Here is a 57671-nt window from a genome sequence, read left to right on the forward strand (position 1 = left end):
CTTAATGGCAGTGACGCGGCGCGTGGGAACGAGGCAACAGGATACGTTTCTGGCGGGATTCAAAACAAAAGCCGTGACCAAGTTCGAGCAGAAACGCCTGCAGTTTGCCAAGCAACTGGTCTTCCAGTTGCGATTCGCTCATAACCTCGGCGGGCTTCAGACCGAGAAATTCGAATAGGTAAGGATCGCGGATATTGAATAGCGCTTGCGGTTCCACGCTCTGCTGGGCCAGTTCCGCCAGCTTAAGTTTGTCGATGGATAAACCGGAGCGTTCGTAATACAGGTTGCCGATCTGGCGTTTTAATTCCCGCACCGACCAGTTGCCGCGCAGGCATTCTATTTCGTAGAAGCTGCGCTTGGTGGCATCGTCGATATCGACCAACAGGTCAAAGTGGCTATATGACAGGCGTGTCATCAGTGGCGGGTTCCCCGCGGATTGTGGGGACGTTGTCCCCACTTTTTGCAGAATCGATTCCAATGCGGGTAGGAGCGGTAATTGTGGGGGCAGTGTCCCCACAAATGCCGGGTAAAACCGATAAAACCGAAGGTAACAATAAAGCTGGCGGCGATTACAGTTGCTTATGCCGTGTAGTGCTTGCGATAACTCGTCGAATAGCCGCTCGCCGTATTCAGCACGATCCCCGCCTTGTAATTCGTAATCGTTGATATAACCGCCAATCAACCAATTTCGTAACGTTAAGCCGATGTTGACGGCTTTACCAATTTGGTTGGTCAAGTCCTGATGCAGCGTTTGGATGCTATCGACTAATTGTTTGAATGTGGTTACATGATTCACGCCGTCACCTCTCTCAGCAAATCCACAATCTCGCCTTCCAGCGCCTTGATTTCGGCTTCTATGGTTTCCAAGTCGCGCGGTGGCTCGTAGCGGTAAAAGTGGCGATTCAGCGGGATTTCGTAGCCGACTTTGGTTTTGCTGTGATCAATCCAGGCATCGGGGACATGCGGCAATACTTCACGCTTAAAGTAAGCGTCTATGCTTTCTTTGAGCGGGACGGTTTCGGTATCGCGCAAGTCGGTATCCGGCTCCGGATTACCGTGCCTGTCGGTACAGATGATTGCCGTTTCGTCTCGTTCGCTTAATGCGGCCAATACTGCTTTTAATTCAGGCGCTGACAAACGTACATCATGGGCGCGATCAATGTCGCGTAGTGTCAGCAAGAAGTGTTTACGGTCTACAAATAAGGTCGCTCCATGCTGTTCAGCAAAAACGGCCAACAAATTGCGGATTTTTTGCTGGCGGGCGCGACCTGCTTCAATTTCTTGCTGGCGGACGGTTTCGTTCTTTTTATTGCTGTTGGCGAGGTTAATAAACGCGGTTTGCTGTTCCAGGCTGGCGATGCGCTCGGTACTAGCTTGGAAATTGAGCCTGAGTGGGCGTTCCACGGTAATTTTGTGATAACCAAAATCTGCGTTATCGAACAGCTTGCTGACGATTAATTCTTTTTCTTTGCCGTCAAGCGTAAAGCTACGGGTTTCACCATCGGCAAAGTTGGCATAGATGCGGGTGATTTCGCCGATATGATCCGGGTCTTTGGCTTTGTCGCTAGGGTCGCCAATGCGGCGGCGTTTGTTGCCCAAGGATTTTTCCATTGGCACCCAAAAGTTGCGGGCGTCGATCAATTGCACTTTGCTTTTTCGCTGGGGTTCCTTGCGGTTGCTGATGATCCAGATGTAAGTCGAAATGCCGGTGTTGTAGAACAGTTGCTCCGGCAGGGCGACGATGGCTTCCAACCAGTCGTTTTCGAAAATCCAGCGACGGATTTCACTTTCGCCGCTGCCGGCGTCACCGGTAAATAAAGGCGAACCGTTAAACACGATGCCGATGCGGCTGCCGCCGTTGGCCGGACTACGCATTTTGGCAATCATGTGTTGCAAGAACAGGAAAGCGCCGTCGTTGATGCGCGGCGTACCGGCACCAAAGCGGCCGGCATAGCCCAAGGTATCGGCTTCCTGCTGGATGATTTTTTGTTGCTGCTTCCATTCCACGCCAAACGGCGGATTGGCCAGCATGTAATCGAAAGTCCATGTGTTGCCGTCGCTGTCGCGCTCAAAGCCGTCGCGGGTGAAAGTATCGCCCAGGATCACATTGTCGGCGTCTTCACCCTTGATCAGCATGTCAGACTTACAGATCGCCCAGGCTTCGTCATTGAAATCCTGGCCGAATAGTTTTGGCTGCGCATCGGCATTGAGCTTGCGGATGTACTCTTATGCCACCGACAGCATGCCGCCGGTGCCGCAAGCCGGGTCATAAATGGTTTTGACCACATGACTTTGCGCCAAATCCTGCTCCGGCACCAATAACAGGTTGACCATCAATTTGATGACTTCACGCGGAGTGAAATGCTCGCCTGCTTCCTCGTTCGATTGTTCAGCACCGATACGGATCAGTTCTTCGAACACATAGCCCATTTGCACGTTATCCACCCGTTGCGGCGAAAGGTCGATGGCGGCAAAGGCTTTGACCACTTCGAACAGAATGTTCTTTTCTGCCATGTGGGCAATCTGCTCGCTGAATTTGAACTTCTCCATGATGGCACGGACGTTCCCAGAAAAGCCGTTTATGTAGCTATTTAGATTGGGGGCGAGATTGTTCGGATCGTTGAGCAGGGAATGATCGGCATTTTTGTCGAACTGCATTCGCGATAGATTGTAAAAGCGGTGTCCGGTTATTGATTGCAGTCTGGCCTGTATGACGCGTTCCGGCTTGGTTTTAAGGGTTTGATATTCCTCAAATGCCGCGTCTTTGCTAGGTGCGAGTAGACAATCGAAACGGCGCAACACGGTCAGCGGCAAAATGACTTTGCGGTATTCGTTGCGTTTGTAAGGACCGCGCAGCAGGTTGCAAATGCTCCAAATAAAATTGGCTAATTGGCTGTGAGTTTCGCCGTTCATTACGTTGTTTCCTTTTTATTTATATTCAACTCACCGCTCCGGGAGATTGATGCCAATATATTACCCTCTACAACACTTACAAGATACAAGAGGCGCTGAAAACGGCCAGCATAATTTGTACAGTTGACTAAACCCTTTATTGTATTTTTTGGTCTGCGATGGCCTTAACAACAGCTCGGACAATTTCATCAGCATTTTGGTTGGTAGAAGACCGGGGTAACTTTATTGCTGAAGAATCTCGCCTTGTCGATATAGCTGTATAGAGTTGTCAAAACATCTTCATGGCCTAAATTCTGGCTCCAAGACTTAAATTCTTCTGGTGTTTGGCAAAGCTGTTGGCCAAGTGTCACCAAGGTTTTAGAAAGCTATGTGAATTGAAATAGGGCAAATCGGTTGTTTCAAAAGCTTCACGAAAGATAGACCGTATCGGTGATGCGTTGCTCCAATGCTCGGGTTTGAGTCCTGATGCTTTAAATACCCTGTCTGCGACGATATGCTGAATTTCATCGCCTACCGGAAAGAAATAAGTAGTAAAGGTCTTACTGAATTTGGTATTCACCTCCCTGGCATCCTGAAACACGCAATTAGTAACCAGATCAACGTGTTTTAACTTCATCGAAGCAATGGTGCTATCTCTGGCACCGGTTAACCAGGTAAAGGCGATCAGTGCGCGGTTATCGGAAGGAATGGTTTTGTTTTTGACGATGCCTTTCATGCGCACATCGGCGCGGAAGTTTTCATTTGCTAAAGGTCTGAACACACCTTCAACAAATTAAAAAGCGGGCTAAATCTGACTGGTTTTGCGGGTTGAGCAAAATAAAGCAGCACTGCGCCTTGCTGCGTTTATGTTGCTTCAACTCGACGGGCAATTTAGTTGTAAAGCTTTATCTATCAGTCACTTAAATGGTGCCGGCAATAGGAATCGAACCTACGACCTTCGCGTTACGAGTGCCAGAATTTGCACATAACAGATTGATTTAATTGAATTTAATCAAATAGTCCTCACGTTGCAATGCCTATTTGTGCTTATTCGAGTTTATATGATTTACTCAGATTTTACCCAGCAATTTTCTGGTACACCGGCGCTAGATTCTTGCATGGGTTGAATTAATCTAACCTTGTTGGGTAAAAAGTTTACCCAAACTACCTTGAGTCTTCATGACTGGGGCATGCTTCGTGCATAAATTCTGGTATACAAGAATTATATCCATATCAATACAATTCTGATTATAAATTCTGCTTTTTCAGAGTTTTAATTGACTCCTAGCCATTCATCTTTTATAAATCTGTTATAGGAGATTTTTATGAAGCGTGTAGTTCCAACCCCATTCCCGGTCGATCCTTATCTCGAGAACCCTGTCGTCTTGGGTGCGGCCATTCGCTCTGCACGAACCCAGGCCGGGATTCGTTTGGAAGATGCAGCGATGACCATTGGCGTGTGTTTACAAACATTGGTCGACATTGAAGCCGGAAAACCGGGTGTTAGTATCGGTAAAATTCTGCAAGTCTCGCAAGGATTAGGTGTGTCATTATTTGTCATACCTCAATCGCAACGTGAAATCGCTCGCCGTCGTCTGTCCGATTTAACGGTGGACAACCAAGCATGAAATTGACTGTTCAGGCCAACGGCATTTGCATCGGTTGCTTGAGTTTGGATGCCCTGTCCGGACTGTATGCTTTTGACTATTCGGTTGAGTGGCTCGCCAAGGAACAGCGTTTTCCACTCAGCCCGGTCCTGCCGCTGGTTCGCCAAAGTTTGTCTGCAGAACAGCATAGCGCCCATGTACGGCAATTTTTTCAGAATCTGTTGCCCGAAGGGCAAGCGCTTGACGATGCGGCGCAAGCCAACAAGGTGTCAAAGTCTAACCTGATCGGTTTGCTGGTGGCATTAGGTCGAGAGACTGCAGGGGCTTTAGAGATCAGCCTTGACGATTCGCAAGCCTTATCAACGCCTTTAGCAGCCAAGCGTTTGCTCACCCGCGAAGAATTATCGCAGCGTATTCGATCACGTCCCGATCTAGCCTTCAGCGTTTGGGACGGCAAAGTGCGCTTATCCATTGCAGGCTATCAGGACAAGATTGCACTATTGGAAGAAAATGGCTTATGGTTTCTGGTGGATGGAGGCAGCCTGGCATCTACCCACTTGCTAAAACCTGATCCAATCCGCAGCGGATTGCAGCATATGACGAGTAACGAGTTCGCCTGCATGCGCTTGGCTCGGGCTGTCGGAGTAGCCGCAGCCGATATTCGGCTCGAGCACATTCCGGACCCCGTGCTGCTGATACGCCGATTTGATCGCAGAATTACCACTGAAGGCATCGACCGCTTACATTGCATTGATGGCTGCCAAGCGTTAGGCCTGGGTGTCAGTATGAAATACGAACGTCCTTACGGCGATGGTCGTGATGTACAGCATATCCGGGATGGTGCCTCCTTACCCAAGCTGTTTGCATTATTCGACCGAGTCAGCGCACAACCGACTGCCGATCGTTTGGCACTATTGCGTTGGACGATTTTTCAAACCCTGATCGGTAATACCGACGCCCATGGTAAAAACTTGTCATTTTTCATCGATGCGGGTGGAATTCGCTTGGCGCCAGCCTACGATTTGCTGTGTTGCCTAATTTACTCTGGCGACCAGATCAGCGATACACTATCCATGGCAATTGGTGATAATTTTGATGTCCTATCATTAACGCCCTACGACTGGGCTCTAATGGCGGTCGAATGCGGACTGAATGCCCGATTGGTTAGCCGGGAGCTTAAGCAGATGGCCAATAAAATTCTGAAGATTTGGCCTGAATTAAAAGTCCATCTCGCAACTGCTAACGCCGACGATGTGACTTTGAAAGCCATTGAAGCCACCTTGAACCAACAATGCCAGCATGCACTCAGCATTGCGGACAATATTCCGAAGGTTTCAAAAGAGCTATTGTGAGAAGTTGATGCTTTCAAGCTCGCAGCTAGTTCGTTCGTTATCAACTAGACCCATTCGATAATCCGCCTTGTTCACTGGTGATATCCGGAGTATTCATCTAAAAATAGACCTTGTTTTGAGTATTCCGATGAAGACTGTCATGCATTCTTGGAGCAAACCAGTCAGCAAAAATTTAAAGAAAGCAGCCACTGATAGTGAATGAAATCACTCGACTTAGTCGGCGGCCACCGACCCACAGGCGATATCCAGACTCTAAGATAAAGTTGAAAAATCGTAGTCGATAGATTTTGGGGGCACAATCGTCAACGCGTTATTTAGACGATATTTATATTTGCTCTTCTGTATATTCAATTAACGTCATAAATAGCCGTTGCGTTTCAAATAACGTCGCTTGTGACCCAGCGAATTTTCTTGTTGAAGGTTGAAAGGGGGGCTAATGGTCTGGATATATTGGTTGAGCGGCTGCCTGGCACTTGCCGTATTTGTTTATCTTGTTACAGCGTTGTTTTACCCGGAGAAATTCTGATGACAGAGCAAGGCTTGCTGCAAGTTACTTTGTATTTGGCTATATTGCTGCTGCTGGTTAGACCCCTGGGTGGCTATATGGCGAGAGTTTATCTGAACGCACCGCCGGCGGGACCGAGCCGTTGGCTGACGGGAATAGAACGTGGCATCTACCGACTCAGTAGCATCGATCCCGATCAGGAGATGTGCTGGCCACAATATGCGTTGGCGGTGTTGCTGTTCAATCTGCTGGGAATAGTAGCAGTATTTGTACTGGAACGCTGGCAGGCTATTTTGCCACTTAACCCGCAGGGAATGGCGGCAATCGGTGTCGATTCAGCGTTGAATACGGCGGTGAGTTTTGCGACCAATACCAACTGGCAAGGCTATGGCGGCGAAACCACCCTGAGCTATCTGACCCAGATGCTGGGTTTGACGGTGCAGAACTTCCTGTCCGCCGCCAGCGGTATGGCGGTTTTGGTGGCCTTGATTCGTGGGTTTTCTCGACACAACGCCGAGACCATTGGAAATTTCTGGGTGGATATGACGCGCAGCGTGCTCTATATCCTGCTGCCTTTATCGCTGGTTTTTGCCGTCATACTAGCTGGCCAAGGCGTTCTGCAGAACTACGCGCCTTACCAAACGGTTACGACAGTCGAAGCGCAAAATCAAGCCGCCCGGCAACAAACTATCGCGATGGGGCCAGTCGCCTCTCAACTGGCGATCAAACAACTCGGCACCAACGGCGGCGGTTTCTTCAACGTCAATTCGTCCCACCCTTTTGAAAATCCGACGCCTTTGTCCAATTTCCTGGAAATGCTGGCGATTCTGCTGATACCGGCTGCCTTGTGTTACAGCTTCGGCGTCATGATAGGTGATACACGGCAAGGTTGGTTGATTCTGGCGACCATGGCGGCGATATTCATTCCGTTAGTGTTGTTGACGGTTGCCGCCGAACAAGCCGGTAACCCTTTGCTGGCGAATCCGGACGTCGACCAGGCGGCATCGCTCACACAAGCCGGCGGTAACATGGAGGGTAAGGAAACCCGTTTCGGCATCGTCAATTCGGCGTTATGGGCGGTGGTGACCACGGCAGCCTCCAATGGCTCGGTCAATGCGATGCACGATTCCTTTACACCGCTGGGCGGATTGGCACCAATGGCACTGATGCAACTCGGCGAAGTTGTGTTCGGTGGCGTCGGTTCGGGTTTGTACGGCATGATCGTGTTTGCACTGGTTGCGGTATTCATCGCCGGTTTGATGATAGGACGTACGCCGGAATATTTGGGTAAGAAGATCGAAGCGTTCGAAATGAAAATGGCAGCCCTGGTGATTTTGATCCCGCCGCTGTTAGTGTTAGGTGGCACGGCCTTAGCCGTGATGCTGGACGTCGGCAAAACATCTATTTTCAATCCCGGCGCCCATGGTTTCAGTGAAGTACTGTATGCCTTTTCTTCAGCAGGCAACAATAACGGCAGTGCGTTTGCAGGTCTGAATGCCAACGTGCCGTTCTATAATCTGAGCCTCGCCATCGCCATGTTGATTGCCCGATACGGCTTGATGGTGCCGGTACTGGCGATTGCGGGTTCCCTGGCGGCAAAAAAGTCCGTGCCGGTCGGAGCCGGCACGTTGCCGACGCATACACCTTTGTTCGGCATGTTATTACTGGTCGTTGTGGTGATGGTTGGTGCCCTGACTTTCGTGCCGGCATTGGCGTTGGGGCCTATCGTCGAACACTTGCAAATGATAGGTCTTCATTGATCTGAAAGGTGAGGATATGAGTAAAAACACGCTTTCCACTTCCTTATTTAACCGGGACATCCTGCAACAAGCCATAATCGATGCCTTCGCTAAATTGGCACCTCGGCAGCAATGGAAGAATCCGGTGATGTTCGTGGTTTATCTCGGCAGTATGTTGACCAGCGTACTTTGGCTGCAAGCCTTGCGCGGACAAGGCGACGCGCCGGCTGGTTTTATTCTGGCCATTGCCTGTTGTCTATGGTTTACCGTACTGTTCGCCAATTTTGCAGAAGCGGTCGCGGAAGGCCGCAGCAAGGCACAGGCTTCGTTTCTGCACAACGCCAAGCGTGACATCATCGCCAAGAAACTTGACGAAGCGCGTTACGGCAACCCTTTCACAGAGATCGCAGCCTCCAGTCTACGCAAGGGCGACGTGGTATTGATAGAAGCCGGCGATTTCATACCCGGCGACGGCGATGTGATCGAGGGTGTTGCTTCGGTCGACGAGAGTGCGATTACCGGCGAGAGCGCGCCTGTAATTCGCGAATCAGGCGGCGACTTCAGTTCAGTGACCGGCGGTACGCGCGTCTTGTCGGACTGGTTGGTGGTGCGCATCAGCGTCAATCCCGGTGAAACCTTCCTGGATAGAATGATTGCGATGGTGGAAGGCTCGCAGCGGCAAAAAACGCCCAACGAAATTGCCTTGACGATTTTATTAGTAGCGCTGACGCTGGTGTTTCTGATGGCCACTGTGACCTTGCTACCGTTTTCCTTGTATAGCGTAGAAACGGCCGGCAGCGGTCATCCTTTATCGATTACGGTGTTGGTCGCCTTGCTGGTATGCTTGATACCTACCACCATCGGTGGCCTGTTATCGGCGATCGGCGTGGCGGGGATCGGTCGCATGATGCAGAAAAACGTCGTTGCCACCTCGGGACGGGCGGTGGAGGCGGCCGGCGACGTCGACGTGCTATTGCTCGATAAGACCGGCACCATCACGTTGGGTAACCGCCAGGCTGCGGCCTTTTTTCCGGCCAAAGGCGTAAGCGAAAAGCAGCTCGCGGACGCCGCGCAATTGTCGTCGCTGGCCGATGAAACCCCGGAAGGCCGCAGTATCGTAGTGTTGGCCAAACAAAAGTTCGGCATCCGAGGGCGAGACGTACATTCCTTAGGCGCGACTTTCGTGCATTTCAGCGCCCAGACCCGAATGAGTGGTGTCAATCTGAAAGGCCGACAGATTCGCAAAGGTTCCGAAGATGCGATTCGTGGTTATATCACCGAGCAGGGCGGCCGCTTTCCCGCAGACACCCAAAATATCGTTATCGATGTTTCCCGCCGCGGTTCGACGCCTTTGGTGGTAGCCGAGGACAAGAAGGTTTTGGGCGTCATCGAGCTGAAAGACATCGTCAAGGGAGGCATCAAAGAGCGATTCATGGAATTACGGCAAATGGGCATCAAAACTATCATGATCACCGGCGACAACCGACTGACCGCCGCGGCGATCGCCGCCGAGGCTGGCGTGGACGATTTCCTGGCCGAAGCCACGCCGGAAGCAAAATTAAACTTGATTCGCCAGCATCAGGCCGAGGGCCGCTTGGTAGCCATGACAGGCGACGGCACCAACGATGCGCCGGCCTTGGCGCAGGCAGATGTCGCCGTAGCGATGAATAGCGGCACCCAGGCCGCCAAGGAAGCAGGCAATATGGTTGATCTGGATTCCAATCCGACCAAGTTGATCGAAATCGTCGAAACCGGCAAGCAGATGCTGATGACCCGCGGCGCCCTCACCACGTTCAGCATCGCTAACGACGTGGCCAAATATTTCGCGATCATCCCGGCCGCCTTCGCTGGCACTTATCCGGCTTTGAACGTATTGAATGTCATGCATCTGGCAACCCCGGCCAGCGCGATCTTGTCAGCAGTCATTTTTAATGCTCTGATCATTATCGCGTTGATTCCACTGGCATTGCGCGGCGTGGGTTATAAGCCGGTCGGCGCCGAGAAACTTTTACAAAACAATTTGCTGATCTACGGTTTGGGCGGGTTGGTTGTCCCGTTTATCGGCATCAAGCTGATTGATGCATTACTGGTCGGTCTGCATCTGGTTTAACAGGAGACTTTATGTTGAATTATCTGAAACCCACCATTGTGTTATTTGCACTGCTGACGCTTTTGACCGGTGTCGTTTATCCGTTACTGGTGACGGCTTTGGCGCAAGGCCTTTTCCCGATTCAAGCCAACGGTAGCCTTCTCAAGGGCGCTGAAGATCAACTTATAGGCTCCGAGATAATCGGGCAACATTTCAGTGACCCTAAATATTTTTGGGGTCGGCCATCGGCGACATCCCCTTATCCCTATAACGCCGCTGCATCTTCAGGTTCCAATCTCGGTCCGACCAATCCGCTTCTGATCAATGCCGTTAAGACGCGAATCGATGAGTTGAAGAAAGCTGATCCGGTTAATCATCTGAAAATACCCATCGATCTAGTGACGAGCTCAGCGAGTGGCCTAGACCCCCAAATCAGCGTAGCGGCGGCCGAATACCAGATTCATCGGGTGGCCAACGTTCGGCACTTGTCAGAGAAGCAACTGCGCCACCTGGTGCATGAACATACCGAAGGAAGACAATGGCATTTATTCGGTGAAGCCAGAGTCAATGTCTTGAAACTGAATCTGGCACTGGATGCGTTTAAATTCCAATCCTGGTCCAAATGAACGAGCAGCGCCCGGACCCCGATCAACTCTTAGCCCGCGTCGAACGTGACGCGGCCAAGGCAAAGCGCGGACGATTGAAGATTTTTTTCGGCGCATCTGCAGGCGTCGGCAAGACCTATGCAATGTTATTGGCGGTGCGAGAAAGACGGGCAGAAAATCTGGATGTAGTGCTTGGCTTGGTAGAAACCCATGGCCGCCAGGACACTGAGGCTTTGCTGAATGGTTTGGAAAAATTGCCGACTCGGCAAATCAATTACCGGGGTAATGTTCTGCACGAGTTCGATATCGACGCCGCCCTGAAAAGACGGCCGGCACTGATAATGGTAGACGAACTCGCGCATACGAATGTGCCGGGCTCCCGACATCCGAAACGCTGGCAGGATATTCAGGAACTGTTGGAGGCCGGTATAGATGTTTATACCGCACTTAATGTCCAGCACCTGGAAAGCTTGAATGACGACATTAGTCAGATTTCCGGGATTCGAGTCTGGGAAACGCTACCGGATACCGTGTTCGAGGATGCTGACGAAGTCGAATTGGTCGATTTACCGCCGGATGAATTATTGACTCGTCTTAAGGAAGGCAAGGTCTACATTCCGCAGCAAGTGGAGCATGCCATGCGGAATTTCTTCCGCAAGGGCAACCTGATCGCGCTACGTGAACTGGCACTGCGGCAAACCGCCAACCGGGTCGACGCGGACATGCTCGATTACCGGGAAGATCATGCCATTCAAGAGGTGTGGCAAGTCGGTGAACGGATTTTGGTCTGCATAGGCCCCAACCTATTGGCCGAGCGTTTGGTACGAGCAGGCAAACGGCTGGCGACAGGGTTAAAAGCCGGCTGGGTTGTGGCCTATGTCGAAACGCCAAGGTTGGCGAGATTGCCCGCTGAAAAACGCGACGCCGTTTTGCGAATTTTACGGCTAGCCGAACAGCTCGGCGCCGAAACCGTAACTTTGAGTTCGCCGGATATGAGCGAAGCCATCATCCGTTTTGCTCGCGAACGTAACATCAACAAGATCGTCGTCGGTAAACCCAGTCGGCGCGGGTGGAAACGCTGGCTATTGGGATCGGTGGTGGATGTCTTGATTAGCCATGCCCACAACATCAATATCTACTTATTAGGTAGTCGGCAAGATAAAGACGACGACGTCATTGAATCTTCCCTTTTCAGGAAGCCGCCGCTTCCAGGGCTTAGGCAACGCATTCCGCCAAAGCTGCAAAAGCGATATCGCGGTTATGTCTGGGCCGTGGCCGTGACTGTGATCAGTACCCTGTTAGGGCATTATGTGTTCCGGCGGTTGGAGTTGGCCAATCTGGTTATGGTGTTTTTGCTGGGTGTAGTCTATATCGCGATGCGCTTTGGACGCGGGCCATCTATCTTGGCTTCGGTATTGGCCATCGGCATGTTTGATGTGTTATTTGTCAAACCCTACTTCAGCTTGACGGTGGCTGACAGCCAATATTTGATCACCTTCGCCGTGATGTTGATCGTCGGCATTTTGATCAGTAATTTAATGATCAACGTCCGTTCGCAAGCCAAGGTGGCCGCGCACCGCGAGCGCCGAGCATCCGTGCTATATGCGATCAGCAAGGAGTTGGCCACTAGCCAAACCGAGCAGGATATTGTCGCCATCGCGGTGAAGCATTTGTACGCGGAATTCAGCAGCCCCAACGTCATTCTGTTTCCGGACGCCTCAGGGCATTTGGTTTGCCCTAAACAAACCAGTTTCTCGCAATCCTTGCGTGGTCCCGACCTCAGCGTCGCGCAGTGGGTCTTCGACCATAACGAGATGGCAGGACAAGGCACTCACACACTACCAGGAGCGGACGCCATTTATTTTCCGGTTTCCGACGGTGAAAAGGTGCTGGGGGTGCTGGCCTTAATACCCATCAATCTGCGTCGGATATTTTTACCGGAACAGCAGAAATTGCTGGAAACGTTCTTGCGCCAAATTGCTCAAGCTTTGATGCGAATCCGATTTTCCGAACAAGCAAAACTGACACAAATGCAGATCGAGGCCGAGCGCTTGCGTAATTCTTTGCTCAGTGCCATTTCCCACGACTTGCGTACGCCATTGGCAAGTATCCTCGGTTCAGCCACTACGCTGGCAGCCAATGAAAACCGAATGTCGTCGCCGGACAGGCAGGAACTGAGTCTGGCCATCGTCGACGAAGCCGAGCGCATGACGAATCTGGTCAACAATATTCTCGATATGGCCCGTTTGGACGCTGGTATCGCGGAATTGAACAAGCAGTGGTATCCAGCAGAAGAAATCATTGGTGTCGCATTGAACCGTTTACAGAAACCGCTTATCGACCGGCCGGTCAAAGTGCGCATACCGCCGGGCATACCCATGCTACATGTTGACGCAGTCATGATTGAACAGGTGTTGATCAATTTATTGGAAAACGCTATACGTTATACACCGGCTGGTAGTGCATTAGAAATCGAGGTGGAAGCGTTCGAAAATACTATTGAAATATCGCTAGCCGATCATGGAACAGGCATTCTTAAAGGTCTAGAGGAGAAATTGTTCGAAAAATTTTATCAAGTCCGCCACGAGACCGCACAAAGCGGTGTCGGGCTAGGCTTGGCAATTTGTAAGGCCATCGTCGAAGTCCACGGTGGCGGCATTCGAGCGCAAAATCGGCGGGAAGGCGGTGCCGTATTTATAATTACGTTGCCGAATGAACCTATGCCGCCGCAATTCGTCGCGGAACAATAAGCACTGTTCGTTTATGTCTAAAACCGATCCCGTCATCATTATCGTTGAAGACGAACTAGCTATCCGCAAATTCCTGCGCACCGGCTTGCGTTGTGAAGGGTTTACCGTGTACGAAGCCGATACCGGCAAACGCGGTATCATCGACGCCGGCACGCGGAAACCGGACTTGCTGATTTTGGATTTAGGTTTGCCGGATATGGATGGCGTCGAGGTTATCAAGGCCATTCGAAAATGGTCGACGCTACCTATCATCGTGCTATCGGCGCGTAGCCAGGAACAACAAAAAATCGACGCACTGGACCTGGGGGCTGATGATTATTTGACCAAACCCTTCGGTATCGGTGAACTGGTCGCCCGAATTCGTGTGGCTTTGCGCCACGCGAATAGGAAGGAGCAATCACTAAGCAACGATGTGCTGGTGACTGGCGGTCTGAAAGTGGATTTGAACAAACGCTTGGTGAGTGTCGATGGCCGGGAAATTTCCTTGACGCCGATTCAATACCGATTGTTGGCGGTATTAGCAAAAAATGCCGGCAAGGTGATGACCCACAGGCAGATTTTGAAAGAAGTGTGGGGGCATCCCTATCAAGACAATGTACATTACTTGCGCATGTATATGAGTCAACTGCGCTATAAACTTGAAATCGATCCAACTCAACCGCAGTATTTGGTCACAGAATCGGGTCTAGGATATAGGCTTAAAACAAAAGACGAGTAAGTAATTTAGTCTGTGGCTAGGTCTAAGTTCCCGACGGATTGACTAAAGACGTATGATCAGACATCCTGGAAATGGCAACGTTTGCGGTTAATACGGGCGCCAGAGATAAAGTGATTGGTGATTTGCGTTGGGATTGGGAAATTCAAATCCCGGAAATCGATTCATCGATATTCCTTGTCCCTGGGGAGTTCACTAAAAACGCGACACCGTGCTTGCTTGTACTCAACAGCACTGCGCGAGATGTAATCGAAAGTCGGCGCGGTAAAATAGCTACGCATGTTTTTGGTTACAGGAGGAAGCCGGTTGACCGTATGTACAACTCGGCTTGGAAAAAAGCTTGGTTAAGAGCCGGCTTGCCGGTAGGCAAGGAGGTACTATCCGGGCCTCACAATCTCGGCACACTTTTGCCCGGCGTCTACGCCTTGCCGGTGTGCCCCTAGAAACCAGAAAGGCGTTGATGCACCACATTGATGGCGACATTACGGTGCATTATTCGCCTGCCGAAGTGGGTGAACTGATAGCGGTTGTCGAGAGATTGACTAAGGTGGAAGGGGTTACTATGTTGCGCTTAGCATCTTAATTACCCACTGGGTAAATAGGCAGAAATCATAAGACTGATATAAAAATCACAAGATATTGATTTTATTGGTATTTAATGGTGCCGGCAATAGGAATCGAACCTACGACCTTCGCGTTACGAGTGCGGTTATAATAAAAATTGTCGGTAATTGTCGGCTAATCAAGTTAAATAAAATCAATGCCTTATGTTGTTTTTTCTGCCGAGTCTTACCGAGGAATAACGGCCTTATTTATGGCTGAGTGCGACAAAATTGCGACAAAGATTTATAATCAAACCCCAGAAATAAAGCGGGCCTGAAGGTGTTACCAGCACCATCAAGCCCTGACCGATTCACTTAACGAGCAGGGTTAAGCAATGGCTACCGCAGATTATAGCGCCATTGCCCCCAAGGGGTTTATATGGCAACCATCACAGAGCGCACCGACAAAGACGGCAAACCACGCTACACAGTAGAAATCAGGCTAAAAGGCCACCCACGCGAAACCGCCACCTTTAAACGCCTGACCGACGCTAAAAAATGGGCGGCTTCAACTGAAAGCGCCATTAGGGAAGGCCGACACTTTAAAACCAGCGCGGCCAAAAAGCATACTTTCGCGGATGCTATCGAGCGTTATACCCGCGAAATTCTACCGACTGAATTTACAGCCACCGAGCAAGGCAACCGGCGGCCTATTCTGGAATGGTGGGCTTCACAGATCGGCCATTGTGTAATGGCTGACTTATCAACCGCCACTTTTGCCGATTGCCGTAACACCCTGGCAACAACCGGCGGGCGGAAAGGCCGACCGTTAGCGGCTGCCACCATCAAAAAGCATTTTGTAGTTGCCACCGATGTTTTAAAACGGTGCGTTACTGAGTGGCATTGGTTGGAGCAATCCCCGCTAAAAGATGGCGGCGTTAAATTGCCCGAGTTACCGCGCGGAATCGTTCGCTTTTTGGATGATGACGAACTTAACCGGCTGACAATCGCCTGTAAGGAATCGCCAAACCCTTTGCTTTTTCCGGCTTTCGTGCTGTCCATATCAACCGGCATGAGGCAAGGCGAAACCATGAACCTTTATTGGCGGGAACCGGAAACGCCACCGACCGAAGGCGCTTGGGGCGTGGTCAATTTGGCGGATGCCTGCATTATCCTGCATGAAACCAAAAACGGAGACCGGCGGCGGGTGCCGGTGGCAAGCCAAGCCCTGTTAGAACTGCAAAAACTAAGCAAGGTAAGGCGGCTAGATTCGGCGCTAGTCTTTCCAAGCCCCACACACCCAAACCAACCCATTGAGCTTAAAAAAGCATGGCTTAACGCTTTAAAACATGCCGAGGTTAATAATTTTCGCTGGCATGATTTGCGACATTGCACAGCGTCTTACTTAGCAATGGGCGGCGCGTCAATGGTCGAAATCGCGGCTGTATTGGGCCATAAAACCTTAGACATGGTGAAGCGTTACAGTCACCTATCAGACGGCCATATTGCAAACGTGGTTGAGCGGATGAATAGCAAGCTGTTTGGCGGTGCCTGATGGTTATCAAAGTTCCGGGCACTAAACAATCCAAAGGCACGCTACTTACTGAAGCCACCCATTACAGTAAAGCAAACCGGCAAGAACTCGACGAAATAGCGGCAAAACGAGAGCTTTTAATGTTAAATCTGTTTTCGCCCGATTGGGATAGATTAGCCGCTAGACCCACCGGCACTATTGAAAGCCTTGTTGCTCAATCCGTGGGCTTGGTTCCTGATCTTGCCGCCGCTGATTTTATTGATGAAGCAAAGCGTTTTTTCTATGCCCGGAATGATTCCGCAAGCATCAGCAAACTAAATACCTTTCTAAGACGGCTGGCCGATGCTAGGGAGAATATCGCGCCACTTGGCGAATTGCACCCCATTGAAGGCAAAGAAACACGCTTTAAAAAATCTGATTTTCTGGCGTTCGCTGGCCGGTTGGGATGGGAATTGCCGGAAGAATTTAAGCGGTTTGTGGCTGTGCCAGAAATAGACGATCCAGAACCTAAAACGGAAACAACGCGAAAAACAATCGGCAAAGGTACTAGAAGAAGTCAATTGCATTTGTTGATTTGGCGGGTTTATCAGTCTCTTGTTTCTACGACGGATAAAGTTACAGCTCAAGATGTATGGCAGGAAATACGCTTTCGGTTTGCTGAGTACGACACCGATAAGATTATTCAAGAGGTGACAGCGGATGTTATTGAATGGCGTTCTTGCTATGGAAACGAGCCAAGTTTAAGCCGAGGAACGTTTGATAAAACGCTTTCAAACCTGAAGAAAAAGCCACCTTTTTAAAAAATAGTTACCGCTAAATTTACCGCTAAGTGATTTTCTTACCGGGTAAATTTAGCGGTAAATAGCTGTCGCAATAATCCACCCCAAGCCGGGGAAACAATCCCCGGCGATTCTCGAAAATCTTAGAATCAAGGGGAAACCATGCAACAAACCGAACAAAGCCAGCCTGCCACACCAGTTGCGCCGCACTATTTCACCGTCCAGCAATTTACAGCCAAACACCCCGCCTTTCCGCTGGGGACTCTGCGACACCAAATCTTTTATGAGAATACCAACGGCCTGAAAGCATCCGGGGCGATTATTCGCAATGGCCGCCGCGTTTTGATTCGGGAGGATCGTTATTTTGCTTGGTTAGAGGCACAAAACCAAGGCGGCGAGTGATGGCGTTTTTGCATATAGAAGATGCCGCCCGCGCGGCGGTGCTTGAGATGGGTTTCAATCTGCCAAAATCTTTTGAATATGATCGATTCATTGAGCTTGAAGATAAGGACGGCAAGAAGAATAAGGGCCGTCTTAAGATTTTTGCCGATGGGAAAGGCGGCTTTGTGCAAGATTGGCGCGATACATCTAAAAAATTCTTTTTCTTGGAAGGTGAAGGTCAAGCCAAGCCATTAGACAAACGAGAGCGCGCACGAATAGACCGCGAACGGCACAAACGCCAAGCTGAAGCCGCCAAAAAACAGGATCAAGCCGCTAAGCGTGCTTTATCTATCTGGCAAGATGCCACACCAGCGCAGGAAAATCACCCTTACTTAGTGCGTAAACAAATCAAGCTACACGGCGCAAGGCTGGGACGCTGGCGGCGGGTGATACAAGACAAGGGCGGCAACCGCTCCACCATTACCATTGAAAACGTTCTGTTGTTGCCACTGTTCGACGCTGCCGGAACTATCCGCAGCCTACAAGCCATTTTTCCCGAAAAGCATCCGGTATTAGGTCGAGATAAAGACTTTTTACCGGCTGGCGGCCTGGCCGGGCTGTTTTGGTGGATCGGCAAACGCAGCAACCAAGCCGATGAAACAGTATTGATTGCTGAGGGTTTCGCCACGGCTGCCACCTTGCACGAGCAAAGCAGCTACCGCGTTTACATGGCATTTACAGCGGGTAATCTGCTGGCGGTTGGGCGTATCGTGCGAGAACGTTTGCCGTCAGCGAATATTGTGTTTGCTGCTGACAATGACACGAAAACCGCCGGTAATCCGGGTTTAACCAAGGCTACGGAAGCCGCCGCCGCTGTGGGTGGTAGTGTTGCCGTGCCGCCTATTCATGGCGACTTCAACGACTATCAGTTATTCCTGAACGGTGGCAACCATGACGAATGAGAGCAAAGTCAAGCAGCCAATCTTGGAAGTCGTTAAGGGCGCTAAACCTCCTAAGTCTGCCGGCACTAAACCAACTGGAAACGGTGGCGGTACGGGTAACGGGTCGAAAAAAGCGGTTAGATTTGGTGAATATGGCATCGAATCCGGCGCGTTTGTGCAGTTCAAGATGATGCGGATTGAAGGATCAAGCGACCGGGCCGAAAACTCATTCCCGCTTTGTGACTTCACTTGTCGAGTCGTTGAAGAGGTTATTGCTGATGACGGGCTAACTGATACCAGTTTTTTAAGAGTCGAGGGCCGCCGGGCTGATGGTGTGGTGCTGCCGCTGGTTGATATACCGGCTAAAGCTTTTTATGCCACACAAGGCAACTGGGCTAATGAATTTTGGGGAACGCTGCCGTTTATTTATCCTGGTAACGCAAAGAAAGATAACCTCAGAGCTTGCATTCAGCTTTATTCAAGACTTGATGGAGATATACCAAGGCGCACCATTTACCGCTTTACCGGCTGGAAAAAAATCAATGACGAATGGCAGTATTTAACCGGATCGGGGGCGATTGCTGCCGCCGGGCTGATTGATAGCGTTCAAGTTGACTTAGGGCCCGGCAATATGAGCCGCTACGCACTGCTCGCGCCACTGTCCGACGATACGCTTAAGCAAGCCGTGGCTGACGCACTGCTTTTGCTGGAAGTTTGCCCGCATAGGCAGCACATCGGCGCGGTTTTATTGGCGGCGGTTGCACGTGCGCCTTTGGGTGAAGCGCATTGCATCGATTTTGCAATCTGGCTGCATGGTTTGACCGGCTCCCGCAAGTCGGCTATCGCCGCGATTGCTCAGGTTTTCTTCGGTAACTTTAGCGCCCGCAGCTTTCCGGCGAACTGGTCGGATTCTGCCAACGACGCGGAAGCTAAAGCTCATCAAGCTAAAGACGCTGTTTATGTTGTTGATGATTTTAAGCCGTCGGTGAATAGAACCGAGGCCGACAAACAGCACAGCATGGCCGAGCGGCTGATTAGAAATACTGGCAACCAGGCCGGAAGAGGCCGCAGAAATGCCAACATGCAGGCACAGGCAACACCGTTTAATAGATCCATGATGTTGATTACTGCCGAAGATTTGCCACGCGGTCAATCATTATTAGGGCGGCTGCTGGTGTTGGAATTAAGCCGTGAGGATGTGGATAACTCGACGCTTTCCAGGCTACAGCATTCGGCGAATTCCGGTGCTTTATCTGGCCTTATGGCTGCTTATCTGCAATGGTTAGCGCCGCGTATGGATCAACACAAAAAGGATTTCCCCGTCATTGTTGAACAGCTTAGAAACGGCGCTGTGCGTGACGGGAAAGCCTCATCTCATCCCCGCGCCCCGGAAATTTTCGCCAATTTGGTAGCTGGGCTTGAGCCGTTTTTGATGTTTTTGGAAGAAATCGGCGCTATCGATGGCGAAAAATCGATCAGCTTATTGATTGAGGTTGAACAGCATTTACAGCAAGCCTTCAGTGAGCAGGCATCCTATCAGTCCGAACAGGACGAGGTTGAGCGGTTTTTACAATTGCTGCGGGCTTGTTTCAGTTCTGGTAATACGCATATTTCTAGCCGGATCGATCAAGGCCCGCCACAATCCCGGCCATTTGCCTGGGGCTGGCGTGAAGCGGGCGCTGATTTGGTGGGCGATAAGCAATACAAGCCAATGGGTGATTGTATCGGCTGGTATGCCCCACCCAATGACGGCGCACCGCCTCAAGTTTGGCTAGAGCCGAACAGCGCCTTTAAAACCGTCAATGAATTTGCAAAGCGCCAAGGTGATGCGTTCTTAATGTCGTCGGGTACGTTATGGCGGCGAATAGTCGAGCGTGGTTTATTGCTTAAAACTGAGCCGGACAGCAAAAATGGACGACCTAAGCCAACTGTCAAGCGGTTGGTGGCTGGGCGTTCGGTTCGGGTACTGATATTTGATGCTGAACTGATTGAATCGGCGAGTTGATGCCGTGGAAATTTCCGGGTTTGTTTTTGCTGTATCGATCCAACTGCAAAAAACTATAAGGGGGGTATCTTTTTTTTTATGGGAATTAGGGGAGATAAGCCTATAAGCCTTGTCATTAGTGGGTTTGTTGCTCCCCTAGTTGAAAAAAAATTATGGGAGATTCCCATAAAATTAGGGGAGCGGTAAACAGCGAATTTTTTAGTATTGGGGCTGAAAATTAAGCTGTTTTAGGTGAAAAACAGCCTATCTCCCCGGATTTTTAGATTTTTTTAGGGGAGATTCCCATAGTTTTTAAGCTGGTATGGGAGCTTGTAAGCCACGCGTGACAAGGCTTTGAAAGCAATCTCCCCTAATTCCCCTAATTTTTCACATAGGGGTATAGATGAAATGTATTTTTAGGAGAAATTTTTATGTCGACGAAACAACCCAAAAACATGCAAAAAAAAGATGAAACTGAAGCCAAACGGAAAGCACGAACCGCCGCAATCAATCGGCGCATTAATCAAGAATGGGCGGCCTTGAATAAGTTTTATGCTAATCAAATGCAGATATTGCCACCCAACACGCCTACGCTAAACAAGTTAACGGCATTAGCCATAACTGACTTTAAAAACAGGCACCAACACGACAAAACCCGGTTTAAGGTTGTCTGGATAATACGTGGCGGGAATAAAATCACTGTTCCTTACATGAAAACCACGTTCGATAGATTCCTACTGATCCCGCCCGCCCGTTATCGACATGTAAGGCGGGCGCGGTCATTGCCAAGACTGAAAATTTGACGCGTCGAGTCTTCCTGTTAAGTTTTTGAAAAAAAATTTCACGGCATGTGTACTTTTATTGACATTTTTGTTTACATTTCCGAAAAAAATTAACTTTTTGTAAACAAAATTTGTTGACCTTTTGTTTTTGATTTGCGAAGGGGCCGACTATGGCGTAAGCAATGAGGGGAACGGGGAAATTGTTAAAAATAATGGCTAATAGTCGTTAAATTGTTCCTGAGTAATTGCCCTCTGGTTTTGGATGTTGACATGGTGTTGCAGTTAGATTCAAAACGCCCTTGTTTGAGTAAGGGCGTTTATATTTCACCTTCACAGGTTTGAAGCATCAAGCCGCTAATAGTTTGTAAAGCGTTGGGCGGCTAATGCCGTATTCTTTGGCAAGTTTGCTTTTGTCGCCGCCTTGCTCGATCCTGGCTTTGATTTCGGCGGTTTGTTCTGCATTGAGTTTAGAGGGTGCGCCTAGCTTCTTGCCGCTGGCCTTGGCGGCCTCGATCCCTTCCCGCTGGCGTTCTTTTATCAATGTCCGCTCGAATTCTGCAAAAGCACCCAGCATTTGCAGCATGAGCGTTTGCATGGGTGATGTATTGGCGGCTTCAAAGGTAAGGTGCTCTTTGTAAAACTTAACCGTGATGCCTTTCTGGGTTAATGTCTCGATAATGGTTTGCAGGTCTTTCAGGTTACGCGCTAAACGGTCGATGCTATGGACGTGTAAAACGTCTCCTTCTCTGAGGTGGTTTAGGCAGTTGGTTAATTCTGGCCGGTTGGCATCTTTGCCGCTGGCCTTGTCGGTAAAGGTTCGATCAAGCTGCACGTCTGCTAATTGGCGTTCTGTGTTTTGAGATGTTGAGCTAACTCTAATGTATCCGATTTGTTGGCCTTTCATGATTGCACCTTTTGTGTAAATTAAACTCTTAGAGTTAGATTAACACTTGTAAAGTAAATGTCAAATCAACTTTTATTTACACGGTGTAAAGCGGGTTTGCGGGCATAGTTGCATGTGTAAAAGAATGTATACTTTGCTTACACATTTTAAAAGGAGTCGATATGGCAGAGTTTTTGGATACTGAAAGCGTGAACATGTGGCTTGCTCGAATAATTAAAAACGCCCGAGAAAGGGTTTTGCTTGTTAGCCCTTACTTAAAATTCAGCGATAGAATCAAAGAGTTTATAACCGATAAAAATAATTTAAAAATTGATGTACAGATTGTGTACGGCAAAGAAGAACCAAAGCCGGATGTAATAAATTGGTTAAATAATCTACCTTATGTTAGGGCTAGCTATTGCAAAAATTTACATGCTAAATGTTACCTAAACGAGGAGCTTTGTATTGTTACAAGTATGAATCTTTATGAATTCAGCCAACAAAATAATAATGAAATGGGGGTTTTATTTAGTCGTCAAAACGATTTAATTCTTTACAACAAAGCTTTTGAAGAAGTTCAGCGACTTATCCGCATAAGCGAAGGAAGAAACGCTAATTCTTTTAAAATTTCAACGCCAATAAAGTCAACTGAACTGCAAACTAAAATCCCAACTCATGAGTTAGCTAAAAGGCGACATATCGAACAAAAAATACTAAATGAAAATTTACTAACTTCAGGTTTGATTAAGCTTGTTACCGGGAAAGGAATCAAAGGACATTATGCTTTAACAGCAAGGGGCATTGAAGCAGGAGGAGAGCCAGAGCAAGGAACTCATATTATTTTATGGCCTGAAAATCTTAAATTATGAGCTGACGTTAAGCATTGCTGGAAAATCACTAAAAAAGCCGGTGGACTTGGTTGGCTTACCGGCTTTTTTGTTGTCTGATTGTCGAGGTAATTTATTTTGAAGTGCGACAAAATTGCGACATTTTTAAAAATAGCTGACCTTAAAATTGTCGTAAGTCATTGTTTTAAATGGTGCCGGCAATAGGAATCGAACCTACGACCTTCGCGTTACGAGTGCGCTGCTCTACCTGCTGAGCTATGCCGGCTTTGTGGGCTATTTGTAGATGGACTTTGGGTCTTTCAGGACGGGTTCTGTAGTTTGCCATTCGCCGTCTTTCAGGCTGCGATAAAAGCAGCTTTCGCGACCGGTATGGCAGGCTATGCCACCTTCTTGGGCGATTTTAATCAATATTACATCAGCATCGCAATCTAATTGCATGTCTATAACTTTTTGCCTATGGCCGGACTCTTCGCCTTTGCGCCATAGGCGCTGGCGAGAGCGTGACCAATAAGTCGCGTAGCCTTCCTGTACAGTGAGCGCCAATGATTCGCGATTCATCCAGGCAAACATCACCACGCGGCCGCTGTCATGCTGTTGAGCGATAACGGGTACTAAACCGTCTTCGCTCCACTGGATTTCATTCAGCCAAGCGTCGTTCATAGGCGTACCTCTATGCCGCGTGACTGCATGTGTAATTTAGCTTGTTCGATAGTGTACTCGGCAAAATGAAAAATACTGGCAGCCAGCACTGCGTCGGCTTTACCCTCGATGATGCCGTCGGCTAAATGATCCAGATTGCCGACACCGCCGGAGGCGATCACCGGGATGCTGACTGCTTCGCTGATGGCACGCGTCAGGGCTAAATCAAAACCGGATTTAGTGCCGTCCCTATCCATGCTGGTCAGTAATATTTCGCCAGCACCAAAGTCTTTCATTTTAATCGCCCACTCCACGGCATTGATGCCGGTGGGTTTGCGGCCGCCGTGGGTAAATATTTCCCAGCGATTTTCTTCACCCGGTTGGCTGACTTTTTTAGCGTCTATGGCGACCACGATACATTGCGAGCCGAATTTATCAGCCGCTTGTTTGACAAATTCCGGATTGAATACAGCCGCACTGTTGATGCCGACTTTGTCGGCACCCGCATTCAGCATGGTGCGAATGTCTTCCAGTGTGCGGATGCCGCCACCTACGGTAAGCGGTATAAACACTTCGCTGGCGACTTCTTCGACCACATGCACGATGGTGTCGCGGTTGTGGTGGGTGGCAGTGATGTCTAAAAAGGTGATCTCATCTGCGCCTTCCTGGTCGTAGCGGCGGGCAATTTCCACTGGATCGCCGGCATCGCGAATGTCAACGAATTGCACGCCTTTAACGACGCGACCATTATCGACATCCAGGCAAGGAATAATACGTTTAGCAAGGCTCATGAATATTGGCTGGCTGTGTTGTGAGTGTGCGGAGAATTAGACGCTTACATCGGCAAACGATTCAGCGAGTTTTTCCGCTTCGGCAAAGTCCAGCGTGCCTTCGTAAATCGCGCGACCGGTAATAGCGCCCATGATGCCTTCGTGAGCGACTTCGCCCAAGGCCTTGATGTCATCTATATTGGTAATGCCGCCGGAAGCGATAACCGGGATGGTGATTTCACGCGCCAGTTTGGCCGTGGCTTCAACGTTGACACCCTGCATCATGCCGTCACGGGAGATGTCGGTGTATATGATGGCTGATACGCCCTGAGCTTCGAATTTTTTCGCCAGATCGATGACGTCGTGGCGGGATAGTTTGGACCAGCCATCGATGGCGACTTTGCCGTCTTTGGCATCCAGGCCAACAATGATGTGGCCGGGAAATTCAATGGCCACGTCGCGGACGAAGTGCGGTTCGCTGACAGCTTTGGTGCCGATGATGACGTATTCCACGCCGGCTTCTAAATAGGCTTGTATGGTGTCTTCGTCGCGGATGCCGCCGCCGATTTGTACCGGTACGTTGGGATAAGCGCGAACAATGGCGTTGATGACTTCGGCATTTCTAGGCTTACCCGCGAAGGCGCCGTCCAGGTCTACCAAATGCAGGCGTCTGGCGCCTGCATTTACCCAGCGACCCGCTACCGCGACCGGGTCGTCGGAGAATATTGTGTTTTCTTCCATGCGACCCTGGCGCAAGCGAACACATTTGCCTTCTTTTAAATCAATTGCAGGTATCAACAACATAGTTCAATCTCAGTAGTTAAATCATTTATCAAAAGGTTAAAAAAGCCGAAATGCGGGTCGTTTCGGCGTCGTCTTACATATAATCGCGTGCGTCAGCTATTAAGCCGCGCCATCCCAGCGTAAAAAATTTTGTAACAATTGTAGGCCAACGGTCTGACTTTTTTCCGGATGAAATTGCACGGCAAATACATTGTTTTTCGCCAGTGCGCAGGTAAATGGCTGCGGATAAGCACTGCTGGCGATGCTGTCCTGCTCACTATCCGGGATGGCGTAATAACTGTGCACAAAGTAAAAGCGGCTGTCCTGAGCAATATCTTGCCATAAGGGGTGTGGTTTTTGTCTGACGCGGTTCCAGCCCATGTGCGGTACTTTTAGTGAGTGGTCTAACTCATCGAAAAGCGGTTCGGCAAAATGACGCACGTGACCGGGAAATAAATTTAGGCAGGCTATGCCGCCATTTTCTTCGCTATCAGTTAATAGCGCCTGCATGCCTAAGCAAATACCTAAAAAAGGCTTGTCTTGGGCAACGTTTTTGATCACGTCGACCAGTTTAAGCGCTTGTAAAGCCTGCATGCAATCACGCATGGCGCCGACACCGGGAAATACCACCCGATCGGCAGCTTGAATGACATGAGCATCGGCGCTGATTTGCACATTGACGCTGGTATCGGCGTGTTGCAGGGCTTTGGCGATGGAATGAAGGTTACCCATTCCGTAGTCGATAACGGCAACTGTTGACATAAAAATGTGAAATTAAGTAGAAAAACAGCTAAGAGAAATTATAGGCTACCTTTGGTAGATGGCATGATGCCAGTCATGCGCGGGTCTGGGCTAATCGCCATCCGCACCGCGCGGCCAAAGGCTTTAAATACTGTTTCGGCTATATGATGGGCGTTGCCGGCTTTCAGGTTATCGATATGCAAAGTAACACCCGCGTGATTGACAAAGCCCTGAAAAAATTCTTTAAACAAATCCACGTCGAAGCTACCGATGAAAGCGCGTTTAAACTCAACTTCATAAAACAAGCCGGGGCGGCCGGAAAAATCCACCACCACCCGCGACAAGGATTCATCCAGTGGGCAATAGGCATGGCCATAACGGACAATACCTTTTTTATCGCCTAGCGCTTTAGCAACGGCTTGCCCTAGCGTAATGCCGATATCTTCCACACTGTGATGGGCGTCGATATGTAAATCGCCTTTTGAAACTACATCCATGTCAATCAAGCCGTGGCGGGCTATTTGATCCAGCATGTGATCAAGAAAAGGCAGGCCAGTGCTAAAAGAGGCAGTGCCATTGCCATCCAGATTGATGGCAATCTTAATCTGGGTTTCCAAGGTGTTGCGTTCAACCTCTGCTGTGCGTGGGTTCATGCTGGCTATGAATGTTTTAATTGAGCATTAGTTTACGTGATTGTGACCACTACGCCAAACTCTTGCTAGCAATTTCATAGACATCTTTAGAAAGCTGTTCCGTCATGACGATACGTTGCAATTGTTGCTTCATCAATTTTTGGCGTCCTTTGTCGTAGCGACGCCATTGAGCTAAGCTTGTCACCATGCGGGAAGCGATTTGTGGATTAAGCGTATTCAAGGCTAGTACTTGGTCAGCCAGAAAGCGATAGCCCTCACCATCTTTGGCATGAAAATGTACCGGATTGGCTTGGCTGAAGGCGCCGATTAAGGCTCGTACGCGATTCGGCGTTTTCATATCAAAAGCCGGATGTTGCATCAATGCCTGGACGGTAGCAAAGGTGTTGGGCATATAACTGCTGGCTTGCAAGGCAAACCATTTGTCGATCACCAAGGCTTCTTGTTGCCATTGTTGGTAAAACTTATCCAGGCAAGACGCTTTGGCCGGATGTTGGCTGTTGACGATGACTGATAGCGCAGCCATTTGATCAGTCATGTTATGCGCTTGTTCGAATTGGGCCAAGATCAGAGTGTAACTGTCGCTGGATTCCAATTGACTCAGATAACTCAGGCAGGCATTTTTTAGCCGCCGTCTGCCTATCGCATCGGCATCGAATTTACCGGATTCATCGCGATGATGAATCAGATACACGCGATTAAAATCGTCTTCTAAGGCATGTGCCAGCGTGGTTTTGACAAATTCTCGGGCATGATGGATGGCATCGACATCGATGACAGTCATCTGTCCGGCCAGATAACTTTCATCCGGCAGTGTGAGTAATAAGGCTTGATAGGATAAATCATCGGCTTCAGCATTCAGCAGACTATGAAAAGCCTCAACCACCAAGGCATTAAGATGCAATGGCAGGTGATTATGCAAATCTTCGATCAAGCCGAAAATTACCTGCACGACCAATTGTTGTCCTGCCTCCCAACGATTAAAGGTATCGCTGTCATGTTTGAATAAAAATGCCAACTCTTCCAGACTGCGCGGCATGTTTAAATTCACCGGTGCGGAAAAGCCGCGCAATAAAGACAGCACAGGTTTTTCGGCTAATTCGTCAAATACAAAGCTTTGCTCGGCTTCGGTCAGATTGAGGGTGATGTCAGTTTGTTGCTGGCCGTTGATGACAAATGTTGCAGGTGAACCGTCTGCCGCCAATAAGCCTAGTTTTACCGGAATGTGTAAGGGGGCTTTGTCCGGTTGATGCGGTGTGGGTGGGCAGCTTTGCTGGATGGTCAGATGCAGTTGCTGGGCGTCGGCATCGTAATGTTGACTGACCGTCAGCACGGGCGTGCCGGCTTGCGAATACCAGCGGCGAAATTGACTCAATTCGACGCCATTAGCGGCTTCCATGGCGTTGACGAAATCTTCGCAGGTCACGGCTTGGCCGTCATGACGCTGAAAATACAAATCACAGCCCTTCCGAAAACCTTCAGCACCCAGTAAAGTCTGTAACATGCGCACGACTTCCGCGCCTTTTTCATATACGGTCAGCGTGTAAAAGTTATTAATTTCGATATAAGCTTCCGGCCGGATCGGATGCGCCAACGGGCTGGCATCTTCGGCAAACTGACGGGTTCTGAGGGCGTTGACGTCCTGAATGCGCTTGACGGCCTGCGAGGTACGGTCGCCGGTGAATTGTTGATCGCGAAATACGGTAAAACCTTCTTTTAAGCTGAGCTGGAACCAATCCCGGCAGGTGACGCGATTACCTGACCAGTTATGGAAATATTCGTGACCAATCACGCCTTCAATATGTTCGTAATCGCTATCGGTGGCGGTGTCAGGCCTGGCCAGCACAAATTTGGTGTTAAATACGTTCAGGCCCTTGTTTTCCATGGCGCCCATGTTGAAATGATCAACGGCGACGATCATGTATAAATCCAGATCGTATTCCAGGCCGTAGCTGTCTTCATCCCAGCGCATGGCATTTTTTAAGGATTGCATGGCGTGAGCGCATTTGTCGACATTGTGCTGCTCGACGAATATCTCCAGCGCAATTTCGCGCCCGCTCATTGTGGTAAAACTGTCTGAAACACATTCCAGTTGTCCGGCTACCAAAGCAAACAAGTAGCAGGGTTTGGCGAAGGGATCTTCCCAGCTGACCCAGTGGCGATTGTTAGCCAGATCACCGTGGCCGATTTTATTGCCATTGGAAAGTAAAACCGGATATTGGGTTTTGTCGGCGCTTAACGTGGTTTTGAAACGGGTCATTACATCCGGTCTATCCAAAAACCAGGTGATTTTTCTAAACCCTTGCGCTTCGCATTGTGTGCAGAGCATGCTGCTGGATAGATATAAACCTTCTAACGCGGTATTGGCTTTAGGGTTGATGCGGTTTTCTATGCTGATCACAAATGCCCGCTGTTGCGGCACCTGCTGTATCGTCATGGTTTCCAGGTTAATTGTGAAATCGCTCTCTGTCAGCGGGTTACCGTCCAACTGAATGCTGATTAACTCCAGTTCTTCACCCGTTAAAACCAGCGAAACGCCAGCGGCTGCGCTTTCTGGATTACGCCGCATGGTTAAGCGAGAATTTACCTGAGTGTGCTGTGCATCCAGATCAAAGTCCAGTTCGACACTGTCGATCAAATATTCAGGTGGGGTGTAATCTTTTAGGTAAACGGTTTGGGGGGTCGCATCGCGCATGGGTTTGGACTCGTCTTGAGGGTCAGGAGTTAACTAAAAAGTCTGCTTAGGATTGGGCTGCTTTGTGCTGTTGATATGCTTGCCAGGCTAACAAGCCCCAAGCCATCAGAAATGCTAAGCCGCCAAACGGGGTGATCATGCCTAGCCAACCTATGTTAAAGATAGCCAGTAAATACAGGCTGCCGGAGAACAACAGCATCCCAGCGACCAAGCACCAACTGGCCCAATTTAGCCATTTATGCGGCGGCAACATCGATATGAATGCCAGCAACAATGCATGCCACATTTGGTAGTTTACCGCGGTTTTGTAAACGTCCAAGTGATGCTCAGACAGTACGGACTTTAAACCATGCGCGCCAAAAGCGCCCATCGCAACGCCCAAAAAACCGGCGATTGCGGCAAAAAATAGAAAACGTGATTGCATTATTTCTCCAGCAAGCGCGGCATCAGCTGCACTAAGTTACAGGGGCGGGTGCGGTAATCCAGCTGATCCTTGATAAGACTATTCCATGCGGTGCGGCAGGCGCCGGATGAGCCAGGCACACAGAAAATGTAAGTGCCGTTGGCGACGCCGGCAATGGCGCGTGATTGCATGGTGGAGCTTTTAATCTCCTGGTAGGACAGCATGCGAAATACTTCGCCAAAACCATCCAGCACCTTATCCAGTAAAGGGGTGATGGCTTCCGGGGTGCCGTCGCGGCCGGTTACACCAGTGCCGCCAGTGCTGATGATGGCGTGAATGCTGGAGTCGGCTATCCATTGACTGACGATTGCGCGTATTTGATAAATATCGTCTGCAACAATTCTTTTATCATTTAAATGATGTCCGGCTTCGGTTAGGCCGCTAACCAAGACCGAGCCTGAAACATCGTCGGCCTCGGTGCGGGAATCAGACACGGTCAACACCGCTATGTTTAAAGGTTTAAATTCGCGAGTCTCGCTCACCAGTTTCTCCTGAAAAGTGTTGATGGCATTCTAAGGAACCACGTACTGACTAGCAAGTGTTGTAATTTTGGATGTTAGAAAACTTTTAGGGTTTGATCTGATTAAAATTGGGTTAAATCGCTTGTGGATTGGTCATTGATTTGTATGATGAGCTGCCTGTTTCCATAAAAGTACGTTGTGTTATAAAAAGCGAAGTATTGATTTTTCTTGTCATCAATACGTCATATGACACGCGTATAAGTCGTATTCGGGTGATAGAGGCTTTATATGGCTTCATTATTTCAAAGATTTTTTATTTTTTTGAAATAAAGGGCGTTAGAATAAATGTTAGCAAGCTGTTAATATAGTTGAAAGGCACGACGTTTAGGCTTAGTGAGGCTGTGGGCCGAAAAGCAAAATGATTTACTTTTTACAACTCTCTCAAATTTAAAATTTAGGATAATTAACCATGAAGAAATTAAAAATAGCCCTCGCTGCTGCAGGTTTGGCACTTGCCAGTACGGGCGTTAATGCTGCAATAGTGTCTATTTCAGGAGCAACGGTAGACTTCAGCTATGACGATACTGGTTTGAGCGCATTAATCGGCAATATTTGGGCGACTGGTAACACCTTGAACTTTGATCCAATCAATTTTTCCGCTGTAAGTAACGATGGAGGATTGAGCTTTAAAAGTGCAACAACACCTGTCATTAATATCACCGCAAAAATGGGTTACACTCTGACAGGATTAAGCTCATTTGAACAAGGCGATTATTTCGTCATTGGAGATGGTTCGGTTAAGGTAGCCGGTAATAGTTATTTTAACGGCACTCCCCAGGCAATCACACCGTCTGCAGCATTAGACGTAAAATTTGATGATCTGAATTCGTTGGAGATTACTAACTGGAGCGCATCAAACAGTACAACGCTAAATTCAGCAGAATCAGCCACAGTAAAAATTCAAAACCTTTTGTTTGCTCAGGCTAATGTTGGTTCTTATGCATTTGTAGAAAAAACACAAATGAGTCTGTCCGCTGCAACAACTGCTGTAGTGCCTGTCCCAGGTGCATTTTGGTTATTCGGCTCTGTTTTGACTGGTGTTTTAGTATCACGTCGTCGCAATATTACAGCTTAAATAAAACGCCATTCTTGATGGTAGTTTGATTTTTATGGGCTACCCAGCATATGGATATGTTGGGTCCACTCCCTGTGAAAAACACAATCTGTTTAATTATTAACCCCTTCACTGAAAAGCCCTTTATGGCTAGCAAACCTTGCAGCCGTAGCTAACCGCACCCTGTATAAAACCCAACAGCAATTTATAGATGTTGGCGAGAGCTTAGTCTTCTGATACTGCCGCGAAGAAAGCTCTGGAGGCCAAAAGTTGTAGAGCGCATGCACGCGCTAGGTTTTCAGTGTGTTTTAGTATTTTTTAGAAGCTTACTAAAAACCTTCGCCCCAGCGATATAGCCAAGCGACGCCTATGGTATCGAAATTACCGCCGGTTAGACTGTAAATGCCGGTATTGCCATATAGCTTGATCGAATGATGGCGTTGAACAGCAACCGACAGCGTGCCTCCCACTCGCCAATTCTCCAGGCTATTATCAGCTGATTTGCCATCCTTTGTGATCAAGCCACCACTATAATAATTAGCGTCGAATGCAGCCCAAATTCCGGGATGTAAATTGTAAATAAGATGTCCTTGTGCGGTAAAAAGCGGCGCCTGTTGCAGGTTATCGCCTTGAAAGGGTTGATTGTTGTCAGTAAAAAAATAAGCGCCGGCGGCGAGTTCCGCAGTTACAGGCCCCCAGGCCTTGGAAAGACCTAGCTCAGGTTTAAAAGCCCAGCGGTTGGTGCCAAGGTTGATTAGTTTTGTCTCATCATACTGACCGCCGGGTGCCGTCACGGCAAGGCTTGCACCCACAATAAGATCTTGTTTGTAGGCAGCAAAATCTTTAACCGATAGCGCAGGTGCGCCGTAAAAATTCACATAAAAGCGCGCGACAGGATCAGCCAAACCGCCAACGTCTCGCTCACGGGATTGCCCAAGAACATCGGCCGTTCCAAATAGTGAAGCCCCAGGCAGGATAAAATCGACCTTGCCGGACTTACCGAAAATATCCAGAGAACGGGAATAAGCCAAAATGGCACTATCAATGTTGATCTTGGCGTTTTCGATCGGCACCGAGGGGGCAAATGATACATTGCCAGTGGTATGAGTATAACCGGCAACCAAGAAATTAAGACCTACCGGAATATTGGAATAAGAACGGGGATCCATGTCCGTGGCTTGGGCCTGATAATTGACTAGGCTCAAAGCTAACAGCGCTAGCCGTTTAACAATGCGTTGATCGCTGAATGCCGAATGAGTCTTGTCCATGCAGGGCTTAGTTTGATTGCTGTGATACGGGTTGGCTAGCCGTTTCTTCCGGCAAGCTTTTGATATGTAAAGTTTGGGTAGGAAACGCAAATTGCACATCGCTATCTTCAGCCAAACGCAAAATATTCAGCAGAATCTGCTGCCGAAAGATGAGTTCGGCATTCCTGTCAGCGGCCTTGATAAAAAAGTTTAGCAAGATATCCAGACTGGCAGGGCCAAACTCGTAAAAAAACACCTGGATATTATCTTTACGGATGAATGGATAAGATTCAAGTTGTTGTTTGATGGCCATCACAAAGCCCTCGATTTTCTCAACCGGGGTGTCATAGGTGATACTGAGGGTGGTTTTAAGCTGACGATATTGGCGCAATTCCATATTATCGATGCTGCTGTTGATCAGTTGGCTGCTGGGGATGGTGACGACAGAATTGTAGAGCGTCCGAATTCGGGTGCTGCGAAAACCTACTTTCTCGACGGTACCTTCTGCATCTTTTATCTTGATGTAATCGCCTATTGCCAGGGGTTTCTCAATCATAATGATGAGCGAGCCGAGCAGATTGGCTAGGGTTTGTTGAGCAGCCAAGGCCACGGCCAGGCCGCCAACGCCAAATCCGGCCAGCAACGAGTAGGCGGGTAGGCCTAAATGATCCGCGCCAGACACAAGAATAGCCACCGCTGCGATGAAGGTGAGTAAGCGTACCACCATCAGAATCAGTTGGCCGTCGACGCTGCCGATGCGTATACGTTCTCTGGCCATCATGCTGCTAGCGATGGCGCTACCGGCTGCCCAGACCAACCAAGTCCAGGCGAAATAAAATAAGACCCACAACCCCGGTATGGCAACAGCATAAACGATGCCCGATATCCGCAATATTTTGGACAAAATGAGTGCGGTCAGCGCAGTCACTAACATCAGGCTAGCCGGGCGCAGTAAGTTGACCCATTGTTTAGAGAATCTTGAACGCTCTTTCCAGTAGCGTCTAAGACGGAAACACAGCTTGATAAAAATCAGCCCGCAGCCCATGACCAGCAAGATGCCAAGCCAGCGCCATGTTGGTTGGTCAAGCAATAGAAATCGATTCTGATAGCGAGGCGAATCAATCAGCCAACGGGTCGGCACGATTTTATGCAAGGCTAGAGCGACTCCTGCGGGACTATAGTTGGCAAAGTCGAAGAAGCCAACACTCGCTCCGGGCTTATAGGGTAAGTCTTTAATGTTGGCATAGAATTCCGGCAGGCGATTCAAGGTTTCCGGTGTAAAAAGATATTCACCTGCCCTGGGTCCTTGTTCGACCCGCTGAATCCGGATTTCGGTATTTGGTATCACCCAGCGTTTGAATTCAGATTTGGCCATTGCCTGCTCATCCGGTATCGATTCTATAGCAGGAAGATCTAGCCTATCCAATACCTCTTTTAGTTGAACTGCAAGCCGCCGGGCGGATTCTTCGCTCAAGTCTGATGGCATTTCGCTCAAATCCAGCACTCGTTGGGCTGATTTCTGATACCGGAGGCCATCTTTTAACACGGCTATCTCTTCCGGTGTCAAGTAGGGCTGCGACTCGGCCAGATACGCGTTTAACATCCCAATACCGCTTGAGTAGCTCTGATTCATTTGCTCCAGAAAGCCCTGCAGCGTGGCTCTAGGGCTGGAGGTATCTACTGGTTTCAGCGGTAGTTCATCGACCGCATCAGCAGGACTCAGGCAAAACGCCCAAAGTATCAGGCATGCTGCCAAAAACAGAGGTTGGGGAAGAAATAAAAGTCGATTAGGTTTATGGGTCATTTTTATACACACGGCAAGTGAATCGACAGTAACGATGTTAGTGCACCGGAATGGTTAAGGTGGGACCAACCGCTTTCGTGGCACCGGCCTGTAGTCGAAACAATTGCATCAGCAGCATGAAAGTCGATTTCGAATCAAGGTCGTTGTCAGCCAGATAAAACCAGTTCCCCCGATAAGGTATTGCAACAAAAGCCATTTCGGGTTGCTCATTGCTTTGGCGAATGTGAAACATACTGCCGGCTGCGGTTGTACCCCAGTCGAATACCGACCCATCCGGGTTGTGCGTAATGGTCACTAATCCGGCGTCTTGATGGGCTTGCGGCGTATCCACATGATGTGACAAATAGAAAAAAATACTCATTAGCGAACGGGTGCGTATCGAAATAGTGTCCGGGCTGGGTGCTATAAAGTCGCTGTTGACATGGTAAAACTGGCGTTGTTGATCAAGCCCCAGTAAGTCCTTGATTTCCCAAATTTGCTTGGCAAATTTAGTAGAAGACTTGATTTCCAGCTGTGTTTCCTTGGTTTTTGGGTCTGTGCGAGGGGCGATAAGGTGGTCGATAGATACCTCCTCGACCAGTTGCATGAGTCGCTTCAAATCGCGCCCGCTCTCGGGTGCTTTTTGTGGGGTTGGGCCTGAGGCATTCGGTGCATTTTCTATGCCGTTCATGCGTTCTACACAAAGACCGAACACACGTTGCGCATTCCAACCTGAAGTACTCAGCGCGAACACGACATCGATGGGAATCGGACTCAGCACACTTTTGACGAAGCTTTCACCCTGAAGTGGTGAGTAGGAAATGGTCGGCGTCGTGCTATAGGCGCCACCCAGGCTGTATTGCATGATATCAGCACCGCCGTTTAGTCCGACGGACGACTGATCCAGCCCGCCGCCCATATCCAGCTTCATGGAGGCCGTTACGCTGGCGACATCGAGAAAGAAGGTCGGATCCCGGTAGTGCAATCGCACGATATTTTGGATGAACTGGTCGTTCATGCTGCTAACGATGGCGTCGTTATATAAGGGATGAGTGCCTCTTAGTGCATCGGGGCCAAAAGAATTACAACCGGTTATCGTCGATATAATAGTCATAATCACTGTCCAGCCGAAAAGTCTGATCCGGGCGGCATTGAGAATATTGACGGATGGGCGATAAAGGCATTCAGCCATCCCCGAGTATAATGCTTTCATTGTTTATTCCACCGTGGTTAGATGTTCAAACAAAATGCGCCGAACTTCTTCTATGGTTTCGGGCTGATCCTGACAGGAGTGGCCCCAACGAACCACCAGCTCAGAAACCGCTTCGTCAATGTGTGCGCTTTTATACGCCACTACACCATCATCACCGTCTTCTATGGGGCCCTCGCCTTCGACTGCGATAATCGAGTGCGCCGGAATATTGGCTGGAACGGGAATGGATGCCAAAATTTGCAGAGCGGGGTTGTTCGGGTTCATCGTGTCAACAGATGTCATAGGTCTGCTCAACATGGCAACAAATTTTTCATCGCCCGATGCAGCGGCCATTTTTGCCAATTGGGCGGTAGTATTTACTAGCGTTAAAGGCAGAGTGACCAGTTTTGCAACTAGCCCTGTCACTATTTGGGATGCGGCTAGCATGGCGCCGTGTTGCGGTGTCGAAATAAACACTACGCGCTTGACGAAAGGCAACGGCGTGTAGAACGCAGCTTGCTCAATGAGTTTACGGGCTTCCGGGCTAAGCTGCATTTGCTCGAAGGGTTTGTCACTGATGTGATCCCAAAATTTCGTCCCACTGTCAATGGCAGTGAGCTTGGTTAACAAGCCACCTTGACTGTGGCCTATGACAACCATTTGCTGTAGTGCCGGGTCTTTGCCTTCGGGGTCGAGTTCATGCATGGTATTCGTCAGAGCCTCGCGCAGCCGGCCTGCAGAATAGCCAACGGGTCTGCCGCTGTCGTAAATAAATAACCAGACTTGAAAGCGTTCGCTGATTTTTGGATCGCCATTCAGTTCGTTGACTAATTCGGCCCAGCGTGCAGGGCTTGATGCAGTACCATGCACTAATACCAGTGGAATTTTCCCAACTTGGTAGGGGTGCATAAAAAAAATACCATCCTGCGCCCGATCTTTTGGAATTAGACCACTGGTGAGAACCGATCCACGAAAGAAACCGGCAATTTCCATTGCATAAAGCGGGCTATCATTCAGTTGATAGGCAAGCGCGGCAGTCGTGTCGGATTCGATAGGCTGCTTTTTACCATTAATCGACACTGTTGAGGCCTGATCTTCTGCGTAAACTTCTATACGTCCGTTCATATTGCCATTTTGCAGACTGGCACGTGCATTATCAAAATTCAACAGTGCGGTGACGGGGACTTTTGTGTACGGTCCGAGGCGATCAGCCCCCAGCTTTTTTTCGGAGGAATGTGTTTTTGCCAGGCTGGCCGCCAATGGCGCACCGATGCCGGGTTTAAGGTAACGATTTCTCAGGCCTTCAACTTCCAGAGAATTTGTTGAAATAAAACGGTCCAGCGGGTATCCACCCCACGACATGCCGGATTCATCCAGGCTCACCTCTAATGTGCCAAATGGCAGTTCATAATGACCAGCCTGCAGACGGACTTCGTTTTCTTCTGCGTCATCATCGTCTACCGCCAACCCCAGCGCTATGGCTTGATTGTATAGTGCATAGCTAAGCCGATACCTTGGGTCCGAGGGCAAAATTTGCATACTCTTGCCCTCTTCTGGATAGAGTAGTGCCCAGGCATAAACGGCTGATGCCAAATAATAGGCGCGCTCCTCAGTACGCTCTGCATGCAGAAACGACAATTCGGCCAGTGCAAACAGGCTGTCCTCATCATCAGGTTTTAAGTTTGCATGTAATTCAGCCAGTACCACATCAGGTTCAGCCTCAAATCGATCCAGCATGCCTTGGCGTCTAAGTAGCATTTTTGAGGCTTCTGATGGCTTGCTTACCGAAAGCGCACTTTCTGATCGCAGGCTATAAGCAGTCTGGATGTCGACATGCTTTACGCTGATGGGGTTCGAACAACCTGTGGCAATCAACGCGAAGCCACCAATCAGCAGTACCTGAGTAAGGCTAGGCATCAGGAGGTGCTTTTTTAGCGGAAGGTGTTTAAAAGTCATAAAAAAATACATATTTTGGTTTGTGTCTATTTAATACTTGAGGTTTATTTTGCGTAAAGGGCGAACGTGATGCAAGTTGATGGCCGACAATTTATTCGGTGGTATTCGCAATGATTTTATGAATACGTTTGCTGCTGATGCCGATGATGATCAAAATAAAAGGTATCGACACGCCTTCAATCAGCTCTGCATTGACATGCCAACCCAGTGTATGCAAGGCTTCGGCAATTTTTCCGATAAGGCTGGCGGCATAATAGGTAATGGCGACCATGGAAATGCCTTCAACCATTTGCTGCATGCGTAACTGCATTTTTGCCCGCAAAGCCATAGACGCTAACAAGCCTTGATTTTGTCGTTCGATAATAATATCGACTTTGGTGCGTAATAACTGGCTGGCATTGCTGACACGTTCGGAAATCAACGTGAAGCGATGAGAGATAGAGTTGCAGGTATGCATAGCCGGTTCTAACCGCCGCTTCATAAACTCACCCAAGGTTTGTATGCCCTGAATCCGCACTTCACGTAAGTCCTCCAGGCGCTGTCCAACCAGTTGATAATAAGCGCTGGCGGCGACAAAGCGAAAATGATGGGTGGAAATATGGTTTTCGACTTCCGCTGCCAATGCGGTTAATTCATCCAGTAATAAGGCGTCATCATTGTCCGGCTGAGTCATGGAGTTGGTGATGGTATACAACTGCCTATCGGCCTTCTTCAGTTCCGGATACAGTTTGCGGGCAATAGGGAAGGCCAGCAGAGCCATGACTCGATAGACTTCAATATCAAACAATCGTTGTAACAAGCGTCCGGCTTGGGCGGTTCTTAAATCATGATTGACCACCAGAAAACGGCTGAAGCCATCCACATGAATCCGAAAATCGGTAAACACGCAGGCTGCGCCACCGGTCACTTTAGAGCCGACTATCGGATTACCCGCGAAATATGCGGATAAAGGCGATAAGTCCATTTCATCCTGAAACTTAACATCGACTGCCGGGACTATGCTGGCGTGGGCGGCCACGATTACTTTGCCACCTATCTGCGACAACCAGTCAACCGGTACTTTTTTTAAAGCAGTATCTTTAAAGGGCTCAATGATGGTGTCGTAAGCATAAAAGGTATAGCTGCTAAATTCGCCGTGTTGCTCCCAGCTCATTTGAAATGCATCAAAGTTGGCACTAAAGTGATCGGCATCAATATCGGGCGGGGCAGCGCCGAAACGTTCGCAGAGTGCTATCAGATGTTTACGCTCCTGCATTTTTTCATCACTGGATAGCGACAAGGCCAGATAACTAGCTCTAACCGGCAAACTCAGAATAGACGAAGCCCTGGCATGCACTTCGTTATGCAGCACAAACCGTTGCGGATGATTTTGAGGGATTTGATATAAGGTAGTCACGGAGATTCTGGTCAATATTGGGGGTTATTATTTTCCTGGGCGATCCATTTCACCCCTACACAAAGCTCGCATGTTTTTCGCAAGCTATCGACTGTGATCTGGCTTTTCATAAATCAGTCAGCATAGTCGATAATCAAAGGTGCATGATCGCTGAAACGTTGGTCTTTATAAATGCAACTGGAAATCGCGGTTGAAGCCAGTGCGGCCGTGGCAATTTGATAATCGATACGCCAACCCACATTGTTTGCCCAAGCTTGACCGCGATTACTCCACCAAGTGTAACAGGCATCGGTCGCATCCGGCTGCAGACGGCGATACACATCCACCCAGCCTTGTTCGCTTAACATTTGCCCAAACCAGGCGCGTTCTTCAGGTAGAAAGCCGGAATTTTTCTGATTACCGCGCCAGTTTTTTAAGTCAGTTTGTTGATGGGCAATGTTCCAGTCACCGCAAATAAGCACCTCGCGGCCGCTGGCTTGTAAATTCGCCAAATGCACATAAAACCGATCCATCACACTAAATTTGATGGCTTGCCGCTCCGGACCGCTGGAGCCGGACGGCAGATATAAAGAAATCACCGATAAATTGCCAAACTGCGCTTCCAGATAGCGGCCTTCGGCGTCAATATCGGCATAGCCCAAACCTTCGATGACCTTATCTGCTGGACGTTTACTGTAAATCCCGACACCGCTGTAGCCTTTTTTCTCAGCATAATGGAAATAACCAAAATAGCCAGCGGGTTGCAGCATTTGTGGGGTCATATTGGCGGCTTGTGCTTTCAGTTCCTGCATGCAAACGAGGTCTGCATTTTGTTTGTCCAGCCAGTCATAAAACCCTTTGCTGGCGGCGGAACGGATGCCGTTGAGATTGATGGAAATAATGCGCATAGAGAAGAGGAATTAGAGACTTAAAAATCAAAAGGTATCATAAAGCTTTAGCTTTCAATGCCTGCGCCGTTTTTGCCAAACGTTCACCCAACACCCAGCACAAGCGTTTTTCATGCGCGGTCAGTTCGGAATCCGTTTCCGAAAGGTGGCTAGGCCCATAAGGTGTGCCGCCACTGATAGTTTCTCGCAAAGCGATTTCGTTACAGGGCAAACTCATCATCAGCATACCGTGATGCATTAATGGCAGCATCATCGATAGTAAAGTCGATTCCTGACCGCCATGCATGCTACTGGTAGCAGTAAACACACCGGCCGGTTTGCCGGATAAGGCGCCGGAAAACCACATAGCCGTAGTGCCATCTATGAAATGCTTAAGTGAGGCGGCCATGTTACCAAAGTGAGTAGGACTGCCGAGCGCCAAGCCATCGCAGGCTTCCAATTCTTGCAAGGTGGCATACGGCGAACCTGATGCGGGAATGCTATCGGCGACTTTTTCGCAGACTGTGGATACTTCCGGTACGGTACGCAATATGGCTTCCGCACCGGTTACCGATTCCACGCCGCGGGCAATTTGTCGAGCCATTTTTGCGGTACTACCGTTGCGGCTGTAATAAATGATTAAAATTTTAGCCATTACAGTATCGCCAATACAGATTCTGGCGGACGACCGACGGCTGCTTTATCATTGGCCAGGACAATAGGGCGTTCGATTAATTTGGGGATGCGGATCATGGCCTCAATCAGTTCGGCATTATTGAGGGATTTGTCATCCAGGCCGTTTTCTTTGTATTCGGTTTCCTTAGTCCGCATTAATTCGCGCGGCTGCATGCCCAGTTTGTTTAAGATATCTTGTAATTCAGCCGTTGTCGGCGGCTGTTTCAGATACTCGATAATCTCCGGCTGAATGCCTTGTGCTTCAATTAGCTTCAAAGTTTCTCTGGATTTACTGCAACGTGGATTGTGATAGATTTTAACGCTCATGGTTTACACCCCTTTGAATCACGACAAGTCGTTATAATAGCATTCCGATTTTAATAGACCGCGTGTAAAGCTATGCAATTACCCAATTATTCTGCAGCCCGCGTTTTGGTGGTCGGCGATCTAATGCTGGATCGCTACTGGCACGGCCCTACCTCACGCATCTCACCGGAAGCTCCTGTGCCGGTGGTACATGTCAAGCAAGACGAGCAACGCGCCGGCGGTGCTGGCAACGTAGCCTTGAATATCGCCGCGTTGGGGGCAAAAGCCTCTCTGCTAGGCTATACCGGCGAAGATGAAGCCGCCGTAGCATTGGAGACTTTGCTGAAAAAAGCCGGGGTTTTGTGTCTGTTTCAAGGCATACCGCATCATCCGACTATCACCAAGCTACGTGTGATGAGCAGGCATCAGCAATTGATTCGGTTGGATTTCGAAGACGGTTTTCATGATATGGACTGCGATATGCTGTTACATCAATATCATGCCGAGATGATGCAATCACAAGTAGTGGTATTGTCTGATTATGGTAAAGGTACCTTAAGCGATGTACAGCCATTCATCCGTCTAGCTAAGCAATTGAAAAAGCCGGTACTGGTTGATCCCAAAGGCAGTGATTTTTCGATTTACAAACAAGCGACCTTGATCACGCCTAACTTAAGCGAGTTTGAGTCTGTAGTAGGTGTTTGCCGTGATGAACAACAAATTGTCGAACGGGGTTACAACTTGCTGACTGAGTTGGAATTAAGTGCCTTGTTGGTGACGCGTGGTGAACAGGGCATGTCTTTACTGAGCAAAGACGCTGAACCCTTACACTTACCCACCCATGCACGCGAAGTATTTGATGTAACAGGGGCTGGCGATACGGTCATTTCGGTACTGGCGGCCAGTTTAGCGGCAAAAAAATCCTTAGCCGAAGCCACCCAACTGGCTAACATCGGTGCCGGCATCGTGGTCGGTAAAATGGGCACCGCCACGGTAAATACCGAAGAGCTCGCCACAGCCTTGCACGGCCCACGCGCCCATCATAAAGGCGTCGGAACCTTAGATGTAGTTTTAAATGAACGCGCTGCTGCTAAACAAAACGGTGAAAAAGTCGTTGCCACCAACGGCTGTTTCGACATTCTGCATCCCGGCCACGTTCGATATCTAAAGCAAGCCAAAACTCTGGGAGATCGCTTGGTGGTGTTGGTTAACAGCGATGCTTCCGTGCAACGTTTAAAAGGCCCGGAAAGGCCGGTTAATCCATTGGATCATCGGATGGAAATGTTGGCGGCCCTGGAATGCGTGGATTGGGTGGTGCCGTTTGAAGAGGACACCCCCCAACAGGTAATCGATCAACTGCTGCCGGATATTTTAGTTAAAGGCGGTGACTATACCGACATCACCAGTATCGCCGGCCATGAAAGTGTGTTGGCGAATGGTGGCGAGGTGAAGATTTTGTCGTTTATCGAAGGACATTCTACGACATCGATTATTCAGACCATTAAAGATAAAACCGGAAATTGACCTTATAGTGAGGTTATTTATTCCAGTTACTATAAGGGTTTTTGCTTAAATTGTTGTTGTAGTAACGTAAATCTTGCGTGACTTCAGCCCCAACCCAATCCGGCATCGCAAAAAGTTCGCCGATTTCTGACAACTCGACTTCGGCGACAATCAATCCTGCGTTGTCGCCCATGAATTCATCGATCTCCCAAAGGTGATTTTCATGATGTACGAAATGACGCATTTTATCGATCAACGGCTTATGGCACAGATCATCGAGAATGTTGTTGGCATCGGCCAGTGGAATCTCGTATTCAAATTCTTGTCGGTAAGTACCGATAGTGGCGCTTTTAATGTTGAGCCAGGCTTGGCTGTCTGAAATTCGCACCCGAATTGAGCTGAGCGGACTGCTGCTGAGATAGCCCTGTTTGTAATGTACTGAATGATCGATTTCATTGCGCCAGCTTTCGTTGGCCAGTAAGAATTTATGTTCAATTTCCAAAGCCATGCAATTTTCTCCATTTCGGTAGTGATTTGTGATAATTCTTTATTATAATACTGGGTAATTGGTGTTAAGGTCTTAACCCAAAGCACTAACTATTGCTGTTCATTCACTCTGGAGAATAAAGATGACTTTCGAATTACCTGCATTACCGTACGCAAATGACGCACTTGCACCGCATATCTCTGCCGAAACCATCGAGTATCACTATGGTAAACATCACCAAACCTATGTCACCAACCTGAATAATCTGGTTCCTGGTACTGAGTTTGAAGGCTTGTCTTTAGAAGAAATCGTGAAAAAATCCTCCGGTGGTATTTTCAATAATGCTGCACAAGTTTGGAATCATACCTTCTATTGGAATAGCTTGTCTCCAAACGGCGGCGGCGCGCCAATCGGTGATTTAGCCAACGCAATTGATAGAACTTTTGGTTCTTTTGAAGAGTTTAAAGAAGCTTTCGCCAAATGCGCAGTAACTACATTTGGCTCAGGCTGGGCATGGTTGGTTAAAAATGCCAACGGCAGTCTGGAACTGGTCAGCACCAGCAACGCCGGTTGCCCATTGACTGCCGGCCAAACGCCCGTTTTGACTTGCGACGTATGGGAACATGCTTATTACATCGATTACCGTAATGCACGTCCTAAATATCTAGAAGCTTTTTGGGCTTTAGTTAATTGGGAATTTGCCAACGCCAATTACCAAGCTTAATTAGCTAAACGCTAAACTAAAAAGGCCAGCCTGATTTAATTGGACTGGCCTTTTTTATGTGTGTTATGCAGGCCAAGGCCTGAAATCGTTGGTGATGATTAGGTGTTGTGTCAGGCCGGAAGAAGTCATTGAACCCGTCTTGTTAGGGGCTTAGTCAATTGAAAGCTGTATTACTTGTCGCCTCAACAGGCTCGAGCCATCAAGGCTGTTAACCGCAGTAAATCGTAAAAAATTAGATGTTTGGGCATGGTTCTCGCCGGAACGGCTAAAGCTCTACCCTTATGCCTAGCTCGATAACACGATCAACTGGAATCTTGAAAAAAGCGATTGGGCTGGCGCAATTGTGGGTTAAAAATTTGAACAACGAGCGCTGCCAGGTTGGCATTGGGTTTTTACGCCGGAAGGATAATCGTTCGCTACCGATAAAAAAAGTGACGGATTTTTGATCGACCTCTAAGCCTTCGTGACAGCATAATTGCAATGCTCTGCGTACATCCTGTTCTTCCTGGAAACCAAAATACAATTTGACCCGGAAAAAATTGCCGCTTTCGCCAAAAGCGCGCACTTTCACCCGATGGGCTTCATCTACATAAGGCTCTTCCTTGGTAACGATAGTCAGCACGACAATTTTTGAATGTAAGACATGATTGTGTTCAAGGTTGTGTAATAAAACCTGTGGCACACCGTGCAGGCTGCGAGCCATGTAGATGGCTGTGCCTGGCACGGTTACCAGGGGTCGATCTTTGAGCTGTTCCTGTAATTCCTCAAATAACACTCGGCGATCTTCCAGATACTTTGCCAGCATTTCCTTACCCTTGACCCAGGTGCTCATGATGGCAAACAACACACCTGCAGCCACTAGAGGCAACCAGCCACCGGTCGGAATTTTAAGGCTGTTAGAGAACAGGAATATCAGATCAATAAACAAAAAAACCGACAAAAAACTGGTACTGGTGATCGTATTCCAGCGCCATAATGCTTTGATCACGATAAATGCCAAGATGGTGTCAACTATCATGGTGCCGGTTACAGCAATGCCATAGGCGGAAGCCAGCGCAGAGGATGTTTTGAAGCTCAAAACCACAATCAATACCGATGCCATTAATAACCAGTTGATAGTGGGGATATATATCTGCCCCATTTCATCATTCGAAGTGTGGCGCAGATTCATGCGCGGGCAATAGTTGAGTTGTATGGCTTGGCGGGTTACCGTGAATGCGCCGGAGATAACCGCCTGCGAGGTAATGGCGGTGGCTAAGGTTGCCAGAATCAATAAAGGGTACATGGCCCATGAAGGCGCCATTAGGTAAAAAGGATTGGCTAGTGCAGCAGGGTTATCGATCAACAGTGCGCCCTGGCCGAAGTAATTCAGTAACAAAGCCGGAAATACAAAACTAAACCATGCCAGTCGAATTGGCTTAAGCCCGAATTGGCCCATATCGGCATACAGTGTCTCTGCGCCGGCGATCACCAACACCACTGCGCCCATAATCACAAAGCCTTTCCAGCCCAGTTCGATCAGTATGTTTGCCGCATAATAAGGGTTGACTGCCAGCAGCACATCCGGATTGTGGGCAATATTAATCAAACCCAATAGGCCCAAAGTAGCAAACCAAGTCACCATGATAGGTGGGAAAAATCGGCTAATTTGTTTGCTGCCTTTGGTTTGTAAAATAAATATGGCGCTGAGGATGGCTATGGTCAGTGGAATGACAAAATTATCAAGGCGAGGCGAGATGACTTTGATGCCTTCAATAGCGCTTAGTACTGAAATAGCCGGGGTAATGATGCTGTCACCATAAAATAATGCAGCACCTAATATTCCCAATGTGACGATCAATCGCTTGCGTTCAATATGATCACTCGAACCTTGCAGAGCCAGAGCCATCAAGGCAATGATGCCGCCTTCGCCTTTGTTGTCCGCTCGCATAATGAAGATGGTGTATTTGGTGGTGACAACCAGAATCAATGACCAGAAAATTAGTGACAGCACGCCCAGTACATGAGCGGTATCTGTCGGCAAAAAGTCATGAAACACCTGTTTAATAGCATACAAAGGGCTGGTGCCTATGTCGGCGAAAACCACGCCAATTGCGCTCAAGGCTAGGGTGGTTAGGTGTTCTTTGGCTGGGACGGACTGTTGTGCGGACATAGATTATCTGCAGGTGACGAGATGAGTGTCGTAATTATCCCACGAATTGTGATTTTTAACCCTCGGTAAAACAGCCTGCCGTTTAAGTTCGATTAAAAATTTGCAAACTGAAGCTTATTGGGTAGAGCGATTCATTCTGACGCTAACCCCCTTTATCCCTTACAATGGCAAGAATTTTTTGATCAGTTTTTCATGTAACTGTTTTATGTTTTCATTCAAAAGCAACGAGGGTGCTTTGCAGAATAACACTTCAGCTTTTTTCAGCGAATCGTCGACTAGTCCGGCAAATGTAGGACAGCGTCTGTTAGCGGCTTTTCTGGGCGAAGAGCGACCGCGTGATATGTTGATTTTGCTAGCCATGCTGGTTTTGCTGTTGCATGTCTGGTTGTTCACAGAGCTCATGCATCCGGAAGAGAACCTTGCCGAGGCCAAGCCTTTGGTGATGGAAGTCTCTATGGTTGTGATACCGGCTGCCAAACCGGCTTCGGCTCCTGCTGCACCCGTTAAACGTGTGGAGCCTCCAAAACCATTACCGCCTCCGCCGGCGGAAAAAAAGCCGCTGATAAAAAAGAGCACCAAGCCTAAGGCGGTTGATAAAAAGCCCGCGCCTGTGGTGCAGAAATCGCCGGATTTTGCACAGTTTGAACCTTTTGAGCCATTTAAGCCCTCTACACCGACTAAGCAAGATTCATCATCTAGCAGCTCAAATACAAATTCACCGTCTACAGCTTCGAGCGCAGCTTCCACAGCGAGTAGCAATAGTTCAAGTTTTACCGAAGCGAATTATCGAGCCAACTATGCTCATAATCCTAAGCCGGATTACCCGACCATTGCAAAAAGTCGCGGCTGGCAAGGTAAAGTCATGTTAAAGGTTAAGGTGTCTGCCCAGGGGCTCAGCGATGCTGTTACCGTCGAAACATCCAGTGGACACGAATTACTTGACGAATCCGCCATTGAGGCTGTTAAAAAATGGCGATTCATACCCGCTAAACGGGGGGATACACCCGTAGCTAGTTCGGTCATCGTGCCGATTGTATTTACCTTGCGCAATTAAATTCAGGAGACTTTAATGCCTTTTCATATTGAAACTGCCTTAATCATCGATGGCACGCTGTATACGCTGTTAGCATTTTCGTTGGTAACGTGGACTTTGATTTTTTTCAAGGTTTGGCAATTTGCCAAAAATAATTATTACAACAAACGGTATAGCGCAGTTTTTTGGAATGCAGCCGATCTGAAAACAGCTGAACAAATAGCCGCCAATACCAATCGCGGACCGAAATCACGTATTGCTGCCTGTGGATTTTCCTGGCTTGCTGAATTGAATGATCCAGCAATTGCGTCTAGTCTTAAGTTTCGTGGTGAACCTAAAGATTTGTTGGAGCAGGCTTTGCGTAAAAAAACCCAAGAAGAGCAAAGCAGCATTGAAAGTGGCTTAACCATGCTGGCTAGTATCGGTAGTACCGCGCCGTTTGTCGGCTTGTTTGGTACTGTTATGGGTATTATGAATGCCATGCATGATATCAGCGCCAGCGGCTCAGCCAGTCTGGATGTTGTCGCAGGGCCGATTGGTGATGCATTAATTGCCACTGCCATTGGTATTGCGGTAGCCGTGCCTGCGGTGCTGGCCTACAATTTTTTTCTACGCCGCGCCAAACATTATCGGGCTTCGCTTGAGCATTTTGTCGACGGTTTTTTACACATCGCCTTTGGCGAAAACACTACGAAGGAGTAGGAGTAACTCGATGGGTTTTAAAATACAATCAGACGACGAAGCGGTTAGTGAGATTAACGTCACGCCACTGGTAGATGTGATGTTGGTGTTGGTGATTATTTTGTTGGTCACCGCCCCCTTGCTCACCCAATCAGTGAACGTGGCGTTGCCTCAAACGACTTCCACCACTCCAGATATTGAGAAGCAGCCTATGCAGCTTGGTATCGACGCCCATGGTAGCGTCACACTCAACAAGACTCCCTTCACCGATCTGGCGACGCTGGAAAAGACTCTACAAAATGAATTAGTTGCAAACCCAGAGCTAACTGTACATATTTATGCAGATGAAGCCGTAAACTATGGCAAAGTCGCAGAAGTCATGGCAAGTGTGCAGCATGCCGGCATTTCCAAGCTGGCGTTTGTAACAGTGGAAAAATAAACCGCTAGTGTAGGGTAATCTGAGCCTTAGAGCCTCAGGTTACCGGCTTATTATTGCCCGGACAAATAACTTGTCGACAGATTCAATCACCAAGCTAACGGCCTTCATGCCTAACAGAAGAGAGCTTTTCAGCCAGAATTTTCTGGTCATGCCGCAGGGCAACTAAAGCGTAATGGCATTAAAATCATTAACCTGCCTATGCTCGGCGTCTGTAACAATCTTTTGCTCCCTGACTAACCAATAAGTATTAAGTCCGGCATCTCGAGCGGCATCTAGCTCTGCTTTTATGTCCGATAGAAACAAAATTTCGTCAGCGGGTAATTGAATTTGTCTAGCAATGGCTTGATAGGCAGCAGTCTCTTGTTTGGCGCCAATATGGGTATCAAAGTATCCTGAAAACAAGGGGGTCAAATCACCATATTCGGTATGTGAGAACAACAGTTTTTGCGCATGCACCGAACCGGACGAATACACATACAGTGCATAGCCTTGTTGCTTCCAGGCCTTGAGTTGTTTAGCTGCATCTTCATAGATATGGCCTTTGAAAGCGCCTTGCTGATAGCCATCCTGCCAAATCAAGCCTTGCAAGGATTTCAATGGGGTGATTTTCTGATCCTGGTCTATCCATTGCAAAAATTGGCTGATTAATTGCTCCAGGTCCAGTTCAAGCCCAGCAATAGTGCGGGCGGTATCCAATAGCGGTTTAACAGTGGCAGATTCAGCATGTTGCCGGACAAAATCCGGCAAATGCTGGCGTGCATACGGAAATAACACATCCTTAACAAAAGACAATGATGACGTGGTGCCTTCGATATCGGTGACGATGGCCTTGATCATAGCGTCGTCAGATATTGATCCATAGTGGGGAAGCTATCGGCAATCGGGTCGCCGGTAAACTCGGCCACCCAGCCCTCTGTGGTGGTAAACAAGCGAATGCATTTAAAATCCGGTTTTTCACCCATGTCGAACCAATGCTTGGTGTAAGCGGGTACGCTAATCAGATCGCCTTGTTCGCACAATATCGCATAGACTTGTTGGTCGACATGCAGAAAAAACAAGCCGCGGCCTTCGACAAAAAACCGCACTTCGAAATCCTGGTGGGTGTGCTCGGACAGAAATTTCTGCCGGTATGCATCTTTTTCAGGATGATCGGCCGTTAGGCTGACTACATCCACAGATTGAAAGCCGTATTGCTGTTTAAGCTTGTCAATGGATTTTTGATAGGCTTCCAGAACAGTTTGCACGCCGGCATAAGCAGCGGATTCACATTCGGCGTGCCAGCGTTCGAATTGCACGCCAATACCATTCAGTTGGCTGGCGATGGTTTCGAAGTCACGGTAGGTGATGCATTGTTGCGGCTGGTCGGCTTGATAAACGGTTAATGCACTCATGGCTGTTTCACTCCGTACAGACGTATTTCACAATCAAATAAAAAATCTAGCGCTTCCAGATGTCTTAAAGTGTCAGTCACCGAGTTGCCCCAAGTATAGAGGCCATGACCGGCAATAATATAGGCATGGATAGCGCCGTAGTTATCCAGATAGTCATCTACCGCTGTGGCCAGACGCGGAATATTCTGGTCATTTGCAAAAATTGGGATCACGATGCGGCATTCATGGGTGTCGATGCCGGATAGTGCTTTCAGTAATTCATAATTCTCCAGCACAACTTCTGTCTTAAACAGACGGGAGGCTAGAGTGGCGTTTAGCGAATGCGGATGCAAAATTGACTGCACATCAGGATAACGCCGATAAAGCGCTGTATGCAATAGCGTTTCTGCGGAAGGTTTTTTGCCATCTAAGGACAATCCATCAGCATCGATCAACATAATGTCATCGCACTGTAATTGGCCTTTGTGTCTACCCGATACGGTAATCGCAATATTACCGTCACTCAGGCGGGCAGAAAAATTGCCGCTAGTCGCCGGTACCCAGCCTTTGCTGTCGATAAAGCGCCCAGCGGCGATCAATTCATCGGCCTTGCTATAGAATTCGTCGGTTTTTAAATTCATCTGGAAAGGTTTTGCGAATTGCAAAAAGAATAGAAAGAGTTGGCCTGTAAGCCGGGTTCTGTCGAGAACAGCCATTCATCTAGGCGTTCGGTCACCCGAACGCTCAAGCAATCTACCCAGACACCGCGCGGGCCACGCGTATGTGCCTCTATTTGATCTTGCTCCGGGTGGGGTTTTCCCTGCCACGCCTGTTACCAGTCGCGCGGTGCGCTCTTACCGCACCTTTTCACCCTTACCGGGTTTAATAAAAAACCAGGCGGTATATTCTCTGCGGCACTTTCCGTAGGTTCACACCTCCCAGGCATTACCTGGCACCCTGCCCTATGGAGCCCGGACTTTCCTCCCTTTCATTTACATGAAACGGCGGCTGCTCGGCCAACTCTGGTGGCGATTATACAGAAGTTCTGTGTTTAAAGTGTACCGCAAAGCAAAAACCGGCTTTAGCTATGGCTTTGGCCTTCCGCAATTCGTTTTTCGCGTTCTTCGCGGGCATGTTCCAGTTTAGAGAAGACTCTGAGAATATCAGAGGAAGATATAATGCCAATCAATTTAGCGCCATCTACCACAGGCAATGCGCCAATTCGGTGATCAGCCATCATGGCAGCAGCTTCGGAAACCAGGGTGTCAGAGGTCACTGTATACACGCCACGATGCATGATATGCACAACTTTTTGTGAAACGACATGCAGCTGGGAGTTGTCTTTATTGGTTTCAACGGCATTCGAGTTGCTTTTAGGCCCCAGGGCTTTATACAAATCACGATCGGAAACAATGCCGACCAATTTGCCTTTCTCAACAACCGGCAAATGGCGAATTTTTTCGTAATGAATTAAAAAGAAAACCCGATCGATCAGATCATGAGGTTCAACGGTAAATACTTTGCTGGTCATCAGCTCGGCGACGCGCATGTTGTGCTCCTTATAATAATTAGCTGCACAGAATAAGGAAATAGCGTGCGATTGACAAGAATAGATATGAACTCACTGATCCAAACTCATGATCAAACGGCTTTTTCCTGCATATCCAGCGCTGCTTGATAAAGTAATTTCTTGCGTTGACCGGTGATTTCGGTGGCCAACATCACAGCAGTTTTGATTGAGCATTCCGCTAATAACAAGCGCAGTATTTTAAGTTGCTCCTCGGTGAGTGCATTTTCATCAGATTCGATTTTGCGCCCGGCTACAATCACCACAAACTCGCCTTTGCGCATATATTCATCATTTTGCACTTTTTGCAGCGCTTGTGCCAAGGGTGCCTTTAGGATAGTTTCATGTAATTTAGTGATTTCACGCGCAATGACTATGTCATGCTCGGGCGGAAAAATACTGGCCATGTCTTCCAGTGAGGCTTGAATACGATGACTGGATTCGTAAAAGGCCCAGGTTGAGGCATCACTGAGTTTTTCTTGAAAAAAACTTTTGCGTGCCGAAGATGTGCGCGGTAAAAAACCTTCAAAACTAAAACGGGTGATCGGTAGGCCGGATACCGATAGTGCGGCGATCAATGCACAGGCACCCGGGATCGGCGAAACCTCGATGCCTACCTCTCTTGCCAGTTTGACTAGAGGCATGCCGGGGTCACTTAGCAGGGGTGTGCCGGCGTCGGATACCAGTGCGATGCTGAGTCCGCTACGGATTTTATCCACCAGACCCTGCGAAGCCTTATCTTCGTTATGTTGATGCAACGATACCAGTGGTTTATTGATACCGTAATGTTGCAACAGCATTTTGACATGCCGAGTGTCTTCAGCGGCGATCAAGTCCACCTGTTTCAGCACTTCAAGTGCACGAAAACTAAAATCCGCCAGATTACCTATTGGCGTGGCAACCACGTATAATTTTCCGCACATCTGATTTAAAGCCCTCTGCAGCAATGTCTGATTTTAAAAACATTTTCATTATGCCCCGACACTTAATAACCTGCTGGATTTTTACGCTGGTTTTTCTGACGGCTTGTACCAGTGAGCCTGTTAAAAATAGAGATCAAGCAGAAGTCAAGGCTAGATCGCAACCGCGTAAGCCAACAGCTGCAGCGGTAAAAAGCTATGGTTTGGGAGGCGATCAAGCCACTCAACATTTACTTAGTGCCGATACTTTTTATCAAGCAGGCGATACTCAAGCCGCCGAAAAAGAACTAGATCTGATTAATGAAGCAGAATTGTCGCCCGACCAGCGCACTAAATTCAACTTGTTGGATGCGCAAATCTTGCTCAGCATGGGCGATGCGGAGCAGGCATTACAAAAACTGAAAATTGTACGACCTGTCTTGTTGTCTACTTCAGATAAGATCAATTATTACCAGTCACTCGCATTTGCCAATCTGTTGATGGGCGATGTATTACAAGCGGTTAGTGCCCGCATCAGGATGGGTAACTTGTTGCAAAACCCTGAGCAACAGCAAGCTAATATTGTGGCGATTATCGATATGCTTAGCGTATTGCCTGAAGAGTCATTGAATCAGCACCCGGAAGTAGCCGGCGAATTAAAGGGCTGGATGGTGCTGGCAAAAATACTCAAGCAGCGCGGTCAACCAGACGTGGATATCAACAGTCAAATCCAGCAATGGCAATATGCTTTTCCAGGACATGCCGCCAATGCAGGTTTTTTACAGGCTTATCTGGCTACGCCATTGGGTGAAAACCAAGCGGCAACTGCAGATCAGGCTACCGATTCAGAACAAACGACTGGCATGATAGCTGTGCTATTGCCCACCTCCGGCGCCTATGCTCCGGCTGGCAAGGCGATTAAAGAAGGCCTGCAAGCCGCTTATCGGCTGGCGGCCAGCGCCGCCCAGCAACCTTTGTCACTAAAGTTTTATGACAGTGCGCAGGACGATATTGTGAGTTTATACCAGCAAGCTGTTAATGAGGGTGCCAGGCAGATCATTGGGCCGTTGGTCAAAGAACAGATTCAGACCTTGGCAGCGAATGCCGATCTCAGCGTGCCAGTGCTGGCGCTGAATCATGTGGAAAATTTGTCGCAGAACAACTTATATCAATTTGGCTTAAGCCCTTTGGATGAATCGGATGCGCTGGCAGTGAAAGCCCATCAAGATGGTCGACAAAGTGCGCTGATTTTAGTGCCGAGTACCGCGCAAGGTCAGCGTATTGGTAATTATCTGACCGAGTCATGGCAGGGTAAAGGTGGCATTGTCGCCGGCATGCAATCTTATGACCCCAGGCAACATGACATCAAGCTCAAGTTTGATCAGTTGATCAGCAGCTCTAACTATCCCAGCGGCCAACAGCCACCGCGCGCCTTGTTTTTGAGTGCCAATGAAGAGACGGCACGCGAATTAGCCCCACAATTGAAATATCATCAAAATATAGCTTTGGCTGTGTATGCCATGCCGACAATTTATAGCGGGCGCCCCAACCCAACCAAGGATGCAGAGTTGGGTTTGTTCAGTTTTTGTGACGTGCCTTGGTTGTTTGATGGTTACTACAGTGGGCCATTGAGTCAGGCGGCATTACAAAATAGCTGGCAAACTTTGCCCGATAGCGTTACTCGCTTAGTTGCGTTGGGGGTCGATGCTTATAATTTAATCGGTAAGCTGGATCAACTGTCCAGCACACCCTATTCAGGCGCAACCGGGAAATTGTCGCTGAATGGTGAAAATCGCATCACCCGCAAACTGGTGTGCGCTCAATTTAAAGGTGGCGTGCCGGTCGCGACCGGTTATGCAGAGTAATCATGTTCGGTAAAGCTAAACCCAAGCATTTGGTTAAAGGCGATAGCGCTGAACAACAGGCACTGATTTTTTTACAGCAACAAGGGCTAACGCTAATTTGCAATAATTTTCGCTGCAAAGTCGGGGAACTGGATTTAGTCATGAAAGATGGCTCAGCCATAGTCATCGTGGAAGTACGTTTCCGGCAATCGGAACAATTCGGCGGTGCTTTAGCCAGTATTACCCGACAAAAACAGGCCCGAATCATTGCTGCCACACAGCACTATGTCATAATCAACCGTCTGAGCCACTCGGCTATCCGTTTCGACGTGGTAGCCATATCCGGCGACAACCGTATTAACTGGATCAAAAACGCCTTTCAAACCTGATATTTATGAGCTTACAAGATCGCATCATCAACCATTTTTCTGATAGCATCCAGACCAAGCAGGATGCCATGGCCAGTTTGTGTGAACTGATAGAATTTGCTTCGCAGAAAATTGTCGAGGCCCTGGTTAACGACAAAAAAGTACTGACCTGCGGTAACGGCGGCTCTGCGGGCGATGCGCAGCATTTTTCTTCTGAAATGCTCAATCGATTCGAACGTGAACGCCCCGCTTTGCCAGCTATTGCTCTCAGCACCGATACATCCACCATTACCTCCATTGCCAACGACTATCATTTCGACGAAATCTTCGCCAAACAATTACGTGCTTTGGGGCAGCCTGGTGATATTTTGTTGGTATACACCAGCAGTGGAAATTCGGCCAATCTTATCAAGGCGGTGAACGTTGCGCATGATAAAGAAATGATCGTCATTGCCCTAAGTGGCAAAGATGGTGGTGCATTGGCGGGCGCTCTGAATGAAGCAGATATCGAGATTCGCGTGCCATCCAATTCCACTGCGCGGATTCAGGAGGTGCACTTGTTAATCTCGCATTGTCTGTGCGATTTGATCGATCATCAACTGTTTGGTGGCTAAGGTTTAACCCGAAAGCGGCATTCAATCAGCTGTACAGCATTACCTAGAACGCCCCTGTGCGAGCAAAGATGAGTCAATCACTGACCTTTAAAACTTTTCTATTGGCTGTCATGTTTTAGTGCCTTTAGCTATGTGACAATCTGTCGGATTGGAATGCTAACTCAGCCTGCCTATAATGCTATATTGCTTAGGTATATTGACAGCATTGTGAAACAAATATCTGCGTCAGCAATTTTGGCTATTTCGCTTTGGCGAAATGTTTATGGACTTAACCTTAATTTTTATCCATGGATTCTCAAAAACACATCCGTTTGACCCCATCTAACTCATCGATTTTAGTATTGGCACTCTGGAGCTTGGTCCTTTTACTGCTGGGCCTGGTATTTAATGAAAGCCTGGCCGAAATGAGCGGCATCTGGATGGGTAGCGAGGAATATAGCCATGGCTTTTTTATTCCGGTGATCAGTATTTATTTGATTTGGGTGCAGCGGCATCAGCTCAGCTTTGTCAAAGATTTTAAAGCATCTATTTTAGGCTTGACGATTCTACTGCTGGGATTATTGCTGTTTTTATTGGGTGGCTTAGCCACTATCCGCACTATTCAGCATTACGCCTTTATTGTAGCGGTAACAGGTGTTTTTGCTGCTGCCTTTGGTCGGCAGGGTTTAAAAGTGGCATGGGTACCCTTAGTGTTTCTGTTGTTTATGGTGCCTTTCCCTAATTTTATTTTAAATAACTTGTCTTCCAAATTACAGTTGATTTCATCCTGGTTAGGAGTGGAATTTATTAGAGCCTGCGACATCATGGTTTATTTAGAAGGCAATGTGATAGACCTGGGTGGCTATAAATTACAAGTAGTGGAAGCCTGTAGCGGCTTGCGTTATCTATTCCCGTTGGCCAGCTTGTCATTTTTGTGTGCTTATTTGTTTAAAGGCCCGTTTTGGCAAAAGCTGTTGATCTTCTTGTCTTCCATGCCACTGACTATTTTCATGAATAGTTTTCGCATCGGCGTAATCGGTCTGCTGGTAAACAGCTGGGGCACCGAAATGGCGGAGGGGTTTTTGCACGATTTTGAAGGTTGGGCCGTGTTTTTATTATGCATGGTGTTGCTGTTTATCGAAATGTGGATTTTTTCGCGCTTAAACGGCAAAAAAATCGCATTTTCCGAATTGGTGCAATTGCCGGATGAATGGTTTAGTGGCTCTAAAACCAGCCAAATGGAGTTCAATTTAAACAAGTCGGTATTTGCCGCTCTCGGTTTAATCGTTTTCATCGGTGCTTCCGGACAATTTGTCCGCGGAGGGGAAGATATTATTCCGCAGCGTAAGGCGTTTCTTAATTTTCCACTACACTTAGACGGTTGGCAGGGGCAGCGTGACGTTATCGAGCAAAAATATCTGGACACCTTGAAATTGACGGATTACGCCATCGTGAATTATCTAACCCCGGATGCGAAAAGCTCGGTCAATTTTTATTCGGCGTATTATGACTCGCAACGCAAAGGTGCATCGGTGCATTCGCCGCGTAGCTGCATCCCCGGCGATGGTTGGCAGATTACCAGTTTTGGTCAACTGACATTACCGGATATACAAATGCAGGGTACGCCGCTAGAGGTTAATCGGGCTGTGATTGAAAAGGGTGAATACAAGCAATTGGTGTATTACTGGTTTCAGCAGCGCGGTCGCTCAATTACCAACGAGTATTTAGTGAAATGGTATCTGTTTTACGATGCTATCACTATGCAAAGAACCGATGGCGCGTTGGTGCGTTTGGTAACTTCGTTAGACAAAGGTCAGGATATCGAGGTAGCGGATCAACGTTTGCAGGCCTATATGAAAGATATGGTAAAAGTTTTGCCGGAGTATTTGCCGGGCAAAGATATTGTGCCTGTATCTAGCTCATTATCGGATTAAGTCATCAGCATACAGTAATTAGGAAGGAGGCCAAGCCGATACATCGGCTTGGCCTCCGCTCAACAAGCGATTTAATAAATATACCCATCAATTGCACTTTATCTGCGAATCACCGATGTTAACAATTTTTTTGCTTTATTTTTACAGTTAATTATAAAAAATCACCTGGTATCGTCTTTAACTGGAATTAAAGAATGGAATTATTTTTAAGCTTTACCCTATCCACTTTAATCAGTGTTTTGTTAATGCCGTTTTTGATTAAAAACGCTAAGCATCTTGGTATGCTAGATGAGCCTGATGAACGCAAGGTACATACTAAAACAATTCCACGTTGCGGAGGCCTAGGCTTATCAATTGCTACATTAGTTACTGTTTTAATTTTAGCGCCGTTTGAAGAACCTTTTAGTTGTTTGTTAATTGGCGGATCTATTATTGTATTATTCGGTGTATTGGATGATATTTTTAATCTGCATTATAAATGGAAGTTTTTTGGTCAATTTATTGCGGTCTTTTTCGTTTTATATCATGGCATATATTTAAAATACTTACCTTTTGCCGGCTTGGATAGTGCCTCATTATGGATTAGCTACCCGTTAACTTTTGTTTTTGTAGTGGGCGTAACCAATGCGGTCAATTTGTCAGATGGATTAGATGGATTAGCTGCAGGCATTATGTTAATGACCTTGGCGGCTGTCGCATTTTTTGCTGACTTTGTGGGTGGCAGTAATTTGGCACTGATTGCGCTAGCCTTAATTGGTGGTATTTTGGGGTTTTTGCGTTTTAACAGCCATCCTGCCATTGTATTCATGGGTGACACCGGTAGTCAGTTTATCGGTTTTATGGCGGCCTTTTTATGCATTTATTTGACTGAAAATGTCTACATGACATTAAACCCAGCCTTGCCACTGTTGTTATTAGGCTTGCCAGTGCTGGATACCTTGATGGTTATGAGTCAACGTATCTATATCGGCAAGTCACCTTTTTCGCCGGATAAGCGTCATATTCATCATCGATTATTAGCGCTTGGATTTAGTCATGCCGAATCGGTTTCTTTTATATATGCCCTACAATCAGTTTTTTTATTGGCGGCTTTTGTTTTGCGCTACCAAAGTGATCTGACTGTATTAGGTTGTTACATATTGATTTGCGGCTTGATTTTGACGTTTTTCTTTTGGGCGCAACAAACCGGATGGCATTTTCGCACAGATAATGATGTTGCTGATAGAAGGCGTGGTATTTTAAGACAGTTTGATTGGTTATATTGGGGAGCTCGGTTATATATTGAATTTGCCTTATTGTTGTATTTATGGGCAATGATGTTCGCTATGTTTAAATCATTTTCTATATTTTCAGAGCCGGATCCATTTTTTTTACTAAGCGTGTTTTTATCCGCATTGCTGGTTATTTTATTT

Annotated in this window: 54 protein-coding genes, 2 tRNA genes, 1 other RNA gene and 1 pseudogene (1 of these 58 running past the window's edge); 28 read left to right on the forward strand and 30 right to left on the reverse strand. The window is 48.2% G+C overall.

Annotation, left to right across the window (positions count from 1 at the left end; genetic code table 11):
- Nucleotide 1 precedes the first annotated feature (1 nt).
- From A1359_RS16805 to A1359_RS23290, 3 genes and pseudogenes are all read right to left on the reverse strand, one after another.
- Nucleotides 2–796 carry a PDDEXK nuclease domain-containing protein gene (locus tag A1359_RS16805; RefSeq protein WP_083960702.1) on the reverse strand — a complete coding sequence of 265 codons (795 nt, stop codon included), beginning with the start codon at nt 794–796 and terminating at the stop codon, nt 2–4.
- Nucleotides 793–2913, reverse strand: a pseudogene (locus tag A1359_RS16810) (type I restriction-modification system subunit M). Before A1359_RS16810 ends, A1359_RS16805 begins: the two are co-directional and overlap by 4 nt.
- A gap of 346 nt (nt 2914–3259) precedes the next feature.
- A complete protein-coding gene (locus tag A1359_RS23290) occupies nt 3260–3673 on the reverse strand; it encodes a site-specific integrase (protein ID WP_232322339.1) in 414 nt (137 codons plus the stop codon).
- 544 nt (nt 3674–4217) lie between these two features.
- Between A1359_RS23290 and A1359_RS16820 the strand changes: the two genes are divergently transcribed.
- From A1359_RS16820 to A1359_RS23500, 10 genes are all read left to right on the forward strand, one after another.
- A complete protein-coding gene (locus tag A1359_RS16820) occupies nt 4218–4520 on the forward strand; it encodes a helix-turn-helix domain-containing protein (RefSeq protein ID WP_066985826.1) in 303 nt (100 codons plus the stop codon).
- The gene (locus A1359_RS16825; protein WP_066985829.1) at nt 4517–5851 is read left to right on the forward strand and encodes a HipA domain-containing protein; all 1335 of its coding nucleotides are present in this window, start codon (nt 4517–4519) and stop codon (nt 5849–5851) included. The genes A1359_RS16820 and A1359_RS16825 overlap by 4 nt, the downstream gene beginning before the upstream one ends.
- A gap of 436 nt (nt 5852–6287) precedes the next feature.
- Nucleotides 6288–6377 carry a K(+)-transporting ATPase subunit F gene (kdpF, locus tag A1359_RS23715; RefSeq protein WP_083960703.1) on the forward strand — a complete coding sequence of 30 codons (90 nt, stop codon included), beginning with the start codon at nt 6288–6290 and terminating at the stop codon, nt 6375–6377.
- Entirely contained in the window at nt 6377–8116 is a 1740-nt protein-coding gene (kdpA, locus tag A1359_RS16830; RefSeq protein ID WP_066985832.1) for a potassium-transporting ATPase subunit KdpA, read from the forward strand. The genes kdpF and kdpA overlap by 1 nt, the downstream gene beginning before the upstream one ends.
- Nucleotides 8117–8132: 16 nt before the next feature.
- Nucleotides 8133–10205, forward strand: coding sequence for a potassium-transporting ATPase subunit KdpB (gene kdpB, locus A1359_RS16835; protein WP_066985835.1), 2073 nt, complete (start codon nt 8133–8135; stop codon nt 10203–10205).
- Nucleotides 10206–10216: 11 nt separating this feature from the next.
- The gene (kdpC, locus tag A1359_RS16840) at nt 10217–10810 is read left to right on the forward strand and encodes a potassium-transporting ATPase subunit KdpC (RefSeq protein WP_066985838.1); all 594 of its coding nucleotides are present in this window, start codon (nt 10217–10219) and stop codon (nt 10808–10810) included.
- Nucleotides 10807–13539 (forward strand): sensor histidine kinase, encoded by a 2733-nt coding sequence (locus A1359_RS16845; protein ID WP_066985841.1) that lies wholly within the window; start codon nt 10807–10809, stop codon nt 13537–13539. Before kdpC ends, A1359_RS16845 begins: the two co-directional genes overlap by 4 nt.
- A 13-nt stretch (nt 13540–13552) precedes the next feature.
- Nucleotides 13553–14257 carry a response regulator gene (locus A1359_RS16850; protein WP_066985844.1) on the forward strand — a complete coding sequence of 235 codons (705 nt, stop codon included), beginning with the start codon at nt 13553–13555 and terminating at the stop codon, nt 14255–14257.
- 71 nt (nt 14258–14328) lie between these two features.
- Nucleotides 14329–14697 (forward strand): hypothetical protein, encoded by a 369-nt coding sequence (locus tag A1359_RS23295; RefSeq protein ID WP_066985847.1) that lies wholly within the window; start codon nt 14329–14331, stop codon nt 14695–14697.
- 17 nt (nt 14698–14714) lie between these two features.
- A complete protein-coding gene (locus tag A1359_RS23500; RefSeq protein ID WP_269747941.1) occupies nt 14715–14837 on the forward strand; it encodes a hypothetical protein in 123 nt (40 codons plus the stop codon).
- A gap of 76 nt (nt 14838–14913) precedes the next feature.
- On the opposite strand, the gene A1359_RS16860 is transcribed toward A1359_RS23500, so the two are convergent.
- A tRNA-Ser gene (locus tag A1359_RS16860) sits at nt 14914–14993 on the reverse strand.
- Between the two features lie 242 nt (nt 14994–15235).
- Between A1359_RS16860 and A1359_RS16865 the strand changes: the two genes are divergently transcribed.
- The 6 genes from A1359_RS16865 (at nt 15236) to A1359_RS16890 (ending at nt 21218) form a co-directional block, all read left to right on the forward strand.
- Nucleotides 15236–16351 (forward strand): tyrosine-type recombinase/integrase, encoded by a 1116-nt coding sequence (locus A1359_RS16865; protein WP_066985849.1) that lies wholly within the window; start codon nt 15236–15238, stop codon nt 16349–16351.
- Entirely contained in the window at nt 16351–17130 is a 780-nt protein-coding gene (locus tag A1359_RS16870; protein ID WP_066985852.1) for a hypothetical protein, read from the forward strand. The genes A1359_RS16865 and A1359_RS16870 overlap by 1 nt, the downstream gene beginning before the upstream one ends.
- Nucleotides 17131–17271: 141 nt before the next feature.
- Complete coding sequence (locus tag A1359_RS16875; protein WP_066985856.1) at nt 17272–17511, forward strand: hypothetical protein; 240 nt, start codon at nt 17272–17274, stop codon at nt 17509–17511.
- A complete protein-coding gene (locus A1359_RS16880) occupies nt 17511–18452 on the forward strand; it encodes a toprim domain-containing protein (protein ID WP_066985859.1) in 942 nt (313 codons plus the stop codon). Before A1359_RS16875 ends, A1359_RS16880 begins: the two co-directional genes overlap by 1 nt.
- Complete coding sequence (locus tag A1359_RS16885) at nt 18442–20436, forward strand: cell wall-binding protein (protein ID WP_066985862.1); 1995 nt, start codon at nt 18442–18444, stop codon at nt 20434–20436. Before A1359_RS16880 ends, A1359_RS16885 begins: the two co-directional genes overlap by 11 nt.
- A gap of 410 nt (nt 20437–20846) precedes the next feature.
- Nucleotides 20847–21218: a hypothetical protein gene (locus A1359_RS16890; protein WP_066985864.1), complete on the forward strand. Its 372-nt coding sequence runs from the start codon at nt 20847–20849 to the stop codon at nt 21216–21218.
- Between the two features lie 325 nt (nt 21219–21543).
- On the opposite strand, the gene A1359_RS16895 is transcribed toward A1359_RS16890, so the two are convergent.
- Nucleotides 21544–22101: a recombinase family protein gene (locus A1359_RS16895; protein WP_066985867.1), complete on the reverse strand. Its 558-nt coding sequence runs from the start codon at nt 22099–22101 to the stop codon at nt 21544–21546.
- 161 nt (nt 22102–22262) lie between these two features.
- Here A1359_RS16895 and A1359_RS16900 point away from each other — a divergent pair, with 161 nt between their 5' ends.
- Nucleotides 22263–22949 (forward strand): phospholipase D family protein, encoded by a 687-nt coding sequence (locus A1359_RS16900; protein WP_066985870.1) that lies wholly within the window; start codon nt 22263–22265, stop codon nt 22947–22949.
- A gap of 168 nt (nt 22950–23117) precedes the next feature.
- On the opposite strand, the gene A1359_RS16905 is transcribed toward A1359_RS16900, so the two are convergent.
- The 9 genes from A1359_RS16905 to moaB form a co-directional block, all read right to left on the reverse strand.
- Nucleotides 23118–23193, reverse strand: a tRNA-Thr gene (locus A1359_RS16905).
- 8 nt (nt 23194–23201) lie between these two features.
- The gene (gene hisI / locus A1359_RS16910) at nt 23202–23588 is read right to left on the reverse strand and encodes a phosphoribosyl-AMP cyclohydrolase (RefSeq protein ID WP_066985872.1); all 387 of its coding nucleotides are present in this window, start codon (nt 23586–23588) and stop codon (nt 23202–23204) included.
- Nucleotides 23585–24358: an imidazole glycerol phosphate synthase subunit HisF gene (gene hisF / locus A1359_RS16915; RefSeq protein WP_066985875.1), complete on the reverse strand. Its 774-nt coding sequence runs from the start codon at nt 24356–24358 to the stop codon at nt 23585–23587. Before hisF ends, hisI begins: the two co-directional genes overlap by 4 nt.
- 36 nt (nt 24359–24394) lie before the next feature.
- A complete protein-coding gene (gene hisA, locus A1359_RS16920) occupies nt 24395–25141 on the reverse strand; it encodes a 1-(5-phosphoribosyl)-5-[(5-phosphoribosylamino)methylideneamino]imidazole-4-carboxamide isomerase (protein WP_066985878.1) in 747 nt (248 codons plus the stop codon).
- A gap of 99 nt (nt 25142–25240) precedes the next feature.
- A complete protein-coding gene (gene hisH / locus A1359_RS16925; protein ID WP_066985881.1) occupies nt 25241–25882 on the reverse strand; it encodes an imidazole glycerol phosphate synthase subunit HisH in 642 nt (213 codons plus the stop codon).
- Between the two features lie 38 nt (nt 25883–25920).
- A complete protein-coding gene (hisB, locus tag A1359_RS16930; RefSeq protein ID WP_066985884.1) occupies nt 25921–26514 on the reverse strand; it encodes an imidazoleglycerol-phosphate dehydratase HisB in 594 nt (197 codons plus the stop codon).
- A gap of 49 nt (nt 26515–26563) precedes the next feature.
- Nucleotides 26564–29206: an aminopeptidase N gene (pepN, locus tag A1359_RS16935; RefSeq protein ID WP_066985886.1), complete on the reverse strand. Its 2643-nt coding sequence runs from the start codon at nt 29204–29206 to the stop codon at nt 26564–26566.
- Between the two features lie 46 nt (nt 29207–29252).
- Nucleotides 29253–29630, reverse strand: a complete 378-nt coding sequence (locus A1359_RS16940) for a DUF423 domain-containing protein (RefSeq protein ID WP_066985889.1) — start codon at nt 29628–29630, stop codon at nt 29253–29255.
- A complete protein-coding gene (gene moaB / locus A1359_RS16945; RefSeq protein ID WP_066985892.1) occupies nt 29630–30151 on the reverse strand; it encodes a molybdenum cofactor biosynthesis protein B in 522 nt (173 codons plus the stop codon). Before moaB ends, A1359_RS16940 begins: the two co-directional genes overlap by 1 nt.
- A 448-nt stretch (nt 30152–30599) precedes the next feature.
- Here moaB and A1359_RS16950 point away from each other — a divergent pair, with 448 nt between their 5' ends.
- The gene (locus tag A1359_RS16950; protein ID WP_066985895.1) at nt 30600–31265 is read left to right on the forward strand and encodes a hypothetical protein; all 666 of its coding nucleotides are present in this window, start codon (nt 30600–30602) and stop codon (nt 31263–31265) included.
- Nucleotides 31266–31573: 308 nt separating this feature from the next.
- Here the strand turns inward: A1359_RS16950 and A1359_RS16955 are convergent, their stop codons facing one another.
- From A1359_RS16955 to arsC, 8 genes are all read right to left on the reverse strand, one after another.
- Nucleotides 31574–32512: a transporter gene (locus A1359_RS16955; RefSeq protein ID WP_066985898.1), complete on the reverse strand. Its 939-nt coding sequence runs from the start codon at nt 32510–32512 to the stop codon at nt 31574–31576.
- Nucleotides 32513–32519: 7 nt separating this feature from the next.
- Complete coding sequence (locus A1359_RS16960; protein WP_066985901.1) at nt 32520–34295, reverse strand: mechanosensitive ion channel family protein; 1776 nt, start codon at nt 34293–34295, stop codon at nt 32520–32522.
- A 37-nt stretch (nt 34296–34332) separates the two neighbouring features.
- Entirely contained in the window at nt 34333–35487 is a 1155-nt protein-coding gene (locus tag A1359_RS16965) for a hypothetical protein (RefSeq protein WP_066985904.1), read from the reverse strand.
- Nucleotides 35488–35490: 3 nt separating this feature from the next.
- Complete coding sequence (locus tag A1359_RS16970; protein ID WP_157200588.1) at nt 35491–37383, reverse strand: esterase/lipase family protein; 1893 nt, start codon at nt 37381–37383, stop codon at nt 35491–35493.
- Nucleotides 37384–37513: 130 nt separating this feature from the next.
- A complete protein-coding gene (locus A1359_RS16975; RefSeq protein ID WP_066985909.1) occupies nt 37514–38818 on the reverse strand; it encodes a DUF3422 family protein in 1305 nt (434 codons plus the stop codon).
- A gap of 113 nt (nt 38819–38931) precedes the next feature.
- The gene (locus A1359_RS16980; protein WP_066985912.1) at nt 38932–39705 is read right to left on the reverse strand and encodes an exodeoxyribonuclease III; all 774 of its coding nucleotides are present in this window, start codon (nt 39703–39705) and stop codon (nt 38932–38934) included.
- Between the two features lie 37 nt (nt 39706–39742).
- Nucleotides 39743–40339, reverse strand: coding sequence for an NAD(P)H:quinone oxidoreductase (gene wrbA, locus A1359_RS16985; protein WP_066985915.1), 597 nt, complete (start codon nt 40337–40339; stop codon nt 39743–39745).
- The gene (gene arsC, locus A1359_RS16990; RefSeq protein ID WP_066985918.1) at nt 40339–40686 is read right to left on the reverse strand and encodes an arsenate reductase (glutaredoxin); all 348 of its coding nucleotides are present in this window, start codon (nt 40684–40686) and stop codon (nt 40339–40341) included. The genes wrbA and arsC overlap by 1 nt, the downstream gene beginning before the upstream one ends.
- A gap of 72 nt (nt 40687–40758) precedes the next feature.
- Between arsC and hldE the strand changes: the two genes are divergently transcribed.
- Entirely contained in the window at nt 40759–42189 is a 1431-nt protein-coding gene (hldE, locus tag A1359_RS16995; RefSeq protein ID WP_066985922.1) for a bifunctional D-glycero-beta-D-manno-heptose-7-phosphate kinase/D-glycero-beta-D-manno-heptose 1-phosphate adenylyltransferase HldE, read from the forward strand.
- Between the two features lie 13 nt (nt 42190–42202).
- Here the strand turns inward: hldE and A1359_RS17000 are convergent, their stop codons facing one another.
- Nucleotides 42203–42676 (reverse strand): CYTH domain-containing protein, encoded by a 474-nt coding sequence (locus A1359_RS17000; RefSeq protein ID WP_066985925.1) that lies wholly within the window; start codon nt 42674–42676, stop codon nt 42203–42205.
- Between the two features lie 121 nt (nt 42677–42797).
- Here A1359_RS17000 and sodB point away from each other — a divergent pair, with 121 nt between their 5' ends.
- Nucleotides 42798–43379, forward strand: coding sequence for a superoxide dismutase [Fe] (sodB, locus tag A1359_RS17005; RefSeq protein ID WP_066985928.1), 582 nt, complete (start codon nt 42798–42800; stop codon nt 43377–43379).
- A gap of 265 nt (nt 43380–43644) precedes the next feature.
- On the opposite strand, the gene A1359_RS17010 is transcribed toward sodB, so the two are convergent.
- The gene (locus A1359_RS17010) at nt 43645–45531 is read right to left on the reverse strand and encodes a potassium transporter Kup (RefSeq protein ID WP_066985931.1); all 1887 of its coding nucleotides are present in this window, start codon (nt 45529–45531) and stop codon (nt 43645–43647) included.
- A gap of 205 nt (nt 45532–45736) precedes the next feature.
- Here A1359_RS17010 and A1359_RS17015 point away from each other — a divergent pair, with 205 nt between their 5' ends.
- Genes A1359_RS17015 through A1359_RS17025 form a run of 3 tightly spaced genes read left to right on the forward strand, consistent with a single transcriptional unit; the run spans nt 45737 to nt 47684 of the window.
- On the forward strand, nt 45737–46585 hold the full coding sequence (locus A1359_RS17015) for an energy transducer TonB (RefSeq protein ID WP_083960705.1): 849 nt from the start codon (nt 45737–45739) through the stop codon (nt 46583–46585).
- Nucleotides 46586–46600: 15 nt separating this feature from the next.
- Nucleotides 46601–47266: a MotA/TolQ/ExbB proton channel family protein gene (locus tag A1359_RS17020; protein WP_066985935.1), complete on the forward strand. Its 666-nt coding sequence runs from the start codon at nt 46601–46603 to the stop codon at nt 47264–47266.
- 10 nt (nt 47267–47276) lie between these two features.
- Nucleotides 47277–47684 (forward strand): ExbD/TolR family protein, encoded by a 408-nt coding sequence (locus A1359_RS17025; protein WP_066985938.1) that lies wholly within the window; start codon nt 47277–47279, stop codon nt 47682–47684.
- A gap of 162 nt (nt 47685–47846) precedes the next feature.
- Here A1359_RS17025 and mtnC read toward each other — a convergent pair whose 3' ends face one another.
- The 6 genes from mtnC to rsmI form a co-directional block, all read right to left on the reverse strand.
- Nucleotides 47847–48521 carry an acireductone synthase gene (mtnC, locus tag A1359_RS17030; RefSeq protein ID WP_066985941.1) on the reverse strand — a complete coding sequence of 225 codons (675 nt, stop codon included), beginning with the start codon at nt 48519–48521 and terminating at the stop codon, nt 47847–47849.
- On the reverse strand, nt 48518–49075 hold the full coding sequence (locus A1359_RS17035) for a 1,2-dihydroxy-3-keto-5-methylthiopentene dioxygenase (protein ID WP_066985943.1): 558 nt from the start codon (nt 49073–49075) through the stop codon (nt 48518–48520). The genes mtnC and A1359_RS17035 overlap by 4 nt, the downstream gene beginning before the upstream one ends.
- Entirely contained in the window at nt 49072–49695 is a 624-nt protein-coding gene (locus tag A1359_RS17040; RefSeq protein ID WP_066985947.1) for a methylthioribulose 1-phosphate dehydratase, read from the reverse strand. Before A1359_RS17040 ends, A1359_RS17035 begins: the two co-directional genes overlap by 4 nt.
- 31 nt (nt 49696–49726) lie before the next feature.
- An RNA gene (gene rnpB / locus A1359_RS17045) (RNase P RNA component class A) lies at nt 49727–50078 on the reverse strand.
- A 57-nt stretch (nt 50079–50135) separates the two neighbouring features.
- Entirely contained in the window at nt 50136–50603 is a 468-nt protein-coding gene (locus A1359_RS17050) for a CBS domain-containing protein (RefSeq protein ID WP_066985950.1), read from the reverse strand.
- A gap of 92 nt (nt 50604–50695) precedes the next feature.
- Entirely contained in the window at nt 50696–51544 is an 849-nt protein-coding gene (rsmI, locus tag A1359_RS17055; RefSeq protein ID WP_066985953.1) for a 16S rRNA (cytidine(1402)-2'-O)-methyltransferase, read from the reverse strand.
- Nucleotides 51545–51594: 50 nt separating this feature from the next.
- Here rsmI and A1359_RS17060 point away from each other — a divergent pair, with 50 nt between their 5' ends.
- The 5 genes from A1359_RS17060 to A1359_RS17080 form a co-directional block, all read left to right on the forward strand.
- Nucleotides 51595–53385 carry a penicillin-binding protein activator gene (locus tag A1359_RS17060; RefSeq protein WP_232322341.1) on the forward strand — a complete coding sequence of 597 codons (1791 nt, stop codon included), beginning with the start codon at nt 51595–51597 and terminating at the stop codon, nt 53383–53385.
- A gap of 2 nt (nt 53386–53387) precedes the next feature.
- A complete protein-coding gene (locus tag A1359_RS17065; protein WP_066985959.1) occupies nt 53388–53753 on the forward strand; it encodes a YraN family protein in 366 nt (121 codons plus the stop codon).
- A 5-nt stretch (nt 53754–53758) separates the two neighbouring features.
- Nucleotides 53759–54346, forward strand: a complete 588-nt coding sequence (locus A1359_RS17070) for a phosphoheptose isomerase (protein WP_066985963.1) — start codon at nt 53759–53761, stop codon at nt 54344–54346.
- A 287-nt stretch (nt 54347–54633) separates the two neighbouring features.
- Nucleotides 54634–56259, forward strand: a complete 1626-nt coding sequence (xrtD, locus tag A1359_RS17075) for a VPLPA-CTERM-specific exosortase XrtD (protein WP_066985966.1) — start codon at nt 54634–54636, stop codon at nt 56257–56259.
- Between the two features lie 194 nt (nt 56260–56453).
- A protein-coding gene (locus A1359_RS17080) for a glycosyltransferase family 4 protein (RefSeq protein WP_066985969.1) crosses the window boundary here: on the forward strand, nt 56454–57671 show its 5' portion. The gene runs 471 nt beyond the window's last position; 1218 of the gene's 1689 nt are visible here — the first part of the coding sequence; the start codon lies at nt 56454–56456; its stop codon lies off the right edge, out of view.

It is taken from the genome of Methylomonas lenta (genome assembly GCF_001644015.1).
In the GTDB taxonomy this organism is placed as follows: Bacteria; Pseudomonadota; Gammaproteobacteria; order Methylococcales; family Methylomonadaceae; genus Methylomonas; species Methylomonas lenta.

Coding starts and splice junctions, on each gene's coding strand:
- A1359_RS16885 (WP_066985862.1), top strand. CDS start 18,442: ATGACGAATGAGAGCAAAGTCAAGCAGCCAATCTTGGAAGTCGTTAAG.
- A1359_RS16960 (WP_066985901.1), bottom strand. CDS start 34,295: ATGACCCATAAACCTAATCGACTTTTATTTCTTCCCCAACCTCTGTTT.
- hisA (WP_066985878.1), bottom strand. CDS start 25,141: ATGTTGTTGATACCTGCAATTGATTTAAAAGAAGGCAAATGTGTTCGC.
- A1359_RS16845 (WP_066985841.1), top strand. CDS start 10,807: ATGAACGAGCAGCGCCCGGACCCCGATCAACTCTTAGCCCGCGTCGAA.
- hldE (WP_066985922.1), top strand. CDS start 40,759: ATGCAATTACCCAATTATTCTGCAGCCCGCGTTTTGGTGGTCGGCGAT.
- hisF (WP_066985875.1), bottom strand. CDS start 24,358: ATGAGCCTTGCTAAACGTATTATTCCTTGCCTGGATGTCGATAATGGT.
- sodB (WP_066985928.1), top strand. CDS start 42,798: ATGACTTTCGAATTACCTGCATTACCGTACGCAAATGACGCACTTGCA.
- A1359_RS17015 (WP_083960705.1), top strand. CDS start 45,737: ATGTTTTCATTCAAAAGCAACGAGGGTGCTTTGCAGAATAACACTTCA.
- mtnC (WP_066985941.1), bottom strand. CDS start 48,521: ATGATCAAGGCCATCGTCACCGATATCGAAGGCACCACGTCATCATTG.
- wrbA (WP_066985915.1), bottom strand. CDS start 40,339: ATGGCTAAAATTTTAATCATTTATTACAGCCGCAACGGTAGTACCGCA.
- A1359_RS16970 (WP_157200588.1), bottom strand. CDS start 37,383: ATGCCTAGCCTTACTCAGGTACTGCTGATTGGTGGCTTCGCGTTGATT.
- A1359_RS16895 (WP_066985867.1), bottom strand. CDS start 22,101: ATGAAAGGCCAACAAATCGGATACATTAGAGTTAGCTCAACATCTCAA.
- A1359_RS16980 (WP_066985912.1), bottom strand. CDS start 39,705: ATGCGCATTATTTCCATCAATCTCAACGGCATCCGTTCCGCCGCCAGC.
- kdpF (WP_083960703.1), top strand. CDS start 6,288: ATGGTCTGGATATATTGGTTGAGCGGCTGCCTGGCACTTGCCGTATTT.
- A1359_RS16900 (WP_066985870.1), top strand. CDS start 22,263: ATGGCAGAGTTTTTGGATACTGAAAGCGTGAACATGTGGCTTGCTCGA.
- A1359_RS17010 (WP_066985931.1), bottom strand. CDS start 45,531: ATGTCCGCACAACAGTCCGTCCCAGCCAAAGAACACCTAACCACCCTA.
- A1359_RS16865 (WP_066985849.1), top strand. CDS start 15,236: ATGGCAACCATCACAGAGCGCACCGACAAAGACGGCAAACCACGCTAC.
- A1359_RS23500 (WP_269747941.1), top strand. CDS start 14,715: ATGCACCACATTGATGGCGACATTACGGTGCATTATTCGCCTGCCGAA.
- A1359_RS16875 (WP_066985856.1), top strand. CDS start 17,272: ATGCAACAAACCGAACAAAGCCAGCCTGCCACACCAGTTGCGCCGCAC.
- A1359_RS16955 (WP_066985898.1), bottom strand. CDS start 32,512: ATGGACAAGACTCATTCGGCATTCAGCGATCAACGCATTGTTAAACGG.
- A1359_RS17000 (WP_066985925.1), bottom strand. CDS start 42,676: ATGGCTTTGGAAATTGAACATAAATTCTTACTGGCCAACGAAAGCTGG.
- xrtD (WP_066985966.1), top strand. CDS start 54,634: ATGGATTCTCAAAAACACATCCGTTTGACCCCATCTAACTCATCGATT.
- A1359_RS17040 (WP_066985947.1), bottom strand. CDS start 49,695: ATGAATTTAAAAACCGACGAATTCTATAGCAAGGCCGATGAATTGATC.
- rsmI (WP_066985953.1), bottom strand. CDS start 51,544: ATGTGCGGAAAATTATACGTGGTTGCCACGCCAATAGGTAATCTGGCG.
- A1359_RS17070 (WP_066985963.1), top strand. CDS start 53,759: ATGAGCTTACAAGATCGCATCATCAACCATTTTTCTGATAGCATCCAG.
- A1359_RS16890 (WP_066985864.1), top strand. CDS start 20,847: ATGTCGACGAAACAACCCAAAAACATGCAAAAAAAAGATGAAACTGAA.
- A1359_RS16940 (WP_066985889.1), bottom strand. CDS start 29,630: ATGCAATCACGTTTTCTATTTTTTGCCGCAATCGCCGGTTTTTTGGGC.
- A1359_RS16870 (WP_066985852.1), top strand. CDS start 16,351: ATGGTTATCAAAGTTCCGGGCACTAAACAATCCAAAGGCACGCTACTT.
- A1359_RS16820 (WP_066985826.1), top strand. CDS start 4,218: ATGAAGCGTGTAGTTCCAACCCCATTCCCGGTCGATCCTTATCTCGAG.
- A1359_RS23295 (WP_066985847.1), top strand. CDS start 14,329: ATGGCAACGTTTGCGGTTAATACGGGCGCCAGAGATAAAGTGATTGGT.
- A1359_RS17065 (WP_066985959.1), top strand. CDS start 53,388: ATGTTCGGTAAAGCTAAACCCAAGCATTTGGTTAAAGGCGATAGCGCT.
- A1359_RS16850 (WP_066985844.1), top strand. CDS start 13,553: ATGTCTAAAACCGATCCCGTCATCATTATCGTTGAAGACGAACTAGCT.
- kdpA (WP_066985832.1), top strand. CDS start 6,377: ATGACAGAGCAAGGCTTGCTGCAAGTTACTTTGTATTTGGCTATATTG.
- A1359_RS16825 (WP_066985829.1), top strand. CDS start 4,517: ATGAAATTGACTGTTCAGGCCAACGGCATTTGCATCGGTTGCTTGAGT.
- pepN (WP_066985886.1), bottom strand. CDS start 29,206: ATGCGCGATGCGACCCCCCAAACCGTTTACCTAAAAGATTACACCCCA.
- hisH (WP_066985881.1), bottom strand. CDS start 25,882: ATGTCAACAGTTGCCGTTATCGACTACGGAATGGGTAACCTTCATTCC.
- A1359_RS17050 (WP_066985950.1), bottom strand. CDS start 50,603: ATGCGCGTCGCCGAGCTGATGACCAGCAAAGTATTTACCGTTGAACCT.
- A1359_RS16965 (WP_066985904.1), bottom strand. CDS start 35,487: ATGAAAGCATTATACTCGGGGATGGCTGAATGCCTTTATCGCCCATCC.
- hisB (WP_066985884.1), bottom strand. CDS start 26,514: ATGAACCCACGCACAGCAGAGGTTGAACGCAACACCTTGGAAACCCAG.
- A1359_RS16880 (WP_066985859.1), top strand. CDS start 17,511: ATGGCGTTTTTGCATATAGAAGATGCCGCCCGCGCGGCGGTGCTTGAG.
- A1359_RS17025 (WP_066985938.1), top strand. CDS start 47,277: ATGGGTTTTAAAATACAATCAGACGACGAAGCGGTTAGTGAGATTAAC.
- A1359_RS16950 (WP_066985895.1), top strand. CDS start 30,600: ATGAAGAAATTAAAAATAGCCCTCGCTGCTGCAGGTTTGGCACTTGCC.
- hisI (WP_066985872.1), bottom strand. CDS start 23,588: ATGAACGACGCTTGGCTGAATGAAATCCAGTGGAGCGAAGACGGTTTA.
- kdpC (WP_066985838.1), top strand. CDS start 10,217: ATGTTGAATTATCTGAAACCCACCATTGTGTTATTTGCACTGCTGACG.
- A1359_RS17020 (WP_066985935.1), top strand. CDS start 46,601: ATGCCTTTTCATATTGAAACTGCCTTAATCATCGATGGCACGCTGTAT.
- A1359_RS17035 (WP_066985943.1), bottom strand. CDS start 49,075: ATGAGTGCATTAACCGTTTATCAAGCCGACCAGCCGCAACAATGCATC.
- A1359_RS17060 (WP_232322341.1), top strand. CDS start 51,595: ATGCCCCGACACTTAATAACCTGCTGGATTTTTACGCTGGTTTTTCTG.
- arsC (WP_066985918.1), bottom strand. CDS start 40,686: ATGAGCGTTAAAATCTATCACAATCCACGTTGCAGTAAATCCAGAGAA.
- kdpB (WP_066985835.1), top strand. CDS start 8,133: ATGAGTAAAAACACGCTTTCCACTTCCTTATTTAACCGGGACATCCTG.